This window comes from Pseudomonas sp. LBUM1649, from assembly GCF_059716155.1.
Genome location: NZ_CP166807.1, coordinates 3,993,466 through 4,051,136, shown reverse-complemented (window position 1 = coordinate 4,051,136; position 57,671 = coordinate 3,993,466). Strand labels below are relative to the sequence as shown.

The window sequence follows — 57,671 nt, the reverse complement described above, 5'->3', positions numbered from 1 at the left end:
GGTGATTCGATCCTCGAAATTCAGTCGAAGCGGGATATCACTTTCTCGCCGGGGGATAGCGTCTATCAAGACTTCGCCTCCCAGATCGCGCGGAGTATGGTGGGTTCCGTTCCGGCGGATCGACACCTTCTTGGCATTGCGACGCAGCGGACCAGCCGCAAGATTTCCGGCGCTTATCAGGATGTACTCAAATGGGCGCGGACAATGGAGAGCGCGGCGGCGTTCTTCACTCGGCTAGACGCCAGGGGCATCGCGAGCAAGGATATGCGCGATTTCGTCGCGACGACGCGAAAGCACCTCGTCGCGGGCGGTGTAGCCGATGACAACGATGCGATCTGGCGGTTATTACGGCGGATGCTCATCCTTGAATTCGACTTCGAAGCGACATCACCGATCACCCGAACATATGGGTATGCGCTCGCACGGATGGCGCTAGCCGACGAGGACGTTGGCCGTGCTGGGGCGCTATGGAGCCGGCTGGTCGACTTGTCAATAAAGACTGGAACTACTGGCGGTGAAATCGACCGAACGGCCCTTGTGGCCAATCTCGTCGAGGCGGGGTTCCGGCTAGCTGGCGGCCGCGAATATGGTCAGGCACGCATCAAACTTGCAGAGCTCGTGCAGAATACGCTTGCTCATATCGGCACGAGCGTGGCCGGAGTGTCCTTGCCTCGGCTGGAGGCAGTCGCTGCGGTGGACGATGCATACGAAGCGCATCGTTTCGTAGAGGTCCGCGGGGATCCCGGTGTCGGAAAATCCTGGGTTCTTCGCCATCTCGCCGAGCGTGTTGCGCGCCATGCTCCAATCATCGTCCTAGACCGGGATGCGACACCTCCGGGCGGCTGGCTACCGTTTTCAAACGCTCTCGGCATCCCGGGATCGGCGGTCGAGTTCCTGACCGAACTGGCCGCAAGCGGGGGGGCGATGCTCTTCATCGATGGCATGGACATGTTCGACGATGTCGGGCGTCAGCGCACAATCGCCGAGCTCATTAGGGCAGCGAGCGCGATCCCGGACTTCAGGGTGATCGCCACCACGCGAACGGCAGGCAATGCCGATGTTGAACACTGGCTCGACGATCAGATCGTTGCCGCAATGGGTGGTGCGTACCCGATACAAATCGGGCCGCTGTCGAAGAGTGAAGTTGCGACCCTGGTCGATCAAGCACCGGATCTCCGATCGCTGCTGGACCCGAAGCATCCCGCCGCCGGGCTTACCCGAAATCTCTACCGGCTGTCCCGGCTTCTGAAGGTACCTAGCGCTACAGGGATCCGGACCGAGGCCGCTATGGCCGGTTTCTGGTGGAGGAGCGCGGACGGTGCGGCTGCAAACGACGTTCGCGCCGCGCAGCGGCTGATGGCAGCACTCGCCGGCAGCGCCCTGAAGTGCGAAAGAGGGCTTGAAGTCGCAGAAGATTCGGCGGCGCGTTCGCATCTGATGAGGGCGTTGACGCTGAGGGAAGTGCAGCGCGACCGCCTAGACTTCTATCATGACGTGTTGCGCGACTGGGCGATAGGCAACTATATCGCCGAAAACCCCCAGCTTCTGGCCGCTCTAGACATGAGCGTGCCGGTCTCACCGCGCGTTGCCCGCGGCATCGAGTTCGCCGCCCGCCTCGCTCTCGAGTCCGATGCAGACTGCAGCGGGTTGATCCAACTGCTCGGGCAACTCTCGCCCCCCGGCGCGCATGGGGCATGGCGACGTCAGGCGATCCTTGCCTTGTCGCGTTCGGAGGCCGGATACGAACTGCTCGAAAAGTGCAGCACAGGATTGCTTGCAGATGGGGCGGCTCTCCTCATCGAATTGTGTACGACGATTGCCGCAGTCGAGACGGTGGCTACGGCTGACCTGATAACGGCGCCGGACGGGGCCAAGGTCGACCTGCCGCGTTTCCATCGGACCGATGTCACCGGATCAGCCCCCCGGGTGCTGCGCTGGGTGCTGGCGCATTCGACCAAGATCTCGATGTCGGCGATCGGCGCCGTGGTCGAGCTGGTCAAAATACAGCTCTCTCTCCTCGAGCATGTTGAGGTATTCGCCCGCCAAATTGCTGTAATGCTATTTGGCTGGCTACGACAACTCGATGTCCGCGACGCCAATGTGACGATCCCGGATGAACGGAATCTTGGGCGGGCGGCGAGTGACGGGCGAAGTAGCATGATCGAGCAACTACGCATGATCTCTATGATGCTCGGAAAATTCGCACCTGAAGAGCTCAAAGCTTATCTCAGGCAGGTAGGCATTGAGCGGAACAGCTTCAAGGTCGATGCAATCCGACAGTTTTCGAAAGTGATCGCGCCGGTTGCGCCCGCCGAACTAGCGGAACTCGTATTAGCGAGCCTCCTCCACACACAGAAACAGCGCGGCCGCCGTTACCGAATAATGGAGCAGGCCTTCACCTTCGCCGACAGCAGCTACTTGCCTGCCTCGCCGGCGCAGCCCCCGTTTCTCGATCTTTTGGAGTCCGCGCCCGCCGAAGGATTGAAGTTGATCCGCACATTGGTCGCTGAGGCGATCGCGTTCAGCACCGACGCACGCGCGTCGGGAAATCCTGGCGTCACCGTCAATTTCGGCGATGGTCCACGCTTCTTTCCCCGAATAGACAGCTATCTCTGGTCGCGGGATCAATGCCGTGAATATTCTGCAGCCTGCGGACTCAAGGCGCTGGAAGCCTGGAGCCAACAAAGGCTCGATGATGCTGTACCGGTCGAGGATGTGCTCGCCGATATCATTGGGCCCGAGGGCGGCTGTGCAGCGTACGTCTTAGTAGCGGTGGATGTGCTGCTGTCACATTTCGACGTTGCGCGCGATGCATTGGCGCCGTTCATAGCGGACCCGGAGTTACTGGCCACCGACCAATTGCGTCGGAACCGTGATCTAGGATCCGGGTTTGATCAGTTCGCGATCGGGAAGGAGCCGGAGAACAAGGTCAAGCTCGCTGATTTGGCGGGGCGCCCGTCGCGACGCGCGACCTTGTTCGACGTGGTCCACTTTTATCTGGGAGACGATCCAGTAGCAAACAGCCTGCGCGAGCAGCTGGGTGCCGCGGTCGCGGGCCTCGAGCCCATTCAATCCTACTCAAACATGACTGACGCGCGGTTCATCGCACGGTTTGCCAACAATATGCTGCAGCGATCGAACTGGATCGACATCGGAGACGAAAAAATAAGGTATCGACCCCCAGCGGACGAGGCTGCGCATCTCGAAATTATGGAGAAGCAGAGAGTCGCACGCACTCGTTCAATCGAGATCGAATCGCGCATCAATTTGGCGATAGATGGCAAAGGCAAATACGCTACCGCCGAGACGGCGCGCGAGGCGGTCGCCTACGCGGGTGGCGGCCTTCCCGACGATAGTGACACCGATTATCTAAAGTCGCGCTCAACCCGGCTGATCACGACGGCCTTACTGGTGGCTCGCGACGGTGACGACAGTCTGCTCGCTACCGAGGATGCGTGGGTCCGTCAGGTTGTTGCAATCGCGCTCGAGGAGCATTCCGATCACGGCACCGGATCAGAGGATACGCTGCGCTTCAATCGGCCCGCGATCGCCATTCTTACTCTGATCAATCTTTGGGCCCGGAACGGGAGTGACATGGACCGGAACGCGCTAATCCGGTTCGCGACGCGCGCGGATCGCAACGCGGTGCCGGCGTTCTCAGCCGGACTCGGGCGGATCCTAAAAACCGAGCCCAAGCTCTTCAAGGCAGCAATGCGCGCTGCGTTCGCAAGCATGATTTGGCGCTGGAAGAGCTACGACGAAGAAGACGAGGCAAAGCATACGCGCTTCGACGCTGAGCGGACCGAGGCGGTCGATACCGCAGTCGCCGCCGAGATCGCCTGGCTGGATGGCGAGGCCGAACCTGCATGGCCGGCTTGGCCCGAGGAATTTCCGATTCTGCGGCGCAGCTCGCGCCTCAAAGTTCCTAGACTCGACACGTCGGCAGAGTTCGGGGAAGAAGAGACGATCAAGTCTGCGCTCGCCGAGCCATCATCGATCATCCACGTCAACAGCAAGTCGGCAGCGCAATGGCTGGCGATGGTCCAAGCCGCGCCCAAGCGGTCAACGAATTGGCGGCAGGAGGTGGTCGAGGCTTATGTCGACTGGACCGCTCGGATGAACGGGCTCGGTCTGCCCGTAGATATCGAGATTGATCACGATCCGCACGACTGGAATATGCACTACTACGCGCTGTTCGCCGAGCGGCTGATGGACGCCAACAATGGGTCGTTCGAAGCTGATCTGAAACTCGTGACAGATCTGCCGGACGAGCCATTCGGCAAGGTCGCGCAGACTGTCATCCACTCGGCCGACGCGCTTTATTGCAATGATCCGCAGTGTCCGGCCGCACGGCCTGCCGATTTGCGTGCCCGCTTGGCGCAACGCGTGATGGCACTCCACAGCTGGCAATATGCCGATGATCCGGCCAGTTCACGGATCGACATGCAGAGCGGTGGAATCGTCGCGAAGATGATGCTGAACACTTACGACCCGTTCAACGAGACTAAGAGTTATCTGCCGCCCGTGTTGTTCGACCGCGTCGACCCGCTCCTGCCAGCGATGAGACCGCTGCTGCCAGGCGGCCCGACAGCCTTCGTGGCTCAGTGCACGATGAACCTGCTCCTAGTTGCGACACGCGCGCGTCACCTCGACTTCCTGCTCGAAGCGACCGAGGCTTGGTTTGGTCGCACACAGGCGCCGGGACTGTGGATCGACTTGAGTATAGGACGGAAAGTAGTCCAATGGCTGGAAGCGGCGATCATTGAGGAGCCGGGGTTGCTGGCGCCCGTGCATCCGTTGCGCGCCCGTATCGATCGCGCTCTTGGGCGGTTAGTCGGTGTTGGCGTTGCCGAGGCCCATGAACTCGAATTGAAGGTCGAAAAGGAGGGTCGGGGCGCATAGGCAAGAAAATCGTCTAATTCTAGATCACTAGCAACCGCGTTCTCTTGGGGTAAAGAAATCTGACATCGTTGCTGCGCATGTTGGCCGTTCTGATCAGGGATCTAACGGGCCAAAATCGGTCAAATGCTGCCGGTCAGCGCCGGCCGAAATCGCCTCTAGCTTTCGCTGATCGACAGCAACAATCTGCCCTTCGTAGCCATTCAGATGTGTCTGGAAAATCAGGAACGCTTCACACCAGATTACTTGCGCAAAGCGGTGATGTCATGTCCTGCAACAGCTCCCGATATTGGGCAAGTCCGCTCTTGGCCGAAAGCTGTCCTTCTCGAATGTACGTGTCTGGACGAGATCCGTGCTTCGAGAAAGACCGGCGGTTAAGAAAACTCGGATATAAAATCAATCGATCGTCGGGTTCATCGGGTAGGTTTCACGATCTCACCGACGCGTCGGTAGACCGTTTCTGTTATACGCTTATCTGTATGCCCAAGCAGTCTGCTGGCATGCCCAAGGTCGTCAATCTCGCTGGCTGCCTTAGGCCGGATATCCCTAAACTGGAACTGCCGGATGTTCGAAGCGAGCTGCGCATCCTCTTCTTCTAGAGCTTTGGCGATGGCAATATTTCGCGCATCGTCAAACCGAAGGCGCAGCATTGGTGCAGTCACCCGGCGTCCGTCCTCAGTGACGATCAAGTATGGGTTTCGTACTGCACGCGCCTTCCGTTGTGCAAGAAGCTTTTCTATCAGTTCACCTAAGCCGTTTACGGTCTCGCCAGCATCGAGTCTGATGCGGAGTTTTTTTGAAGTCTTGCCCTGGGCAACCTGCAAAAAGCTTTCGGTTAGATCCGTAGCGCGCATGGACAGGACATCAGCAGGACGTTGGCCAGTAAGATAGGCCAAATCCATGGCGTCTTTGAGTTCTGGCACGGCAGCGCCATACACGGCATTCCAGATTGTAGAATCAGCGTAAAAGTCACGTGGTGTCTCTTTGTTCTTGCGTACTCCGGAGGCTGGATTCTCCTTGTCCGTGATACCCCATTCTCTGGCGATATTATAGATGTGCGAGAGTAGTGAGATCTCGCGGTTCGCCCGAACTTTCCCGGTCCGCTTGTCTCGGTACTGGGCTATCACCTGCGGTGTAACTGCATTTATTGGCGCATCACTGAATGCTTTCCTCAGCTGTGTCAGCGAAAGCAAGTTGTCCTTTTGGGTTCTAGGCTTTTTCCCTGGAATGATTTCGGCTTCGTATTTGTCGAAAACTTTTCCCAGCAGGGTGTTCTTTTGCGGAATTGGCTTGCAATCGAGTTTTGCCCATTCCGCCTTGGCGACATCCAAGTCGCCACCCAGAGGGATTTCCTTCCTCTTCCCTTGATCATCCCTTCCGTCGTAGTAGTACCCGACCCACTCAGAGCCATTTTTCATTGACCTAACCCGCCTGATCATTCGAGGTGGTAGATCCCGATTTGCTGCTTTTCTTGGTCGCATTTTCAACCCACGCGTGAAAGATCTAGCGACCAGACTTCAGTCGCAATATTTTCAGATGAAGGCTTCACACCGGACAGTTTCATTCGGGCGTATACGCGGCCAACAACGGGTCGCCTTGCGCCTGTAAGTACGTATTTCCAGCCATTTCGATTGAGCCAGTCCAACTGTAATGAAGGCCGTTGATATCCGGTGATTGCGGCCAACTCGTCCTCGGCAAGAGTTTCGCTATGAATTTCCATGTCTATGCCTTTCTATATTCGTCTCTGCTTGTATGGACTCGCCCTGTTGACGTTGCATGCTTTCGTCGGCCTTGTAGGCGCGGATGTCGATCAGCGAGGCGACGTGGCGGATGTGAGCGTACTTCAGCGCCTTACGGCTGGTGTCCAGTGTGGTGATCGGAAGCTGGATCCGGCCGTTGTTGATTTCCGTCACGAACGACTGTTCGTTGAGGTTGCGAAAGTACTGCTCGCGTACTTTTTCCAGCGGGATCAGGACGTCACCGAAGATGCGATACAGCAGCTCGACCGTGGCCGATTCGGGCGCCGGATGCAGGCGAAGCGGATTCTGTGCAGCGTTACTCATGGCCTTGTCGAGCCTCCTTGCGTTGTTGTCGTGCCGGGTGGTTCCAGGCGTTCAGGCAGTGGCGTCTGGTCAGCTCGCGCAGATGTTCGGGCACTTCGAGGAGCGCGGCGTTACGCTCCTCGCGTGTGCGCATGGCAACGATCTGGCGGGCGTACTCCCTAGGCCACGTCACGGCGGTCTGCCGGAATGGCGGGAAGATCGATGTCCAACTGGTCGGCCAGCCAGCGGATACCGGACTGCTTGACTCGGGTCGACTGGCTGTACTGCATTCCGTGCTTCTCGTCGTACCAAGGGCTGTCCTTGACCCCTAGGTACGCTTTATCGCGCTTCGGGTCCGCCGGCAGGTTTCCCTTGAGCAAACCTTTTTCCCGCATGAGAGCGATCAGTTTGGGGCGAGTGAGGCCGAGTTGAGCGGCTGCTTGGGCGAGGGTGCGTTCCATAGCGTCCTCCTCATGCTGCGTGCGCAGCTGGAGTGGCTGCTGCAGCTAGGTGGTTGATGGACTCAATGAGCCTTGCGTAGATCTCGGCATCGGGGTCGTACAAGGTGAAGCAGCGCGTGTGCGGGCTCTTGCTGCCGATGCTCAAGATGGCGGTGACGCCGCGGCGCGAATGGGTGCGATGCAGCGCCACATGCAAGGGAAGTTCAAAACCCATGTCGAGGCTCAGCACGCCACCGGTGAGCACCAGTTCGAACACGCGCTGCTTGTCCTGGACCTCAAAACGGCCGTATTGACGATGGGCATGCGGGAGATGCACCAGGTCGCTGGAGTTGCTCGCGTCGAACGGACCGTTGGCAATCTCTTCAATGAAGTCGGCCAGTTTGAGGTGCATCTTCTTGTCGTTTGGCAGGGTCAGCGTGTGGCGTTCGCTTCCCAGCTCCACGACAAAGGTGCTTTCCACTGTGCCGCGCTCAGACCTAAGACGGAATGCCAGGCATTCTCGCTTCGGTGCTGTGCGCAGGACGTGGTTGAAGGTCTCGGTCAGATTGACCTGGGCGTTGAGCAACTGCAGGGTGCGGTTGTCGATTTTGTACTTGATCATGCCGCGTGCCCTCCACCGTTCGGATCGATAGGAGAGGGCTGGCAGGACTTGACGACAAGCTTGAGTTTGCTGTTATGAATGACGACCAGACAGCCCGTCGCGAGCTGCAGCTGTTCGATCAATTTTCGATTGCTGACGCATGCCGGATGGACATGTAGGGATGCGGTGGCGCGCATGGTGTTGCCTCACTGTGGTTGGAGAGTGAGGCAAGTAAACAATCTGTTTGGTTTTTGGTCAACACATTTTGTTTGGTGTTAAATCAGAGAGGGGCCTTTCAATGGGCGTATCGACGACCACCAAAATATCCGGCCAAGAATTACCACCCTTTGAGCCATGATCTGATCGAAGTCGTAGTCTTCGTCAGCGTATTCAACTGAATTGAAGCTCCTCATCTTGATGCCGTTGGCAGTACGTTGAAGAAACTTAATTCGAAAATGCCCGTCGTGGTCGATTGCGTACATTTCGCCATCAACGATTCGCGTCATTCCCGTATCGATGCCGACTGTCGCTCCCGAAAGAATCAGTGGGTGATTACTGTTCCCGCTATTGGTGGCAAACACAGCATTTGAGGGATCTACTCCGCAGGTCCTCATCGTAGCTCGTGAAAAACGAAGCTTCGGCCCAGCGATCTCCTGAACCTCAGTACGCGCGACCTTTCCAGGGCCCGAGGATAACTCCACTTCCTTGTACAACCTTAGCTCCACCTCGTCATTGTCTATCGGTGTTTCTGAGTCCCAAGGAGCCATTGGCTCCAGCACGTAAAGCGGCGAATCGTTAGCAGCCGGGCGTATTGGGTTTCGCTCAGTGCTCTTAGTCCGCATTGGCACATCTTTCCCTTCCAGCCACTCGCGCTCCACGACAAGTGTCAGCGCAACTTCGCCGACCATATACGCGGGGACGCCCCTAGCTTTCCAGTTCGTAATGTTCTGGTCGTTCTCGAGATCGAGAATTCGAGCGAGCTGGGCCCCCGTCAATCCGGAGTCTTCGAGTGCTTCACGGAAGCGTTGGCCTTTGAGGTTTTGCGTTTGTTTACTCATAAACAGAATGTTACAGCGCTTGCATTCAGATGATAACAAACGTATTGTTTGGTCTTGTCGTTCAATTTGTTTGGTATGAGTAACGTCATGAGTACACCTGCTCAGATATTCGATTTGGTACTGCAGGTTGCTGAGGCCTCTGGCAAAAGCCCTTCCCAGCTTTCGCGAGAGTGCAAAATCAGCCCTCAGAGATTCTTTAATTGGCGTCGACGAGGTATTCCAGTCGCACAGGTCCGACATCTGTCGAAAGCACTTTCTGGAGCGCTGCTACCTCACCAGCTTAGGCCGGATTTACCGGAGATATTCCCAGCCGAATCCGACGCTGAAATACAAGCTGCATAGAAAAAAGGCGACCCAAGGGTCGCCCAGTTTCTCCCGACAGCATCACCACAATGCGGTCGGGTCGCGATGTCGGAAGGCGAGCACACCACATGCCGCCGACTTTCATCGCGTTTCCAAGGCTCGGAAGCCTTGGTGTTGCTGCCGTTCTTACCACAGAGCTGGCAGCTGTTGCGCCAGGGGTGAACAACGGATTGTTCGCCCCGGCACGGTGCCGGTGTTGGTCCTACGAACCTAGCCGGCTTTGGGCCTCTCCAGACCACGCGGCAAATGTATCACCAACTTCTGTCGCGCGGCACTGGCAACTTTTAGGATTAATGCCATGAGCCGAATTGCTCTCAGTTCTCTGGAACGGGCGCAGCGGGAAATCCTGCCGCTCGATTTAGCGCTGTACCACGCCGCTCGCGATTACCCGGGCGGCGCTGCTGCTATCGCTGCTACAACCGGTCGCAACCCGACAACGTTGCAGCACAAGCTGTCGCCAACCCATCCGAGCCACTCCATCAACATTCAGGAATTCGGTGAGATCCTCGAACTGACCAAGGATCGCCGCATTCTTGATGCGGTGCATGCGCTGGTCGGCGACACGGTCTGGCAGGAACTGGCCGACACCTACACCAACGACATGCCTGAGACCCTGACCACGGGTATCGCCGAATACTTCCGCCAGGTTGCCGATCTGGCCGAGACCTGGGCCAAGAGCATCGGTGACGGTGTGGTGACTGATCAGGAACTGGCGGCGATTCGTCTGCAGGTGTTCCGAGGTATTCAAGGGCTGCTGGGGTTGTTCAACCGCGCCACCTACGTCAACCAGACGACGCGAGGTGCTGACCGTGGCTGACATCGCCGATTTCGCCAATGATCTGGTGCAGGAACGCATCGATCAGGCCATGGCCGCGCGTAGCGCTGCCAAAGCAGAAAGCGCTGCCCATTCTTTGCTGTTCTGTGAAGCGTGTGACGATCCGATCCCGGAAGCACGCCGCTTAGCCCAACCGGGTTGCTCGCAGTGCATCAGTTGCCAAGCCCTCTCTGAGCGGGGGATTCAGCATGCTCGTTGAGGTATTGGGGCAATTCGCCGATTACGGTCTGGAGCCAGCGCAACCGCTGGTGTTCGGCAAGCTGACCCGCTGCAAGACATCGCAGGACAAGGGCAAGGAAAAGAACGGCTGGTACGTGGTCCACGAGCAGCGCACGGAGAAGGGCGACACGCTGATCTTCGGCGCCTTCGGTGACTGGCGTTCGGGCGAGACGCAGAAAATCAAGGTCAAGGCCGGTCGCATGTCGCCGGAAGAACGCGAAGTGATGCGTGCCCGCCAGGAAGAAGCCAAGCGCCGCGCCGCCGAAATCGCGAGTAACGCTGCGCGGCGGGCCGCGAAAAGGGCGCAGGGTTTGTTCGAGCGCATGCCGACCACCGGACGCAGCGATTACCTGGACCGCAAGCAGATTGTTGGTATCAAGGTGCGTTACGCGCCGCGTACCGGCGCCGTACTGGTGCCGATGAACAATGCCCGTGATCAGATCATGGGCCTGCAGGTGATCTTCCCGAACAAGCAGGAAGACACCGGCCGCGACAAATCCTACTGGCCTTACGGGATGGCGAAGGAGGGCACATTCCACCTGCTCGGTCCGCACCCGGTACCGGGCGAACCGGTGCTGGTGTGTGAGGGTTACGCCACCGGCGCCAGCCTGCACATGGCGACGTCGCTTGCGGTAGCGGTGGCCTTCGATGCAGGCAACCTTTTGGCCGTGTGCAAGGTCATGCGCGAACGCTTTGCCGGCTGCCCGCTGATCATCTGCCGCGATGACGACTGGAAGACCACCAAGCCCAATGGCGATGCGTGGAACCCGGGCGAGGAGAAAGCGAGTAATGCGGCCCTGATCGTCGGCGCCCAGGTGGTCGCGCCGATCTTTTCGATTGAGCGTCACGACAAGTGGACCGACTTCAACGACCTACACGTCGCCGAGGGCCTCGACGCAGTTCGCCGACAAGTGCTGGCCGTGGTGCGTCCACCGGCGGCTGGTGGCTGGAAAGATCAGCTCGCCCGCAGCGAGAGCGGCGCCCTGATCGCGCACATGCAGAACGTGGAACTGATCCTCGCTCACGACGAGCGCTGGGCTGGGGTGATCAGCTACAGCGCGTTCAGCTCGAAGATCGTAAAGCTGCGCTCTGCACCTTATGGCGGCGGCATGGGTGATTGGGCGGACATTGATGATGTGCGGGTGATGAAGTGGCTCGCGCAGCAGTACAACTTGCGGGTGAAAGCCTCACATGTGATCGAGGCGGTGAGCGTCGTTGCACATGACCATGCATTTCATCCAGTGCGCCAATACCTGCGCAAGCTGGAGTGGGACCGTGTACCACGTCTAGAAAGCTGGCTGACGGATGTTATGGGCGTAAAGGCTACTGATTACTCTTCGAAGGTCGGCAAGCGCTGGATGATCTCGGCCGTGGCGCGGGTGATGAAACCCGGCTGCAAGGCGGACTCGGTGATGATCCTCGAAGGCGTACAAGGCGCCGGTAAGTCGACCGCCATGAGCGTGCTCGGCGGCGAGTGGTTCATGGACACGCCGTTTGCCCTCGGCGACAAGGACGGCTTTCAGGCAATCCGTGGCAAGTGGATTGTTGAGCTCGGCGAGCTGGACAGCTTCAACAAGGCCGAAAGCACCAAGGCCAAACAGTTCTTCTCGGCGTCCACCGACACCTACCGCGAAAGCTATGGCCGCAGAACCCTGGACGTGCCACGCCAGTGTGTCTTCGTCGGTACCACCAACCAGGACGAGTACCTCAAGGATGCCACCGGCAACCGCCGCTATTGGCCGGTGGCCTGTACCAAGGTCGACGTGGCGTTGCTGCGCGAGATCCGCGACCAGCTGTGGGCCGAAGCGATGTTCTGCTTTGAGGCCGGCGACCTCTGGTGGGTAACGCGAGAGGAGGCGCCAATGTTCAGCGAGGAACAGGACGAACGCTTTGTGGTGGACGAATGGGAAACGCCAATCCTGACCTGGCTCGAAGAGTCGCAAATCGGCGAGACCACCACCGGCAGTGAGGTAATGAGTCAGGCGCTCAAGCTCGATCCCGGTCATTGGGGCAAACCGGAGCAGATGCGCGTGGGTGCGATCCTGCATCGACTGGGCTGGCGACGGTTCCGTTTGGGCGCTTTGAGCAAGAGCGGTCAGCGGCCTTGGGCGTACAAGAAACCGGAGGGTTGGGGCAGGGCGCCTGCGCTGGAACAGCCTGAGTTTGAGGAGCCGTGCTTCGATGATTAAGGCGATCGATATGGCCCTCAAGCAATGGGCGCAGGAGCTGCACAGCGATGAGGTGGCCGCCGGTTACTCGGGCGGCAACATGGTCGCGATGATGATGGAAAGCGGTGGTCAGCTTGTGCGCGGAAGGCGCGGGAGCAGGGTGCCGCTGGAAGCCTCCCTGGACATCGAGCGCATCGTCAAGAAACGCCTCGATCCCGAGTTGATGACGGTGGTGCAGGTGCATTACTTCCAGCCTGATGCGCCTTTGACTGCGCGTCTGGCTGTCAGTGGCTGCACACGCAACCTTTACTACCAACGCCTGCATGACGCTCACATCGTGGTCGAGCACTTCCTCCTGGGGGAAGCAGCTTGATCGTGGGCATTACTCTGGCTCACGCCGTCCCACCGGCTTGCCTCCGTCCCACTGCTTTTTGCGGTGTTGGGACGGGCGCAGGCCGCGTCGTTGTTGGGCTGTCCCACCGTCCCACCTTTTTCATGACTCCCGCCCGTGTATGCGTAGCGGGCATCAATGCGCGTGTTCACGCGCACGCGTGTTTTTAAATATTCTCTCTATACACGAGAAAAGAGAGATAAAAGTAGGACGGTGGGGCAAAGGCCCAATCTACGGGGCTTTCAGACGTCCCACCTTGTTTTAAGAAGGTGGGACGCATGGGACGCCATAACAGCAAAAGAAAGCCGGAATAGATATTCACCGACATTCGCCAGCCGTTCACCGGGCGTAAGCCACACATTCACCGGATGGCATTAAAACGGTCTTGCTGCCAACAGAATCGACCTGTAAAAAGGGGCCATCTTCGATGGGTGCGACCGTAAAGCGCGGCAGGCCACCCACCACCTGACCCGGCCATTGCGCCGGGTCTTTTTGTTTAAGGGGCAGGGCAATGACGAACGAGCAACAGGCGCTGGCAGAGATGCCGATCTGGTTGGTGATTGCCCTGTCATTGGTTGGCGGCGTGTCCGGCGAGATGTGGCGCGCTGACAAGGATGGGGCACGAGGCTGGGCGTTGGTGCGCCGCCTCGCACTTCGCTCCGGTGCCTGCATCGTCTGCGGCGTGTCAGCGATGATGTTGCTGTTTGGCGCGGGCCTGTCGATCTGGACAGCGGGCGCCTTGGGTTGCCTGACTGCGATGGCCGGCGCCGATGTCGCCATCGGTTTGTACGAACGTTGGGTAGCCAAGCGGCTCGATCTGAGCGAGGCGGAACCGAAGGCATGAGCCGAGGAGGCCGGACGGGGGCGCAGATTTCACGGGTCCTCCCCGAGGGCCGCCCCCTACACGGGTTATCGAACTCGCGGATTCTCTCTAGCTGAAAGTTTTGCAGGGATGTCCGTCTTTCCAAATGGAAGAGGGCGCTCAGCACTGATAACGATCACGTATGTGTTGGTTGTAGTAGACGCCTTTGGATATAGCGGCCATCAAGCCGTTATGTATGGCCGCCGGGACATTGCAGAAATCGTAAGAGTGACCCTGTTCGAAGCGGATCCTCATTCGTCTTGTTGTTGGTTCGTAGCCAACGGCAGTCATCGCACTGGAACGCACGGCAATCATTTCCATGACTTCTCTCCCTCTGACAGATCGTCAACAGATGCTAGTCGAGCGGGGTGGATCTGCAGCCCGGGCCACCGAAAAGCGCCGGGGACCCTGAGGACTTTCAAAAGACACGGGGTCGGAAACCCGCGGGATCGTGTTAGTGGGAGGCCTGCCAGCTTACTGAAATTTCAATCCACTGAAATCTTGAAAAGATTCATTGAAAAACCGCTAAAGGAGGGCTGATGAGCGCAGCCATTTACCTGTCCAAAAGCGCCTTCGCTGCGCACATTGGCCGGTCACCGAGCTATATCACCTGGCTGAAGGAGAACGGCCGATTGGTCCTGTCTCCCAATGGCAAACAGGTCGATGTGCTGGCGACCGAAGTGTTGATCCGCGATACCGCCGACCCGAGCAAGGCTGCTGTCGCTGCTCGCCACCAACAGGAGCGGCTTCAGCGTGATGTGTACAGTCACGTCTCAGCGCAATCCGAGCCGACTAACACGGCTGCGCCGCAGCCCACTGCCCAGGGGCTACCAGCGGACTTTCAGAAGGCGCGTGCGCATCGCGAACATTACCTGGCGCGGATGGCGGAGATGGAGTTTCGCAAGGCGCAGGGAGAACTTGTGGAGATCAGCTTTGTGCAGAAGGCCGCTTATGAGACGGCACGTTCGCTCAATCATTCGTTGATGAGCCTGTCGCCGCAATTGGCACCGCAGCTAGCTGCCCTATCGGACCCATGGGAAGTGGAGCGGCAGCTGACCGCCGCACTGCGCCAGCGGCTTAACGAAGCGGCTCAACTGTCCAGCGAGGATTTCGGTTTTGCACTGGACGAATGCTAACGGTATACGCTGATTAGAGTTCATTCGGCTGTACAGCGTGATTTTGCGTTTTCTACATTCGGCCGATTCTGTTGAAAACCCAAGTACCGAGGCGCGGTCTAAAACCATATGCCCAGTGTCCCTGCGCGTTGCGCCGCGCTTTGCTTGCGCACAGGTATTGCGACAGGGTTGTTCGTCGAGAGTTGGCCAAGCGCCTTTGCCACCTCCTGCGCGCCGGTCTTGTCGCCGTCGTCAAAGTAATCGACGCCGGGCCCGAAATCGTCCGACTTGTTATCGACTCCCAAGATTGAAAAGCCTTGAACTGCTAGCACCTTCTTGATTGCATCGAAATCGGGAACAGTTCGGTTCTTGGCCGTGCCACTGTGCAAAAAAATTCTGAACCTGGAATTTTCTTGTAATGACTCCAGTTTTGACTCAGCAATACTGGTTTTTGCTTTGTTCTCATCGAGAATCTGGCCCGTTTTTTGGGCCCAAGTGAGGAGCTTCAGGCTGGTTTCGGGCTCAAGGATCTCCAATAGAGAGATAGCAGCAGCCTGACGCACTGCGTCTTTTGATATGAGGTCAGCGTAAACGAGGGCCACGTATTGCCTCTCGGACTCTCGGTTGAATTGGCTCGACCTGATAGCTTGTTCAGTTTGGTCCTGTTTCAGTTTGATTTCTTCTAGTTGTTGGAGAGTCATGACTGTCTTGTCGTTTGTGAAGTACAAGACGTAGGCAGATAAAACCGCTGCCAAGAGTGCACAGGCAGTTCCTATCAGAGGCAAGATAACTTTTGTCGTCCGCTCACTTGGTTGGCTCGGGACGAGGGAGTCGCTGGTGGCCATGGTTGATCTCTCCATGTGGACGCTCAACGTTTGACATTTGCGACCGCCTGAAACTACTGCGGCGTGTAGGAAGGAGGGCGCCCGATGGAAAGGTAAGACACACCACGTTGCATTAAGAAGTCAGGTCCGTTCCGCAAGCGCCGAAATAATAGTTAAGCACAGCTTGTGAGAGTCTTACCCCATTTCCACGGACGGTTTTAAAAGGACTGAAAACTTCAGAGCAGAATGCTGAGCTTTGCCGTCTACGTTCTGAATGAATCGCCCCGGATTTTCTAGACGCTTCGACAGGCAGCTTCTGCCCGATCTCTACCTATTACCACCGGCTGCGGCCGACCCGTATCGGCCACCCAGGTTGACTACAACCAACATCCGAGTGCGGAGCCAGAGCTGACACTGGCTGGAAGCTCGGTGCAATTCAGAGATTGGATCAATCGCTAAAAAATCTAACCCGCAATCACTTGTTTTCTAGACTCATACGCCAGATCAGTAGATCGGTTAATGCGCTGGTTGCGGGGTGCACGCACCGTGAAAACACATGAGCAGATTAAACGTTGAAAAGGCTACCCAGTCGCTGCCAGGTCGTTGGCAAGGCGCGTTGCAGTCGGGCAAATTTCTGATTCAGGCAACTGGCTAATGTTGTCAGCGGACATCAGCCAAGGACGCGCCAGATGAGCTCGGGCGACTATGCGCAACGTCCGCCGGATGGCCAGGACTCAAAAGGGGCATCAAACTTCGGTGTGCAAGCCCCCACTCTGCAACTGCCAAAAGGCGGCGGCGCCATCCGTGGCATGGGCGAGAAGTTCGCCGCCAACCCCGTCACCGGCACCGGCTCAATGTCTGTACCCATCGCCACCAGTCCTGGTCGCTCGGGTTTCGGGCCGCTACTTTCACTCTCTTATGACTCCGGTGCCGGCAATGGTCCCTTCGGTTTTGGCTGGAGCCTTTCCTTACCGTCGATCACGCGCAAGACCGACAAGGGATTGCCGCAGTATCACGACACTGACGATTCGGATGTCTTCATCCATTCCGGTGTGGAAGACCTGGTGTCCGTCCTGATGCAGGATGCCCCCACACACAGGACGGTCGATGGCAAGACCTACAATATCCGCTGCTACCGGCCACGCATTGAGGGCTTGTTCGCGCGCATTGAGCGCTGGACGAACACCGCCGACACCACCGATGTATTCTGGCGCTCGATCTCGAAGGACAACATTACGACCTGGTACGGCCGCACGGCCGAGAGCCGCATCGCTGACCCGGACCCCTCCAATCCTGGTCGCATCTTCAGCTGGCTGATCTGCCAGAGCCACGACGACAAAGGTAACGCTATCGCCTACGGCTACAAGGTCGAAGATTCGGCACGGATCTTCGAGGTGTTACCTGGCCGCAACGTACCCAAGGTGCATGAGCGCAACCGAACAGAGCAGACACGCAAGACGCAGCGCTATCTCAAATGCATCCGCTATGGCAATCGATCGCCGTACTTCCCGGCCTTGACGGCGGATGCGGCCTGGCCCGAACCGGCTGCCGCGCGCCTCAGCGATGAGGGCAGCAATGCCTGGATGTTCGAAGTCGTGTTCGATTTCGGCGAGCACGACGCCAACGCGCCGACACCCAAGGACGCGGCCATTTGGCCCGCCCGTCCGGATCCGTTTTCGTCCTATCGTGCCGGATTCGAAGTACGCACCTACCGGATCTGCCGGCGCGTCCTGATGTTCCACCACTTCCCGGGCGAAGCCGGCGTGGAGAGCAATTGCCTGGTGCGCTCGACCGATTTCACCTACTCGGACGAAGTCGCTCCTGCCGATGCACGCAACCCCGTCTACACCTTCCTCAACGCTGTCACGCAAACCGGCTATCGACGCAACAACGGCGGTTATGACCAGCGTAGCCTGCCACCGGTGGAGTTCACATACACCGAACCCATCGTGCAGGAGGTCGTCGAAGAGGTTGATCCAGCGAGCCTGGAAAACCTGCCCATCGGCCTGGACGGCAGCGTCTACCGCTGGACTGACCTTCACGGCGAGGGCATCCCCGGCATCCTTACCGAGCAGGCCGGCACCTGGTACTACAAGCGCAACTTGAGTCCGCTACCACAACCACATGCCGACGGCGCAGAGGACGTTAAGGTTTGCTTCGCACCGCTCGAAACCGTCGCCCTAAAGCCCAACGTCACCCTGAGCGCCGGAGCGGAGATCATGGACCTGGCCGGCGATGGCCTGCCCGATGTAGTTCTGATGGAAGGCCCCACCCCCGGCCTCTATGAGCATGACGAGGAGGAGGGCTGGCAGCCCTTGCGCCCCTTCACTTCGCGACTCAACCGCGACTTTCGGGACCCGAATCTCAAGTTCGTCGATCTGGACGGTGACGGCCACGCTGATGTGTTGATCTCCGAGGATGACGCTTTGGTTTGGCACGCCTCGCTCGCCGAAGAGGGCTTCGGCCCGGCACGACGTGTTGCGCAGGCGCTCGACGAAGAGAAAGGTCCACGCATCGTCTTCGCCGATGGCACGCAGTCCATCTACCTGGCCGACATGAGCGGCGACGGCCTCACCGACCTGGTGCGCATCCGCAACAGCGAGATCTGCTATTGGCCAAACCTTGGTTACTGCCGCTTCGGTGCCAAAGTCACTATGGCGTTCCAGGACAAGGAGGGTGGTTCGGCCCGTTTCGACCATTGCGATCTTTTCGACAACAAGCGTATTCGTCTGGCCGACATCGATGGCAGCGGCACCACCGACATTATTTACTTGCACTGCGATGGCGTGCGCCTGTACTTCAACCAATCGGGCAACGGCTGGAGCCAGCCCCATACACTGAAGGTGTTCCCGCGCATCGATGATCTGGTGAGTATCGTGCCCACCGACCTGCTCGGTAATGGTACTGCCTGCCTGGTCTGGTCTTCGCCATTGCCGGGCGATGCGCAGCGGCCGATGCGCTACGTCAACCTGATGGGAGGAGCAAGGAAGGACGGGGCTGCAGGCGAACGAGAAATGGCGCAGCAGAAGCCTCACCTTCTGACCGCGGTCAGGAACAATCTCGGTGCCGAAACTCGCATCCATTACGCCCCCTCGACCAAGTTCTACCTACAGGACAAGTTCGACGGCAAACCCTGGATTACGCGGCTGCCGTTCGCGGTGCATGTGGTCGACCGCGTTGAGACCTGGGATCCCATCAGCTGCAACCGCTTCGTCACCCTCTATGCCTACCACGACGGCTGTTTTGATTGCGAGGAGCGCGAATTCCGTGGTTTCGGCATGGTAGAGCAGTGGGACACGGAACAGTTCGCCGCCCTGGCCGATGGTGAGGCGCCTGCCGACAACATCGACGCAACCTCGCATGTGCCGCCGGTGCTGACCAGAACCTGGTTTCACACCGGGGTCTACTGCATGCGGGACCGTGTCTCCAACTACTTCGCCGGCATGCTGGATGGCGCCGATCGGGGCGAGTACTACCGTGAGCCGGCCTGGTCAGGCAAGGATGACGAGGCGCAGAAGCGACTGCTGCCCGATACGGTACTTCCACCGGGGTTGACCCTGGAGGAGGAGCGCGAAGCGGTACGCTCCCTCAAGGGCATGATGCTGCGGCAGGAGACCTATGCGCTCGATGGCATGGGCGTGGAGGCCGACTATCCCTATGGTCACCCCTACACCGTCACGGAACAGAACTTCACCATCCGCCTGCTGCAGCCCCGCGGTGCGAATCGCCACGCCGTTTTCTTCACTCACCCGCGCGAGGCCATCACCTACCACTACGAGCGCGAGCGCAGGGATCCGCGAATCCAGCACGCGCTGACGCTGGAAGTGGATGAATACGGCAATGTGTTGAAGCAGGCGGCTATCGGCTATGGGCGATTGATCCCGGCAACCGATCCGGCGCTCACGCCTGCGGATCATTTGATGCAACGGCTCATCCACATCACGGGCACGGAGAACAGCTTCACCAACGCGATTACGGACCAGGCCGACGATTATCGGACCCCGCTTCCAGCGCAGACGCGCACCTACGAGTTGCGCAAACCGCAACAGGAACGAAGCGGTGCCACGCTGGCGATGTATGGCTTCGACGCCATGCTGGATAACATCAATCAGGCAGGCGATGGCGGCCATGACGTCGACTATGAGGATATCGAGTTCAACAAGGCCCGGCAGGCGGCCGCCGACGATGAAGCGCAGAGCGAGAAGTACTTCCGCCGACTGATCGAGTGCGTACGCAAGCTCTACCGCCCCGATGACTGCGGCGCCACTCGGAACGACCCGCGGGCACTGCTCCCGCTAGAGAAATTGGAACGGCTGGCTCTGCCTGGAGAGAACTACAAACTGGCTTTCACGCCGGGGCTGCTGACCGAGGTCTACCAGCGCAACGGCCAACCGCTGTTGCCCGTACCCGACGCCGTCCTTGGCGGTGCTGGCGGCGACCGGGGCGGCTACGTCGATCTGGACGGCGACGGCCACTGGTGGATTGCGTCGGGCCGGGCGTTCTATCACCCGGACGATGTGGCCGCCCCCGTCGAACTCGCTGAAGCACGGGCCCATTTTTTCCTGTTACGCCGCTACAGCGATCCCTTCGCAAGCGATGCCACAGTGACCTTCGACAAACCTGCCGATCCGACGAAACCGAGGTACGACCTGCTGATGACAGAAACGCGTGACGCGCTCGGTAACCGGGTCACGGTGGATGCCATCGACTACCGCGTGCTGCAACCGCGCCTGGTCAGCGACCCGAACCGCAACCAGACCGCTGTCGCCTTCGACACGCTCGGCATGGTCGTCGGCACCGCCGTCATGTCCAAGCCCACCGACAACCCGCGCCAGGGCGACCGGCTCGATGGCCTGTTCGCGCCCGATCCGTCCCAGGCACTACTCGACACCTTCATCGGCCAGCCCCGTGAAGCAGGCCCGACGCCGGCCAGCAGCCAAGCGAGTCAGGCCGCGCACGACCTGCTCGCCAACGCGACGACGCGCATCGTCTATGACCTGACGCGTTACATGCGCCTGGGCGAACCGCCGTTCGCTGCCACCATCGCGCGCGAAACCCACGTCAGCGACCTGGGGCAGGGGACCAAGAGCAAACTCCAGATCAGCTTCAGCTACTCCGACGGCTTCGGTCGCGAGATCCAGAAGAAGATCCAGGCCGAGCCCGGGCCGGTACCCCAGCGCAACGCAGCCGGCAAAGTCATCGTCGGTGCCGATGGCCAACCGGTGATGACATCCAACAACGCTAGCCCGCGCTGGGTCGGTAGCGGCTGGACCGTGTTCAACAACAAGGGCAAGCCGGTCCGTCAGTACGAGCCTTTCTTCACCGACACCCATAGCTTCGAATTCGACGTACGCGTGGGTGTCAGCCCGGTGCTGTTCTACGATCCGGCCGAGCGCGTCGTCGCCACGCTGCATCCCAATCACTTATGGGAGAAAGTGGTTTTCGACCCCTGGCAGCAAACGACCTTCGACGTCAACGACACGGTTCTCTTGCATGTGCGCGCCGACGATCCGCTTTGCGATGCTCACGTCGCCGGCTACTTCGGTCGCCTGCCGAACGCCGACTACCTGCCCACATGGCACGAGCTGAGAACCCAGCCAGCTCATGCCGCAGCCTTTGCGGATCGCTACCCGACCGCCGAGGATCGCCAGAACGAAACGACGGCCGCGGAGCGCGCCGCCGGCCACGCCGATACGCCCACCACCGCTCATTTCGACGCCCTGGGCCGACCTTTTCTCACTGTGGCGCGCAACCGGGTGGACTGCGCAGGCCATCTGCTCCACAACAAGCCCGACGAAGACTTCCGCACCCGCGTCGAGCTGGACATTGAAGGCAACCAACGCAGGGTGTTCGACGAGCGCAAGTTGCCCGACGCTGACAACCTGCCGCTCGGGCCGCTTGAGCAGCGCGTCGTCATGCAGTACGCCTACGATATGCTTGGCAATCGTATCTATCAGCTCAGCATGGAGGCCGGAGCGCGCTGGATGCTGGGCGACGTGACAGGCAAGCCCATTCGCGCCTGGGACAGTCGCGGTCACAACTTCACGACGAAGTACGACGCGTTGCGCCGCCCGGTTGAGCAAACCGTGCGCGGCACGACCGGTGACTCCGACCCACGCACGCTGAATCGCGACATCCTGGTCGACAGGATCGAGTACGGTGAATCACTGACCAACGCTGAATCCCTCAACCTGCGCACCCGCATCGTCCGGCACTTCGATTGCGCCGGTGTGGCCACCAATGCACGGCTCGATGCCAGCGGCAAGCCGACCAAGGCCTACGACTTCAAGGGCAATCTGCAGCGCAGCACGCGGCAACTGGTCAGCGACTACAAGTCCATCCCGGACTGGTCACGCAATCCTCCACCGGAACGCGATGCCGAAACCTTCGATGGCAGCACCTGCTACGACGCGCTCAACCGGCCCATTCAAAGCATTTCACCGCATAGCAGCTTGGGTCGCGGCAAATTCAACGTCATCCAGCCGGTGTTTAACGAAGCCAACCTGCTGGAGCGGGTGGACGTGTGGCTGGAGCGTGCAGCAGAACCCGACAAGCTGCTCAACCCGACCGCCGAAGCGCCGTCACTGGTCGGTGTGGCCAACATCGACTACGACGCCAAAGGCCAGCGTCTACGCATCGACTACAAGAACAGCGCAAGCACCTTCTACCGCTACGACCCGCTCACCTTGCGCCTCTCTCAACTGCTGACCAAGCGCAAGGCGGCGGACTTCCCCCGCGATGAGCCGCAGGCCGTTGACCCCAACTGGCCTGGCAAGCAGGTGCAGAACCTGCACTACACCTACGACCCTGCCGGGAACATCACGCACATCCGCGACGACGCGCAGCAGGCTATCTACTTCAAAAACCAACGCATCGAGCCGAGTAACGACTATGTCTACGACTCGCTTTACCGACTGATTCAGGCCGAAGGTCGCGAGCACCTCGGGCAGGCCGGAGCCCCGATCCCGCACTCCTACAACGATTCCGGACGCGCAGGGATCCTCAGCGCCAATCCACCCGGTCGCTTCTCGCCCAACGACCTCAATGCGATGGGCCGCTATACCGAACGCTACGTCTATGACGCGGTCGGCAACTTTCTGCAGATGCAGCACGCGCGAGACAACGCCGCCATGGCGACCTGGACGCGCGCCTATACCTACGGCGAAGCCAGCCTGATCGAGCCCGCCAAGCAGAGTAACCGCCTGAGCCGCACAACCGTCGGCACCGCCGTGCCCGAGCCCTACAGCCATGATGCCCACGGCAACATGCTGGGCATGCCGCAACTGAGTTCGATGCAGTGGGACTACAAGGATCAACTGCAAATGACGCAGCGGCAGAAGGTTAACGACGATGATTTGGGCGCAGCCGAGCGCCACGGCGAGCGTACCTGGTATGTCTATGACGCCTCAGGGCAGCGCGTGCGCAAGGTGACGGAACTGGCCAACAACGGCGGCATCAAGGACGAGCGCATCTATCTCGGTGGGTTTGAGGTGTTTCGCAGCTATCAGGGCCCGGCCAACGCACGCACCCCGAAACTGGAGCGCGAGACGTTGCACGTGATGGACGACAAGCAGCGCATCGCGCTGGTGGAGATGCGCACGCTGGGCGATGAGCAGGATGTACTTCAGCGTCTGGTTCGCTACCAGTTCGGCAACCACCTCGGATCAAGCAGTCTGGAGCTGGATGAGCAGGCGCAGATTGTTTCATACGAGGAATATGCGCCCTATGGCAGCTCGACGTATCAGGCGGTACGCAGCCAGACGGAGGCGGCGAAACGGTATCGGTATACGGGGAAGGAGCGGGATGAGGAGAGTGGGTTGTATTACCACGGGGCGAGGTATTACGGACCATCGCTGGGTAGGTGGGCAAGCGCGGACCCGGCTGGAATAGTCGATAGCACTTCGCGATATGTATATGTCGCCAATCGCCCAACTCGCCTTGTCGATCCTAAGGGTATGCAAGGAAAGAAAACCGAAAAGGTCAATGTCGAACGGCCGAATGCAGAAATACTTGAACAGTCAGGGGTTCCGTTTGCAGAACAAGTAACGGTTAAAACAAAAAATTCCGTTGGCGCCACCATAACGTTGAAACCAGACAAAATTGTTCAAGTGAATGGGCAGTACTACTACGTAGAGGAGAAATTGGCCGAAAAAGCACTTACCGTAGTAGGCAATCCAAGGGCGAAAGCGTTTACAGAAAACCAACTTAAGAAGGGTGGGTTAAAGGCCGTAATGGAGGGTGGGGAGATTGAGATTCGTGGTGGAAAAAATCTAGACCGAATTGGGTTGAAAGTTGGCGATAAGGTGAAAGCAGGGCTACATGTCATAACGGAAAACGAGTTGCCAGTCATAATGAACTTGGCGAAGATCCTCAAATTGGCTCATTCCCAATCGGGTTCTCCGCATACGCCTCCTCCGGCGCAACAGCCAAATACCTTACCGGCTGGTCCTGCTCAGGCTGAAATTCTGGCTCCTGCTCAAGCCCCAGCTTCTACGTCGAAACAATCTTCAAATACAGAACTCTCTCCGTCATCCAAACCGACTGGCGCAGCGTCATCACCCGCAACTGCGCCCGTTGCCGAAACTCAAAAGTCGCCTGGCAGTGCGCCAAGCAAAATGGCTGCCGCGGAAAATGCGGCCGGGGTGGTGCTTTCAGTTGGGCAAGCGCAAACGCACGAAGAAGCCGCTAAAGAATTGGGCATCTTCCTCGCCCTAAGAAGGCTGGTGCCAGCAGCTCTTGGTGGTATCGGCACAATCCTGATGGGGGTTGGGATGTATGACGAATACATGAACGAGAGGCATCCTGGTCGCCAAGAAGAGATGAATGAATTCTATAGCGATCCAAGCGTAATTATGGGAATCGGAGGGCCATAGAGGCAATGCGGTCTGCGGAACGGGAAGAGTAATCAGGGCAAAAGGGGACAGACCACAAATATAGACAACGGCAACTGCAAGGAGAACTGTCATGACCAAGACGAATCCCGAAGAGCAGGTCGCTATCTCATCTGCGGTGATCAACCCCTATGCGCTCGCCGAAGTAGTTTCCGGTCGCCGGATCAAATGGAAGGAGGTCAAGGACGCGCCACGGCTCCTCGAATCTATTCTGCAGACACCTTACGAGGAGCTCTTCGATCCCAAGTACGAAGGTCCGCTCTATGTTGGCTTGCGCCTCGACGAGCGGATGAAACTGGTGCCGGCGCGCAGCCCGCTGCTCGACGTCGAGTTCACGGTAGCTGCCAACGACCTTGAGGTGCCGCTGGATTCGATCGCCATGATCGAGCGGCTGGCGGACCTGGGACCACGCTACAAGATGGAGGATGTGGGCTCGATTGTGGTGCTGCGCGCCGAAGTCGTTGGCAATCAAATGCACTTGGTCCTGCGGCTTCCCAGCCATGATCGGTTGCAGAGACTGGCCCGAGTGTTCTCGAAATCGGTGTTGGCAAAAGTCGCACCAGACCCGCAGACCGTCGGCAAATCCTCCGACTGGACCCCACCGGATTCGACGTGGGGTGACGCTGGACGCTTCTTCAACGAGACCGCTGAGTACTTCGATCCTATCCAGGGCGCTGTCGCCAACTGCTATTTCATCGCTGCCTTGTCCGCGGTCGCGTGGGCCATGCCGTTTCGTATTCGGCACCTCACGCGCACGACGGGGCAGGCTCAAGAGTCATTCACCAACCTGATCCAGTTCTTCAAGCCGGACAGCGGCGGTCAGATCGACAAGGAGATCGAAGTCACGGATACCGTACCGCTTACCGCGAGCGGCGGCTTCCTTTATGCACGATCAAGCGAGGCCGGGGAAATCTGGCCCGCCGTGTACGAAAAGGCGTATGCGAAGCTGAAGACGGGTATCACCAGCGACCATCCCGACATTCTGTCGACTGCCTGGGGCGATTGCGTGTGGGCGACGGCGCAATTGACTGGTGGTCGACGCGAGTATCACAACTCGGCAGACAACAGTGCTGACGCGTTGTGGGACATCGTGCGCGCCAATTCTCTCGGCCACCGCACATTCAATCCTATGACCGCGTGGACGTATTCATCGGGCGATGCGGCGCCGAAGAAGATCGTCTACGTCGATGCGAACGTTGTCGGGTCGCACTGCTACACGATTCTGGGCTGGGATTACCGCGACGGCCGCAAGTACATCATCCTGCGCAATCCGTGGGGAAATACTGAAGCCACAGTGCAGAACCTCTTGGGGACGGCCTGGCTCTGGGATGTCAGCTGGTGGCGCCCAATAAGCCAGGCAGTCGTGGACGGGACGTTCGCAGTCGAGGCGTCCGCGTTCAAGCAGTATTGGGCGGGGTTAGGGGTCGTGAAATAGCAGCGCAGATGGTCGTAGCGGAAACATGCGGCTCGCTTGAGAGGAATTGAACCGTGCCCAGTTCTACACCCAATCAATCGGTACATCGTCACGCGAATACTTTCGGTTGTGATGACACTGGGGTTAGCGATCTCAATGATCGACACCTGCGGAGATTTTGAATGAGCCCGATTCTTTCCCCCCTGACAGCTCTCCGTCCCGGCGATACCGGTCTGCCAGTCGCTAACCTACACGCCATCCTTGCGCGATTCGATCTCGCTGCGATACCGGTGGAGGAAACGGCGCCGCAGCAGTTCGGAAAAGGCACGGCACGTATGGTGATCAGGTTGTTTGCGCTTGCCAACATGCAGAACAATCCCGACGGGGCGATCGACGAAGACGCGACCGCCAAGCTCAACGAGTTCCTGGTGGAGCGCGGGGTACTTGCGCTGGCGCAGGGGCAGGTTCGCGACGAGTCGGGGCAGCCGGCGACTGGCTATCGTGTGCGGGTCCACGACCGCCGCAACCTCGACGGTGCCGCAGCCGCTGAGGTCGAGACTGGCGAGCGCGGCGCCTGGCGGGCGTTCTACGATCCGCGCTTCTACATCGAGGCGAGGCCTGGCGTCATCGTACGCACCGATGAGTTCGTGCCCGTGGCGCGAGCCTTTGCCGCGGACGGCACTGAGGCGGCGCGTTCGGAGCCCACTCCGAGTCAGCATGGTCGTGTAAGCATTGATCTTGTCGTTCGCGGTGAGCGTCATCCTGCGCCGGTCCCAGTGCCGTCGCAGGGTACACGCCGCGTGCGTGGTTGGTTGGAAGATAGAGACGGCGCCAAGCTCGTTGGATTCGGCGTGGAGGTGTACGACCGGGATATCGGCCCTCTGCGGCCAGAACAGTGGCGGGGCAGGGCGACGACGCTCGAAGGCGGCGCCTTCACCATCGCCTACGACGTGCGAGAAGTGGCAGCGGGTGACAGCGCGCCAGTCGTTGCCGACCTGGTGTTCCGCGTGACGGACAACAACGGGCAGCCTGAGCCGCGGCTGCAGGTGATACGACTGCCGGTCGATAGCGATCGCTCGATAACCACGCAATTGCCCGTCCCTGAGAACGAGCTTGCGCTGGGCATCCCGGCGCGGGAGGACGAGTACGTGCGCCTGGTGGCGATGTCCGCGATAGCACCGGCGGGGGTATCGGAGTTCGATATGTTGATGGTCTCCCTGGCACCGATTCTGGAGGGGCGCTCGCCTGCCGAGATGGACGAGGCTGCTAATCGCGACATCTCTTTCGCCGCCCGCGAAACGGGACTGGACGTCGAACGGATTGCCGATCTCGTCGGTGCGCATCGGCTCGTCAAAGGCGTGCTGGAAGGTACGCCGCCTGCCGCGTTATATGCGTTGATGCGTACGCTGGAACTGCGGGATGCGACGGTGATAGCGAAACGTCCACTGAAGGATCTGATCGAAGCGCTCAAATACGCGATTCCATTGTTGATCGCAGATCCCGGGGTTGCAGTCAATGCGTTGGCTACCGATATTCACCGTCGAGCAGCTCTGGTGGCGCTGCGGATTCCTGCTGCAGAAGGTGGTGGCAGTGGTATTGCCGATGCCTTGGCGGCGTACATGCCTGATGCTGCCGAGCAGGCCACGCTGCTCCAGGACTTCTCCAGTTTTGATGGATCGACACCGGAGTTCTGGCGCAGTTGGTCCGCAAGCCATCCAGGTAAGCCGGTGGATGCCATCCAGTTCTCGCTTCAGTTGGCGGCGGCGACGTCCGGCAATGTACCGCTGGCGGCAGCAATCCGGGCCGCACATCCGCAAGTTCAAACCCTGCGTGCACTTGCCCTTGAGCTTGATGCAGCAAAAGTGGCTGCGTTGATAGGGGCGACGCCTGCTCCCGAACTGCAACCGGGCGAGAGTTCCGAGGAGGGCGCAAAGCGTATTGCATTGTCGCTGTCCGGCCTGCTGGACGCGGCGCATCCAACGGCTGCCGTTGCGCGCCTGGCGGCAGGCTGGGCCACTGATGCGGCCAGTGCGGTCAACTCCGATACGGCCGCGTTGCTGCGCCAAATTGTGCTCAGTACGGACTACGAGTTGGGGTCCGGCAGTCTCAACGAATTGGCCGAAGCGCACGCCGATGTCCTGTTCGAGGGTGTGGACGATCCACAAGTTCGGGCTGGCGCGCTGGCCGGGGTGGGGCGAATAGAACGGCTCTACAGCATCAGCAGCAGCGGGACCGCGCTGTCGGCGATGACGACGGCACTGGGTCCGGGGGGCAAGCCCTTTAAAGGAGCGTTTGATATTGGCGCACTCGGAAAGCAGGCCTTTCTGGCCTCATTCACCGGACAATCACCGGAGGTCATCGCGGAGCTTTCAAGCGTGCATGAAAGCGCGCAGCTCTTTGCCGAAGCCAGCGCAAGCCTGGTGTTGGCGGCTCTGCACGAAACTTCCGATCCATCAATCGCTGCCACCAGGTCGCTTTCCGCAGTGAAGCCCATCCCGAGCTGGGCCCAGTTATTCGGCAGCGAACGGCTCAATTTGTGCGATGAATGCCGTTCGTTGGGGGGGCCTGCTTCCTATCTGGTGCAAATACTGGAGTTCCTGGACAAGCGTTGTCCGCCCAACGCGGATGGTGCGACGCCGCTCGATGTTCTGATCGGAAACGCGGTCAAAGGTATTGTTGGCATCCGGCCGGATATCGCCCATATCAAGCTGTCGTGTCCGAACACCGACAGGACAATCCCCGTCATCGACTTTCACAACAACATCATGGAAAGCCACATGGTTTTCGGCAGTGCGCTTGCCACGCCGCCGAACGATTCTTCGCCGGACCTCAGTGATGAGGAGTTAGTGGCAGCGCCGGAGCACATACAGGCCCAGGCGTACGAGATTCTGGCAAAGACGTCCTTTCCGATATCGCTGCCTTTTGACCTGCCCGAAGCAGAGGCCCGCGCGTTCCTTGAGCAGGTGGGAACGTGTCGCGAGGAAGTCATTCGCCTTTTCCAACCGAAGGACGCCGATAGCCTCGCTCGCGAGCGATTGCGGTTGACGTCGCCGGATCACGCGATCATTTGCGCGACGGCAGCCCCGGACTGGCCGTCGCCTGTTCTGTTCGGGCTGGCGCCGGCAGGTGTCGATCCGGAAGTGGGTTGGGCGGTGGGTTTGAGCACATCGTTGCCTGCGGCAGCAGCTGTTCTGGGGTTGTCTGTGAGCGAGCTCCTCGCGCTGTGTTCCACTCGTTTTGTTTGCGGACCCTGGTCGCAAGCCGATTGGGACCTCTTGACTCGCATGCCGCTTGATATCGCGTCGTTCACTGCGCTGCATGCAAGCGCGTTCGCAGCCGTCCCGGCGGATGTGCAGGACGTGCTCGACTGGTTCGGGATCCCGATCAGTGAGCTGAAAGCGTTGTGCGACCGCAATGCCGACCGCCTGCCTGGGACGATTGTCGTCGATCGTCCCAATCATACGCAGCTCGATGAGATGCACCTCGTGCATCTCGACGGCACCACGCTCAAAGAAGCCGATTGGCTTTGCCTTCACCGCATGGCCCGACTTTCGCGACGCAGCCGCATCGCGATCGCGGATCTCGATCTGGCCTTAACGGCCCTGGGCGTGGAGAAACTCGACGCCGGAACTCTACAGGCACTGGGTAGCCTGAAGGCCATCGGTGAGTCTCTCAATCTGGACTGGCTCGAACTTGCCGCACTTGTTGGCGAGGCACCGGCCGCGCTCTGGCGCCGCCTGTTCGTGGCGAGCGGCGTTGCGAAGTCGGATCCGATATTCCTTCCCGACGCAGAGGGAAGAATCAACCCTTCGCCGGTCGCAGGCATTGCAGGTCATGCAACCGCGCTGGCTGCGGCATTCGATCAGCAGGTGGCGGACATTATCGGGTTGGCCGATGCGCTTGCTCTGACCCACGTTGACAACCTTTCTGTCACGCAACTCTGGCGCGTAATCAGGCTGGCAACGGCACTGGGTGTCACAGTGGGCGAGTGGGTGCAACTGGGGGCATTGACGGAACAGCTAGTGCCGAATGGTCCCATGGCGATATTGGAACTGCTCCAGCAAGTCAGGACGTTGAAGCCAGTGCTCGGCGAAGCTCTTCGCTTCACCGGCGCATCGCCGACTGCGGAAGAAACCACGGCGTTGCAGCAGGCGAAGAATGCGGTTGCCAAGGCAGTTGAGGGTGTGGAAGCCGGACCAGGCATGCGTCGCGCGACACTCGAATCGCTGTCCGAAAGCTTCTCTGTTCCACCCGATGCGTTGGCACTGCTGGTGAAAGGGCAGGACCCACCGGATACGGGCCATGTACAGCGCATGAGCCTATTGATTGGTGCCATGTCGCTTAAGCTTGCTGATCTCATCGTGCTAACAGCGACGCAAACGCTGCCGCCCGCAGGTGCGGACCCCAGGGCTCTGCTGGCCTCGTTCCGTCGTGTTCAGACCTACGTAGCAGTCGCTGACAATCGCGTGCCCACTACGCTGACATTGGCCCTATCGGCACTGGCATCTTCGGTGGATGCGGGCTGGTCCGATCGAGTAGCCAATACCATTGCGGCCTGCCGTCTGCCCCGGCGGGGCGAAAGCGATGCCGCTGCCGCGGCCGCTGTCAAGGCGGTGGCGGATGACGTGAAGGCCATCCTCACCTTGCCGCTTCCGACCGCGCCCACACCGGCAGAGGATCCGATCCAGACGTTGGCGTGGATCGATGCACGGCTTGCCATCGCGGCGGACGCGCGTACTCCGGTCAGATCCCTGATAGACCTCGCCGCGGGCGATGTGGCAGCACTGGACGACCTGAAGCGCGGCGTGCAATCGCGCTACGAGCCGGTCACCTGGCTCCAGGTATTGCGTTCCATCAACGACCCGTTGCGGCAGGTGCGAAGGGATGCCCTGCTTGCCTTCATCAAGCAGATGAAGGGGCTGGACAGCGATGAGGCGGTGTTCTCGGAGTTGCTCCTGGATCCAGGCATGAACTCGATGGTGCTGACTTCGCCAATTTCAAATGCCATGCGAACGGTGCAGCGGTTCGTGCATACCGTGCGCCTGGGGCTGCGTAGCGGTGACAAGCGTCCCGCCATCGAGCGCGTCGATGCAGCCCAGATCAATCCGGAGTGGGATCTGTACCTGCATAGTTTTCGCATGAGCCAAGCCAATTTTGACGTGCTGGCTAATCCCTACCTCTACATGGCCCCTGATCTGCGCGATGACAAGACGTGGATGTTTAAGGAAGCTGAGGCGTTCCTGCGCCAGAACGATGCAACGCCAGACAACGTTGAACACGCGTTCCTGACTTATCTCGAACACCTGAGTGAGGTGGCGAACCTGGAAATCTGTGGCACTTACTTGCAGGAGGACTTCGCGCCGGACGAGGCGTTCCGCTTCAAGAGTGTCTTGCATGTGTTCGGGCGGAGCCGGGGCGGAACCAAACGCAGCTACTACTATCGCCGACTCAACCGCTACGAACACGCGCAGGAGTGGACGCCGTGGGAACCGGTGAAGGCTGATATTCAGGCTGTCGAGCGCGACCGTTCCTCAACCCGGGGTAAGGACGGTCGGGACACCGGCAAGCCAGAGGCCGGCGTCCACCTGCTTCCCGTGGTGTGGCGCGCAAAGTTGCACATATTCTGGCCGATGTTCGTTCGCAAAATAGAGACGTCAGACGAAAAACCGGCCATCAACATGCATGACGGCAGCACCAACGCCGAGGCGCCCCAGCCGTACTGGGAAGTTAAGTTGTGCTGGAGTTGCCTGGAGAACGGTAGCTGGACGCCGCGGCAAATGTCGTCCGACTACCACGAAACATTCGTGCTGGGGCTCTACCATGCCTAAATTCGTAATGCTCGACAAAGTTTCAGAAGCCATTTCGAATGCAATCTCGCTTCCGACGAGGCCGGATCTACCACCGACGCATGAGCTAGTGCTCAAGGCCCGATTGTCCGGCAACGACCTGTCGGTGGACCTGATCCAACAGCGCGTTGGCGAAGCAGCATTCCGGCACGCGAGCTTTCGCTTCGACGCGCAGCGTGGCGACGCAATCGTGGACGAGTTCGATATCAGCAGCATCAGCGGCGACCACCCTAACTTTTCCGGGCTCTCACGCAGGTTCATGGGCTTGTCTGGCAGCGGACGCCTGGACGTGGCGATGACCAACCAAGGTCAGCAGGGAATCCCAATTCTCAATGCCGGTCAGACCTTTCGCATCACCACGCTCAATCAGTACTACCCCCAACCGTTGTCGGCGCCGTTCTTCATGACCGACGCCCAGAGCAGCTACTTCGCAGACTGCACGCCGTCCACCACTTCAGTGCTGCAGACCATGGACAAGCCTTCAAGTGCCGTCGTGACGACTCCCTTTAGGGCGAGCGTGGCTGCCGTGGCAACATCTGCGAGCCTGGTGGGAGCGAAGACGGGCGATCCCAAGCCCTGGATTCGTGCCGATGCGCGCGTCATGTCGAGAGCAAACACTATCGACCTCAACGTGACATCGAGGCCCGCGAACGCTGCTACCGCCAGCGAATTTAAGCGTGCCGTTTACGCCGTGCCGGCCTTCAAGTTCATCACCGTTCCGACGGTCGCTGTCACCTTCAGGCCTTTCTTTCATCCCTTCGTTGGTCATTTCACCGAGACGGTGCGCCGGTACGGCGTGGAGTCGCTGTTCTCGCTTGACGTCCAGAGCCAGGCAATAGATCCGGCGTATTCCTTCAAAACGCGCTACATGCCCGATCCGAATCACGTGACCAATACCGATCTGGTCGAGGACGTGGATTTTTCTCCGGATTCGCCGTTCGGGCCTTACAACACCGAAGTGTTCCTGCACATGCCGCTGATGCTGCAGGCGTTGCTGAGCCAGAACGGCCATCACCAGGAAGGCCTGAAATGGGGGGCGCGGGTTTGCGACCTGCTAGGCGCCGAGAACGACCCGGCAGAGGCATGGAAGTATCTGCCGTTCCGCCAGACTCCCAACAGTCCAACGCTCGCGGAACTGCTCGATGTATTGTCCTCCACCCCGGGTGATCCGAAGCGCGAGATGGCGCTGGCGCAGATCGAGGCTTCACAACTGTATCCGTTCCAGCCGTTCCGTATTGCCCGGCTGCGAATGGATGCCATGAAGAAGTATGCGTTTCTGCAGGTGTTCAATACCCGTCTCGACTTGGCGGATATGCATTTCCGCCGTTATACGCCGGAAGAGGTGGACATCGCCCATCTGCACTATCTCGTCCTCCAGGCCTCGCTGGGTCAGCAGCCGGAAGTGCTGCCTATGATGTCGTCGCCACCTAAAACCTATGCCGAACTTCGCCCCCATCTGGATGAAGCCGGCAACGCGGTGCTAGTGGTCGAGTCCTCCTTGAACGGGCTTAGTACTCTGTCGGCACCTGTGCAGCCGGGCGTTAGTCAAGCCGTCACGCTCAAACTCGTCGCAAGCCGGTACTTCTGCCTTGCTCCCAACCCGAAGCTGCTGGAGTTGTGGGATAAGGTCAACAATCGGCTCGACAACATCAGGAACGGTCGCACCATCGACGGTGACCGGCGTCCGCTTGGTCTGTTCGGCCCCAAAATCGATCCAGCAGCGATGGTCCGGGCCGTGGCTGGGGGCGCCAATACGGGGGAAGTCGATCCAGAACAGGGGGGCGATCGGCCGAATCATCGCTTCTCAGTCCTGTTGCGCGTGGCCAAGGAGCGGATCGAACGACTGGCTGCGCTCAATAACCACCTCTTCCAGACGCTGGAAAAGCGCGACGCAGAGGAACTTGCGACGAAACGGGCCAAACACGAAGTCGAGATGGCCGAGTACATCGGCGAGGCACGCCAGGCCCAGATCGACGAGGCTGCCCAAAGCCTGCGTTCATTGGCACGGCAGCGTGAAGCGGTGATGTTGCGCTGGCGCCACTATCGCGAGCAGTTGGGCTTCACCGATTTGGAGGAGCCTGCCACCGATATGGAGACCGGAGAAGCCGAGAAAACCGGTCAGCGCGAGGCCAGTCGCGAGTTCAAGCTGGTTGATGGAGCCAGCGTCGGCATCTCGATCTCTGATCCCTCCGGCACCATTCCAGGTAGCATCGGCATCGGTCTTTCGTTGCAATCGGGCAAGATCCTGGCGCAGGAGCGGGAGGAAGCGCTGTTGTCCTTTGCATCCGCGGCAGCGCATGGCATCTCTGCGCACCTGGAAGCGGCGGCCGGCCTGCTACAGTGCTTGCCGGAGATCGAAGCGGCGGCCAAACCCATGGGGGCGGGAGCGGGCGTAACCGTGGGACCCAAGCAGATCGCCGGTGCCATGTCTTTCGGTGCGCGAGAGGTAGGAATGTTGGCGGGTGCACTCGCGTTCTTTTCCTCCAATGCAGGCAAACAGGCCTCGTTCGTCTGGCGCGAACGCGATTTTGCTCTACAACTCAAGTCCGCAGCCGCTGAGGTGTTGCACATCGATCAGTTGATCATTGGTGCCACCCGGACCCTGAACTCGCGGGTCAAGGACAAGGTGGTTTTCACCGAGCAGAGCAAGCGCAATGGGCAGGTTCTCGACTACCTCGAAGGCAAGTTCTCGTGTCATGACTTCTACTCGACCCTGTCTGGTCAGCTATCCAACCTCCAGAAGCAGACATGGGCGGCAGCCCTGGCCCGATTGAACGAGGCCAGGTCCGCCTTCAAGTTTGATTTGTCTGAGAAAGACTTGCCGGCGTTACCCCAAGGCCTTTGGGACATCGCCCCGCGCGGCCTGCTATCGGCCGAGGGATTGATGCTGGCTGCCCAAGCGCTGGAAACCGCCTACATGGCCAAGGACGAACAGCGCCTCGGGTTGACCAGAACCTTTTCACTCAAGCAGGTCAACCCGTTCGCCCTTGTCCGCCTGCGTGAAACTGGCCAATGCGTGTTCACGCTTTCGAAAGCATGGTGGGATCTCTACGATCCTGGCCACTTTGATCGGCGCATCGTGGAAGTGCTTGTGTCGATTCCGTGTGTATGTGGCCCGGACGTGCCAGTCGCGGCGACACTGAAGCTTCTCGAAGGCGTCGTGCGGGATGAAAACGGCGATGCGCGGCAAATTTCACTGCCGCGCCGCTGCAGCATGATCGTAACGTCAACGGGGCGGGAAGATGCCGGCACCACTTCGCGTGATCGTTCTGGTGAGCTTTACGGAGCATTTGAGGGAGGAGGAGCGGAGGATTCAGTGTGGTCCATCGATCTTCCCGCGAAATATCGCATGTTTCCCTATCGAACCATTCCGGACGTGAAGTTGACATTGCGGGTGCGCGTTCAGCAGGCGGAGAATCTGGTCCAGCCAGCTACGAATGGAGTGGCAGAGGGACTCAATGCCGTGAATCTGGGCGACGGCAAAGAGGGTGTATACCACCTGGTCAGCGCAAGATACGAATTTCCTGATGTTTGGCATCGCTGGCTCCAGGATCCGGGCCAAGACCTAAAGCACGTACTCGTTCGCGAGCATCTGCCATTTCCGTTCCGCGATGTGGCGAAGCCCAAGAGCGGCGTCGCGCTTTGGGCAAAACCAGGTCAGTCTCTTACCGAGAATGATTTCGCTACTGCAGTGCCCCTGACAATTTCTCCGCAGCCTGGTGAGTCGGATCGTTGGGACGTTTCTATTGACCAGTTGCCGCAGGGATTCGTGCCGGAGGATGCTTATCTGTTGCTGAGCTACGAGCTGCTTGAGCGGTGAAAGGCAGATGATTCAAGTAAGTTCTGAGAGAGAGTTGCGGAAATCGCTGAGAAGATGCGGAATGGGTGGCGCCACCAGCGCATCCAACCATCAAACCCCAGAAACGACAAAGCCCTGAATAATCAGGGCTTTGTCGTATAAAGATGGCGGAGGCGATGGGATTCGAACTCATGGACCTGTTACAGTCGACGGTTTTCAAGACCGTTGCCTTAAACCACTCGGCCACACCTCCGTTTGTGTTGCGGGCGCCATAATACCTGAATGAAACACACTGTCAAACTCTCTGCATAGCTTGTTACAGGGGGTCTGCTATGATCTTTGCGACTGAACGTTTCAAACCAACAGGAGTGTCGCCATGCGCGAACAGGATTACGCAGTTAATAACAGCGTGCAGGCTGAGCAGCTAGAGGTTAGCCGCGTCCTGCGCAACACATACGGCTTGCTGGCTCTCACCCTCGCATTCAGCGGCGTGATGGCGTATGTCGCCCAGCAGATGCGTGTCGGCTACCCGAACATTTTCGTGGTGCTGATCGGTTTCTACGGCCTTTTCTTCCTTACCAACAAGCTTCGTGATTCCGCCTGGGGCCTGGTGTCGGCATTTGCCCTGACCGGTTTCATGGGTTTCCTGCTCGGCCCGATCCTCAACCGTTACCTGGGCATGCAGGGCGGCGCTGAAGTGGTCAGCTCGGCCTTTGCCATGACCGCACTGGTGTTTGGCGGCCTGTCGGCCTACGTGCTGATCTCCCGCAAGGACATGAGTTTCCTCAGTGGCTTCATTACTGCGGGTTTCTTCGTGTTGCTGGGTGCGGTGGTTGCCAGCTTCTTCTTCCAGATCAGCGGCCTGCAACTGGCGATCAGCGCAGGTTTTGTGCTGTTCTCCTCGGTCTGCATCCTGTTCCAGACCAGCGCCATCATCCACGGCGGCGAGCGCAACTACATCATGGCGACCATCAGCCTGTATGTATCGATCTACAACCTGTTCGTCAGCTTGTTGCAGCTGTTTGGCATCATGAGCCGCGATGATTGATCGCCAGCCATGATTGAAAAAACCCGCTTCGGCGGGTTTTTTCATGTCTGAAAAACAGGATCACTTGGTAATGATGATGCTTCCATCGACTTGCTGCCGGTAGAAAGTATAGGGCAGCAGCAAAGTGTCGAACGCGCCGGAAAGGATCACATCGATCAGTACAATGGCTGGAGCGCTGTCATGGATCTGAGCGTCCCGTCCTTTTTCCAGAGGCGCGTTCAAATAGCAGAAGTCGTACGTCACGCCGCTGTAGATTCGGGGAATTGCGCCGCAATAACTTTTTTGTTCCTTGAGGCTTCTTGCGGCCACTTCATCTGCGCGCATAACCGTCTGGACCGTACCGCATCCCGCAAGCATCAGCACCGACAGCAACATAAACCGGATTTTCATACCGCCATTCCTTAGCTGAAAAACTGCCAGTTTACAGCTTTCGAAAGGACCCTCAATTACCCCATCGGCGGCAAGCGCCGCTTGACCGGGGTTTTCTTGACGATGGCGGTGTTGGTTTCGGCGTGGGTGTTGAGGCGGTCGAGCAGGGTGTCCAGTTGTTCCATCGAGCGCACATGCAGGCGGGCGATGAAGCAGTCGTCACCGGTGACCTTGTCGCACTCGGTGAACTCGGGAATGGCCATGATCTGCCGTTCCACTTCCTGCAACTGGCCGGGCAGCGGGCGAACGCGCACGATGGCCTGCAGCTGATAGCCGAAGCATTTCGGGTCGATTTCCACGGTGTAGCCCTTGAGCACGCCGCGTTCTTCGAGACGACGCAGGCGCTCGGCGACGCTGGGTGAGGACAGACCGCTGATTTGCGCCAGGGCCTTGAGCGAACGTCGCGAGTCTTCCATCAAGGCCGTGATCAGCACCTGGTCGATGTCATCGGTCATGGCGAAAACCTCTATTAGGCAGGTTTGCAAAAATGCCTTCGCATAAAAGGCAGATTCCAAGTTTAGCCTGCTTTTTGCGCTGGAGCAGCGCCCCGGTGGATTGGCATACTTTGCCCATCAATCACAGGAGTCTGATGATGGACAACTCGATACGTCGCGGCTCGTTCGAATTGACCGCCGCCATGCTGATCTCCGGGACCATCGGCTGGTTCGTGCTGGTGTCCGGGCAACCGGTGCTGGATGTGGTGTTCTGGCGCTGCCTGTTCGGCGCTGGCACCTTGCTGCTGATTTGCGCGGGATTCGGCTTTTTGCGACCGGGCATTCTGACCCGCACCACCTTCCTGCTGGCGGTGCTCAGCGGTGTGGCGATTGTCGGCAACTGGGTGCTGTTGTTCGCATCCTATTCCCGGGCCTCGATTGCCATCGGTACGGCGGTCTATAACGTCCAGCCGTTCATGCTGGTTGGGCTGGCGGCGATATTTCTCAACGAGAAAATCACCCTGCAGAAACTGGCCTGGCTGGGTGTTTCGTTTCTCGGGATGCTGGCGATCGTCAGTGCCCATGGCGGGCAGGGCGAAAGCGGTAACCAGTACTTGATCGGGATTGTCCTGGCGCTGGGTGCCGCGTTCCTTTATGCAATCGCTGCGATGATCATCAAGCGCCTGACCGGGACGCCACCGCATTTGATTGCGCTGATTCAGGTCAGCACCGGCGTGCTGTTGCTCGCGCCATTCGCGCATTTTTCGGCGCTGCCGCAAGCGCCAAGCGAGTGGGGCAGCCTGGTGACTCTGGGTATCGTGCACACCGGCGTGATGTACGTGTTGTTGTACGGCGCGATCCAGAAGCTGCCGACTGCATTGACCGGCGCGCTGTCGTTCATCTACCCGATTGCGGCGATTTTCGTCGACTGGTTTGCCTTCGGCCATCGCCTGGAACCACTGCAATGGATCGGGGTTGCCGCGATCCTGCTGGCCGCTGCTGGCATGCAGCAGGGCTGGAGCCTGAAATTTCGGCGGACAGTCACCCCATGAGCGCCATCAGATGTTCCAGCGCGGCGCGGTCTTGGCCAGTCGCTGGCGCATCTCGCCAATGTTGGCAAGCAGTTGCTCGGTCAGCAAGCGGTAACCATCCAGGGCGTTGTAGACCGGTGCATCGAGACTGACGATCGGTAACGCCACGGGGCGGTTCAGCCGGTGGGTGACCCCGGCCTTCAGCGCCCGGGCCATGCCAATCAGTTGCACGCAAATCAGCCGATGCTCTGCCTTCAAGGCCGATTGCAGGTGAATCATGCTCTGAGGGTCACTGGCATCCGGCCGGGTATTGCCAAGTATCTCCAGGGTGCTGACACACATACGCAGCTGACGTTGGATGCCATCGAGTTCGTTCATGGAAATCTTCACCTCCTTGGACACCGATGGCATCAGGGAACGCAGTTGCACCATCACGGTGTTCAGGCGACCCATCAGCTTGAGGTGTTCGTCGGCAGTCACGGATTGGCCATTGATGATGCGCCCGTAGATCGCCGCGCAATCACGCAGGGCATCAGCCAGGTTGTAACGCCAGGAATAGACCGCATAGAGCGGCAGGGCGAAGGAAAACGCCAGGGCCAGGGCAATGCCGATCAGGATGTCTACCCCGCGCCACAGCCCGTCCGAGACTGGATTGTCTCCATGTCCGGCGACGATGAATACGGTAATGCCGGCCAGCAGCGCGGTGTATCCGCCTTTGCCGATGGCGTGGTACGAGAAGAATCCGCACACCACCGCCATGGCGAAATAGGTCAGCCACGGCAGGCCGAGCCAGGACTGTTGCACCACCAGGACCAGGCCGACCGCCGCCCCGACCAGGGTGCCGATGGCACGTTCAGCCGCTTTTTTGCCGATGTTGCCGTGGTGCTGCAAGCCGCCGATCACCACCAGCATCGTCACCGATGCCCACTCGCCGTGGGGCAGGTGGATGCCGGTGGTCAGCAGGATCGTCGCCAGTAACCCGAGCGAAACGCGTACCGCATGGATCATCCGCGCATGGCGATAGCGCCGGTTCGGGTCCAGCAGCGGACGCAGTAACCGGCGCAGTACTGGTGGCAGGCGAAGAGCCGTGGATGCGCTCAGGTCGGCTCTCCTCAGAAGATGTAATCAGTGGTCAAGAAGCTCGAACTGCGACCGCTGATGATCTCGCTGATGAGATCCTTGTTGGTCTCCTGGAATTTTGTCGCCACCAGCGTGCGGATGGAAAACACCCGCAGGGCGTCATGCACCGACAAGGTGCCCTCGGCGGAGTTTTTCCGGCCGTTGAACGGGTAGGTGTCCGGGCCGCGCTGGCATTGGGCGTTGAGGTTGATGCGCCCGACCTGGTTGGCAAAGGTGTCGACCAGTCGACCGACCGCCACCGGGTTGGTGCCGAAGATGCTCAGTTGCTGGCCGAAGTCCGACTCGAGGACGTAGTCGATCACCGTGTCCAGGTGACGATAGGGCACGATCGGCACCACCGGGCCGAACTGTTCTTCTTGATAGACGCGCATCTGCGGCGTCACCGGGTACAGTACGGCGGGGTAGAAGAACGACGCGCGGGCCTCGCCGCCATTGGGGTTCACCACCCTGGCGCCCTTGCCCTCGGCGTCGGCCACCAGCGAATGCAGGTAATCGACCTTGCCCGATTCCGGCAGCGGCGTCAGCGCCACGCCACTGTCCCACGGCATGCCGGGTTTGAGCGTGGCGAGTTTGGCGTTGAATTTCTCGATGAAGGCCTCGACCACGTCCTCGTGGACAAACAAGATCTTCAACGCGGTGCAACGCTGGCCGTTGAAAGACAGGGCGCCGGTGAGCGCTTCGTTGACCGCGTTGTCCAGGTCCACCTCCGGCAGGACGATACCGGGGTTCTTCGCATCGAGTCCCAGCGCCGCACGCAGGCGATGCGGCCTTGGATGCAGTTTCTTCAGGTCGCTGGCGGCCTTGTTGGTGCCGATGAACGCAAAGATGTCGATGTTGCCGCTGGCCATCAGCGCACTGACCGTCTCGCGCCCGCTGCCATAGATCACGTTGATCACCCCGGCCGGGAAGCTGTCGCGGAAGGCCTCCAGCAACGGGCGGATCAACAGCACGCCAAGCTTGGCCGGCTTGAACACCACGGTGTTGCCCATGATCAGCGCCGGGATCAGCGTGGTGAAGGTTTCGTTCAGCGGATAGTTGTAGGGACCCATGCACAGCGCCACACCCAGCGGTACGCGGCGGATCTGGCCCAGGGTGTCCTGTTCCAGTTCGAAGCGGCTGGAGCGACGGTCGAGTTCCTTGAGGGCGTCGATGGTGTCGACGATGTAATCGCAGGTGCGGTCGAATTCCTTCTCCGAGTCCTTGAGGTTCTTGCCGATTTCCCACATCAGCAACTTGACCACCGCCTCGCGCTGTTCGCGCATGTGCCCCAGGAAGGTTTCGACGTGCTGGATGCGCTCGGCCACGCGCATGGTTGGCCACAAACCCTGGCCGCGATCATAGGCGCGCACGGCGGCGTCGAGGGCGGTCAAGGCGGTGGCGGCATCAAGCAGCGGCGTGCTGCCGAGGATGACTTGTTCATCGCCGCCAGGGCCGCTCAGGTACACCGGGCTGCGGACCTGGGCGAGGGGACCTGGCCAGGTTTTCAAGACGCCGTCGACCAGGTACTCACGTTGTTCGGTCGGGCCGTCGAGACGGTATTTTTCCGGGATGCTGCCGGCGTCGGGAAACAGGTTGCCAAGAATCTGTGCGGTCATAACGTCGCTACCCCGTGTGTAGTGTCAGCCGTGCGCTTATGGCTAGCCGTTGAAGAATCCAGTTCAAGGGTTATACGCCTTGTTGATGCGGTTTTTTAACTGCAATCGAGCGCTGATGGGCAGAGTAGAGGGGTGAAGGTGTGGCTATTGTGCTTCAAGCGTAGACCGCAATCGGCGTTGGGTGAAACGCGATCTTTTGACCTGGGACCACACAATGGCCGGTGCCGAGGTTAAACTTCGCGCTCTTTCATAAGGAGTTCACATGAGTCACTACCAGCCGGGTATTCTCGCCACCCCTGTTCCGCCTCTCGCCCGTCATATGTTCTTCGCCCTGGAATCAGCCGCGGCACTGCCGGCCGCGCTGGACAAGCTGATGCAACTGGTGGATGGCAAATCGGCGGTGGTCGGTTTCGGTGAATCCCTGGTCAAGGCCCTCGACGGGCATATCGAAGGCTTGCGGGCCTTTGCGGCGCTGACCGGTGTCGGTGTCGACAACCCGTCGACGCAACAGGCGCTCTGGTGCTGGTTGCACGGGGTCGACCGTGGCGAACTGCTTATCCGCAGCAACGCCTTCGAGGCGGCATTGGCGCCAGCCCTGCGCCTGGTGCAAGTGACCGAGGGCTTCCGTCACCGTGACGGCCATGACCTGACCGGCTACGAAGACGGCACCGAAAATCCCCGTGACGAAGCCGCCGCGGCCGCCGCGCTGGTGGGTCAGGGTGCCGAGGGCATGGTGGGCGGCAGCTTCGCCGCGCTCCAGCAGTGGCAGCATGACCTCAAGGGCTTTCGTGCGATGCCGTCCCATGAGACGGATGACATCATGGGCCGTCGCCTGTGCGATAACGAAGAACTCGACGACGCACCGATCTCTGCCCACGTCAAACGCACCGCCCAGGAGAGCTTCGCCCCTGAGGCGTTCGTGGTTCGCCGCTCGATGCCGTGGATCGAAGGCGACCGCGCCGGGCTGATGTTCCTGGCCTTCGGCTTTTCCCTCGATGCCTTCGAAGTCCAGCTGCGGCGCATGAGCGGTCTGGAAGATGGCATCACCGACGGTCTGTACCGTATCAGCCGGCCGATCACCGGCGGCTACTACTGGTGTCCGCCGCTGAAGGATGGTCGACTGGATCTGCGGGCCCTGAGCATTGGCTGAGTAAATGCAAAAGATCGCAGCCTCCGGCAGCTCCTACAGGGGCGCGTAAACCTGTAATTGGATGGACTCGCCCCAGCCGAGGCGTCAATGCGCCACGCTGGCAGTCTAAACAGCCAACGACAGCGAGGGCGAGTCCATGAAAAATCATAGTTCGATTGATCAATCCCTGTCTTCTTCCGATTTGTCGGCCTGCACAACCTTAGCGGTGGATCTGGCCAAGCAGGTCTTTCAGGTCGCCGGTGAAGATGTCCTTGGCCAAGTGCGCTACGAGCAGCGGATCAAGTCGCGTGAGGCGTTTTATGAGTTTCTCCGGCAGCTGCCGCCTCATGTCGTGATTTTGATGGAGACCGGTCCGGGTGCTCAAGCCTGGGCCCGGCAGCTGCAAGACCAAGGCAACCTGGCGCGGATTCTTCCAGCCGGTTTGGTGGCCACCCATCGCAGCGGGCCTAAAAATGATCGCAACGATGCACTGGCGATTTTGCGGGCGGGTCGCGATGAAAAAATCTGCGCAGTACCGGTCAAAAGCGTTGCGGCACTGGCAATGCAGGCGTTGCATCGCGCTCGTCAGGGCTATGTGCGTCGACGCACGGCCGTCAGTAATCAGATGCGCGGCCTGCTGCTCGAGCACGGCGTGGCTTTGGCGCAGGGCGATGTTGCGATCAGCCAGAAAATACCGCGGGTACTGGAGGATGCTACCCAGCCGGTGCCGGGCCTGCTGCGTGAACTGATCGACGAACTGTTGGCCGAGTGGCGCCATTTGGGCGAGCGCATCAGCGTGCTGACGGGACGCCTGGAAGTGGCCGCCAACGCCGACATGACGGCGAAGCGACTGATGACTGTGCGCGGCATCGGCCCAGTCACTGCCACGGCACTGGTGGCCAAGGAAAGCAAGCCTGAGCGATTTCCCAATGCCCGCAAGTTTGCCGCGTACTTTGGCATGGTGCCTGACCAGCACAGTAGCGGGCAGACGGTCCGGCTGGGGGGCATGACCAAGCGAGGTGATGTCTATTTACGCAGCCTGATGATCCAGGGAGCCCATGCGGTGCTGCAACAACTACGACCTGATTCCCAGCAACCCGATGACCGCCGCTTGTTGCGCTGGATGAGCCGGCTGGGCCGTAAGGAGGCTGCGATCAGGCTAGCCAACCGCAACCTGCGAATCGTCTGGGTGCTTTTACAGAATGATCAGACTTATCGTCGCCACGCTGGTGATGGCCAGCAAGCGACGATGAGCCACTGAGCGACAGAGTTCTGCCACCGAGGTACTGACTGTCCGACCCTTTGTTGAAAAAAATTGACCCCAGGTAAGACCGGCGTGGATTGATGCCTAAGCTCCTACTGGCCTTCGAGGCCTGACTGTAATCGGCATACCACGAGCTCTTCCAATTTTGGCCAGATGCCGAAGACGGCTTCCATGAATAGGCCTGATACATAGATGCAACGGGGCGACAGTTTTTCAAAAGCGGGTAGACAGTGGGGGCGAGTCCATACATAGGAGCTGCCGAAGGCTGCGATCTTTTGATCTCCATCTAACGTTATACTCAAACAGTATTTCTCAAGCCCTTCCTTAGAACTCTAAGATCACGTCATAACTCGTTATGACAAGTGATCTTCATGACCGATAACGTTCTATCCCTCAACAGCGTTCCCCTGCACACCCAGCTGCGCGATGTGTTGCGTGCGCGCATTCTCGACGGTGAATACCCGCAAGACAGCCAGATGCCTTCCGAAAGCGAGCTCGGCGCACTGTTCAAGGTCAGCCGCATCACCGTGCGCCAGGCCCTCGGCGATCTGCAGAAGGAAGGGTTGATCTTCAAGATTCACGGCAAGGGCACCTTCGTCGCCAAACCGAAAACCTTCCAGAACGTCAGCACCTTGCAAGGCCTGGCCGAATCCATGACCGGACGCGGCTACGAGGTGATAAACCGCCTGCGCAGCTTCAAGTTCATCGCCGCCGACAAGCTGGTCGCCGAACGCTTGCAGGTCGCCGAAGGCGAGATTGTGGCTCAGATCAAGCGGGTACGCCTGATCAACCGCGAGCCGATTTCGCTGGAAATCACTTACCTGCCCAAAGCCATCGGCGAACGACTGGAGAAGGCCGATCTGGTGACCCGCGACATTTTCCTGATCCTTGAAAACGACTGCGGCCTGGCCCTCGGACACGCCGACCTGGCCATCGACGCGGTGCTGGCCGACAGCGACCTGACCCACGCGCTGAACGTCGAGGCCGGCTCGCCGATCATGCGCATCGAGCGCCTGACCCACGACACCGAAGGCCGTCCAGTGGACTTCGAACACCTTTATTACCGTGGCGATGCCTTCCAGTACCGCTTGCGGATCGACCGGCAAAAAGGGGCGCAGGCATGACCCGAACGACACTCGAACAGGAATACGACATCGTCGTGATCGGCGGCGGCACCGCCGGGCCCATGGCGGCGATCAAGGCCAAGGAGCGCAACCGCGATCTGCGCGTGTTGTTGATCGACAAGGCCAACGTCAAGCGCAGCGGCGCGATCAGCATGGGCATGGACGGCCTGAACAACGCGATCATCCCCGGCCATTCGACGCCGGAGCAGTACACCAAGGAAATCACCATCGCCAACGACGGCATCGTCAATCAGGCCGCGGTGTATGCCTACGCGACCCACAGTTTCGAGACCATCGAACAGCTGGACCGCTGGGGCGTGAAGTTCGAGAAGGATGAGACCGGGAACTACGCGGTGAAAAAGGTCCACCACATGGGCGCCTACGTGCTGCCGATGCCGGAAGGGCACGACATCAAGAAAGTGCTCTACCGTCAGTTGAAACGGGCACGGGTGAACATCACCAATCGCCTGGTCTGCACCCGGTTGTTGACCGACACAGAGGGTGCGGTCAACGGCGTGATGGGCTTCGATTGTCGCACCGCCGACTTCCACGTGATCAAGGCCAAAGCCGTGATCCTCGCCTGCGGTGCCGCCGGGCGTCTGGGTCTGCCGTCCTCGGGTTACCTGATGGGCACCTACGAAAACCCGACCAATGCCGGCGACGGCTACGCCATGGCCTATCACGCCGGGGCCGAACTGGCGAACCTGGAATGCTTCCAGATCAACCCGCTGATCAAGGACTACAACGGCCCGGCCTGCGCCTACGTCACCGGCCCGCTGGGCGGCTACACCGCCAACAACAAGGGCGAACGCTTCATCGAGTGCGACTACTGGAGCGGTCAGATGATGTGGGAGTTCCATCAGGAACTGGAAAGCGGCAACGGCCCGGTGTTCCTCAAACTCGATCACCTGGCGGAAGAAACCATCCAGAACATCGAAGAGATTCTGCACAGCAACGAGCGACCGAGTCGCGGCCAGTTCCACGCCAATCGCGGTACCGATTACCGCACGCAGATGGTCGAGATGCACATCTCCGAGATCGGTTTTTGCAGCGGGCATTCGGCGTCGGGAGTGTGGGTCAACGAGAAGGCCGAGACATCGGTCAAGGGCCTGTATTCGGCAGGTGACATGGCCGCGGTGCCGCACAATTACATGCTCGGTGCGTTCACCTATGGCTGGTTTGCCGGCAACAATGCGGCGGACTTTGTCGCCGAACGCGAATTTTCAGCGCTGGATGCCGAGCAGATCGCAATCGAAAAACAGCGAGTCTACGCACCGCTGGACCGCGAACACGGTCTGCCACCGGCCCAGGTCGAGTACAAGCTGCGGCGCTTCGTCAACGACTACCTGCAACCGCCGAAGGTGACCAAGAAGATGCAGATCGGCCTGCAACGCTTCAGCGACATCCAGCGTGACCTCGATCAGATCAAGGCCCATAACGCCCACGAACTGATGCGCGCCATGGAAGTCAGCATGATCCGCGACTGCGCCGAAATGGCCGCCCGCGCTTCGTTGTTTCGCACCGAAAGCCGTTGGGGGCTTTACCACTATCGCGTCGACCACCCGCAGCGCAACGACAGCGACTGGTTCTGCCATTGCCATCTGAATAAGGGTGAGAACGGCGTGATGACCAGTTTCAAGAAAGCCGTCGAGCCTTACATCATCCCGCTCGACGCCGATGAAATGCAGGCCTACGACCGGTTGCGGGTCGGTGCCGCCGCGGCGTGATGCCGTCCATAAAAGAGAGACCGAACATGGCCTATCAACCCCAGGAAATATTCTTTCGCTCCAATGCCCCCGTCACAGTCGATGAGGACCTTTGCATCGCCCACAAGGGCTGCACCGTGTGCGTAGACGTGTGCCCGATGGACTTGCTGGCGATCAACCCGGCCACGCAAAAGGCCTACATGGCATTCGATGAATGTTGGTACTGCATGCCCTGTGAAAAGGACTGCCCGACCGGGGCGGTGAAAGTCGAGATCCCGTACCTGTTGCGTTAAAAGCCACCCGGCAACACCGGACGCTGAATTGAAAAACACCCCTCGTTTCCCACCACGCCCTGATCGTGGCGGAGACGAACATCCTATAAATGATTCGAGGGGAAACACTCATGATGTTGCGTGCAGCTTTGGCCGGTCTGGTACTGGCTTCATTCACCTTGTCGGCCTCGGCCGAAACCATCCGCATCGCCATTGGCACCCAGGACACCACGATCAACTGCGCCGCCGGCGGCCTGTTGATTCGCGAACTCGGCCTGCTGGACAAATACCTGCCCCACGACGGCCAATACAAGGACGCCAAGTACGAAGTGGAGTGGAAGAACTTCACCAGTGGCGCGCCGCTGACCAACGAGATGGTCGCCGGCAAGCTCGATTTTGGCGCCATGGCCGATTTCCCCGGTTCGTTCAACGGCGTGGCGTTTGAAGCGGCGGGCAGGCACAGCCTGTTTATCAGCGTGCTTTCCGGCAGCACCAAGGGCAGCGGCAATGGCATCGTGGTGCCGAGTGCATCGGGCGTGCAATCGCTGGCCGAACTCAAGGGCAAGACCATTTCCGTGCCGTTCGCGTCCACCGCCCATGGCATGTTGCTGCGGGCCGTGGCGGCCCAGGGTTGGGATCCGCTGAAAGACGTGAACATCATCGCCCAACCGCCGGAGGTCGCCGGCTCCGCGTTGCAGGCCGGCAAGATCGACGCCCACGCCGACTTCGTGCCGTTCGCCGAACTGTTCCCGAGCCGCGGTTTCGCACGCAAGATCTACGACGGTTCCCAGGCCGGCGCGCCGACTTTCCATGGTGCGTTGGTCGATCAGAGCTACGCGAAGAAGTACCCGGAAATCGTCGTCGCCTACCTGCGCGCCAGTATCGAGGCCAACCAGTTGCTCGCCGCCGAGCCGGAGAAGTACAGCGAACTGATCGCCAAAGTCACCGGGGTCGATGCCGAGGTCAACTATCTGTTCCACGGTCCGCTCGGTGTGCAGACACGCGACCTGAGCTGGAAACCGGAATACCGCCAGGCCGTCGGCACTGCCATCGACACCCTCAAGTTGCTGAAGAAGGCCGATCGCGGACTCGATCTGAATACTTTCATTGACGACCAGTACATCCGCGCCGCGTTCAAGGCTTCGAACCTGGACTACACAGTGCAGCTTGCGGATTACAAGCAGACGCCGCTCAAGGCGGTGGATGCGTCGAGCGGCAAGGCCATCACCGACTTCAGCCATGTGGCCGAGATCTGGGTGCGCGGCGAGCCGAAAGTCCGTCAGTACGCCTCGGCGCAAGCGGCATTCACCGCGCTGGCTGCACTGAAGCAGGAAGGCAAGAACATCCGCGCGGTGTATGCCCAGGCGAGCGACAGCGGGATCAAGTTGCTGGCGGATCAGGCGTGGTTTGCCAGTGATGCGAAAGGGCGCCTCAGCGCGTTTCTGCTGAAAGGCCAGGCCCAGCAATTCGCCACGGCCCAAGGCGGCAAGGTGTTCGACTTCACCGATGCCACCACGCAAGCCGTTGCTGTCCGCTAACCCCCAGAACACCACGATCCACCCTGTAGGAGCGAGCACGCTCGCGAAGAACCCGAGGGCGACTCGGGGCATCAGGTTGCCAGCGTTATCGTTGACGACCATCGCGAGCGTGCTCGCTCCTACAGGGATTCCGGTTGAGAGGAATTATTGTGAACGGATCATTTAACCGCTGGATCCCCCGAGCCGCCTCACTGCTGCTCTGCCTGCTGTTCTGGCAACTCGCCGCCAGTCACCACTGGAACCTCGGCCTGGTGACCTTCGCCAACGTCCCGACACCGCTTGCCGTGATTGAAGCGGCGCTGGGCCTCGGCGACTCCGGCAAACTCGCCCAACACCTGAGCAGCAGCCTCAGCCGGGTGTTCGTCGGTTACCTCGCGGCGCTGATCATCGGCATCAGCCTGGGCCTGGCTATCGGTCGCTCGAAATGGGCCGAAGACTTGCTGCTCCCACCGCTGGAAGTGCTGCGCCCGATCCCCGCCGTGGCCTGGATTCCCCTGGCGATCCTGATGTTTCCCTCGTCCGAGCTGTCGATGTTCTTCATCACCTTCACCGGGGCCTTGTTCCCGATTCTGCTCAACACTGTGCATGGCGTCGAAGGCGTTGACCCACGGCTGATCGCCTCGGCGAAAAGCCTCGGGGCAGGGCGCCGGGCGATGCTGCTGGAAGTGATCCTGCCGGGCGCTGCGCCGAGCATCATCACCGGCCTGGCCATCGGCATGGGCACGTCGTGGTTTTGCCTGGTGACCGCCGAGATGATCTCCGGCCAATACGGCATCGGCTATTACACCTGGGAGTCCTACACCATCCAGAACTACCCTGACATCGTAGTCGGCATGTTGCTGATCGGCGTACTCGGGATGGGCAGCAGTCTGCTGATCAAACGCCTGGGCGGCGTGTTCACGCCCTGGCATCGACCACGAGGAAAAGCCTGATGAGCGTTATTCAACAGCCTGAAGGGCGGATCGATATCCGCGGTTTGTCGATCAGCCTGGGCGAGGGCAGTGCCGCTTTTGAAGCTGTGCAGGGCCTCGATTGCCAGATCGATCCGGGGCAGTTCGTTTGCATCCTCGGGCCGTCCGGTTGCGGCAAGTCCACCTTGCTCGGTGCCCTGGCCGGTCACCTGCAACCGCGTGCTGGCAGCCTCAAGGTCGATGGCACGGCGGTGTCCGGCCCGTCGCCGCAACGCGGCATGGTGTTCCAGCAACACACGCTGTTTCCCTGGCGCACGGTACGCGACAACGTCGCCTTCGGCCTGAAAATGCGCGGCATCGCCAAAGCCGAACGGCACCGGGCCGCCGATGAAATCCTAGCGCTGGTGGGCCTCGACGGTTTTGCCGAACGCTGGCCGGATCAGTTGTCCGGTGGCATGCAGCAGCGGGTGGAAATCGCCCGGGTGCTGGTCAACCGACCGCGCCTGTTGCTGATGGACGAGCCGTTCGGCGCCCTCGATGCCTTGACCCGCTTGAACATGCAGGAACTGCTGCTGGAGATCTGGACGCGGATTCGCACCACCGTGGTGTTCGTCACCCATGACATCGACGAAGCGCTGTTCCTTGCTGATCGCCTGCTGGTCATGAGTACGCGTCCCGGCCGAATCATCGAAGACCTGCGCCTGGATTTCCCCCGGCCACGCACCACCGAACTGGTGACGAGCCATGAATTTTCTCGCTTGAAGCGTCACTGCCTTGAGTTACTGCGTCACGAAGATGGTCGGCAGCTTCCCCGCCTGAACCCTCTCGGACTTCCCCCAGAAAACAAACTGCCGCGATTTGCCCTATGACCTCACTATTCGATGTAACCGATAACGATGACATTCTCGTCCTGCAACCGCGCCTGACTGACGACGATGCCGGCGTGCGCCGCATCGCCTTGATCGACCTGGCCGACCTGGAAGAACCGGATGGCCTGCTGTGGCTTGTCAATCGACTGTCTGAAGACCCGGCCGAAGAAGTCCGCGCCGAAGCCGCGCGGTTGCTGGAAGCCTGGGAGGATGAACCCGTGGTTGAAGCGCTGTGCCAGGCGCTGACCGATCCATCCGCAACGGTGCAAGCTGCCGCCGCGCAAAGCCTCAGCCTGCTCAAGAGCGGAGCGGCAGGAAGGGTGATTCTACCGTGGACCGGGCATGCCGACATCGGCGTGCGCATTGCTGCGTTCAGGGCCTTGCGCGAGTTGCGCTATCCAGAGGCGGCCTCGGCGGCGCTGTTTGCGTTGGGCGATCAGGACGCCAATGTCCGTCGTGAAGCCGTTGGTGTGCTGGGCTGGCTCAAACAGCTCGATGCCTTGCCGGCCCTGGCGCGCCTGGCCAGTGATGACCCGGACACCGAAGTACGCCGCGCCGCCACCGGTGCGCTCGGCCTGGCATCTGACGCACAGGTGCTGCCGGCATTACGCCAGGCATTGCAGGACCAGGCCTGGCAAGTGCGCGAAGAAGCCGCCACCACCCTGGGCAAGGTCGGACACATCGACGCCGGCCCGGCCTTGGTCGAAGCCTTGAGCGACGATTACTGGCAAGTTCGCCTGCGCGCCACCCGCAGCCTCGGTCGCTTGCGCTACACCCCGGCGCTCGACCCGCTGATCGAAACCCTCGGCCACCGCATCAGCAACCTGCGCAAGGAAGCCGCCCTGGCCCTCGGTGAGTTGAACGAGAAAGGCGCCATCGCACCACTGCTGGCCGCGCAGGACGATGGTGATCCGGAAGTGCGCAAGGCCGTGCGCATTGCCCTGAGTCAGCTGCAATGAACCCGGTGGCCATCGGCAATTCGCGCAGCAGGCAACTGCTGCGGTTGAACTGGCCGGACGGCCGCGAGCAGTGGCTGGATCATGCCGAGTTGCGCCGCCAGTGCCCGTGTTCGCAATGCCGGGCGTTTCGTTTGCGGGGGACGCCGCCGATGGTCGACGCCCGCGTACGCCTGATCCAGGTGAATTCGCAGGGGTATGGGTTGCAATTGGTGTTCAGTGATGGGCATGCGCGGGGGATCTATCCATGGGCTTATCTCTCCATCATGACCTGAACTCTGTAGGAGCTGCCGCAGGCTGCGATCTTTTGACTTTGTTTTTAAGAAAAACAGATCAAAAGATCGCAGCCTGCGGCAGCTCCTACAGTGGCCTATGCTGCGAATACAGGTTCAGTAACGGCTCGGATAAACGCGTCATCCACAGTCTTTGTTCCATACCGATGCATGAATTCATTTCCATTGGCGAAGCGATTGAAGCGTTGTTGGCTGATCATATAGAAATAATCACAGTGGCTGATCACCTCCTCAACATTGTGAGAAGAAACCAGAATGGCAGTGCCTTCCTTTGCCGCGCCGTGAAGGCATTGCCAAATATAGTGACGAAACTCCGGATCTACACCTGCGGTAGGTTCGTCGAGAATCACGAAGTCTGCAGGCATTGAAAGGAGCGTGAGGGTAAAGAACCAGCGTGTTTCTCCGTAACTGCACAGCGCCGATTTTTTGTTCCATATGTCTTGGTAGCGACTCACTATCGCAGGGCTCCAAGCAGATAGTTTTTTCAAGGTTTTGTCTTGTGTCATGGGTTCACTTGAAGACAGTGCAGTCACCATTTTAAAAATATCACGCATGCGAAGCGGCGGGGGAGTGCTAATGATTTGAGAGAGGTATAGAAAGTGACTGAAGTCGTTTTTTATCAAGCCTGAGTTTGCTTTTTTAAGTTCACAGACAATGTCAAAAAAAGACGTTTTGCCTGATCCGTTGGGTCCTAGAATGCCGACAATTTCACCTTGAGATACTTCGAGGGAAGCTTGGGTCAAAAGGGTTTTGTCTGGGTAGGCGAAATCAATGCCTTGCGCCTTGAATGTTTTCATTAGTATCGACTCCACACGGGGTTGATTCTTAGACGCTTGAAAGTTTTGTGCAGCGTTATGATAAATACAGTAATTATTGTTCCCGTAATGAACTTGTTGGATTCAAGGCCTTGCTCCATTAAGTGGCTTGCAAGTGTTAGAGGATTTGCAAGATTTAAACTGTCGGTGATGTAGTTGGCTGTACTGGTACTCACCACGCCGAGAATCAGCATGCAGAACGAAAAAATGGACAGCAATGTATTCGAGTTTTGGAAATTGATTGGCAGCAATGAAAATGCTGCGCCGAAAGCGCAAAACATGATGAAGCAAATGTAAAAGCGTAACGCGATATTCAATAGCTCCGCTGCGGCATAGTGTCCAAATGGAAGTTTGGTTGTCAGGTAAAAAGTTGTGCAATATGCTATTGAAATCAAAGAGTATGCAAAAAAGTGCGATAACAGAAAAATCAGTTTCGAATCCTGGGAGTAGATAAATGACCGGGTGAATCCGCTTTCTCTTCTTCCGATGATGTAGAAAGCAAAACCAAACAATGCGACGCTAGATGAAATGTAGGCATAGAACCATGCTGATATCGATGTGTAGTTTTTCAGAAAATAGTTCGGGTCTTGCCTGGTTACTGCAAAAAAATAGAACATTGCACAGGGTGATATCATGATCCAAAAGAAGGCGATTGGTTCTTTTAGTTGTTCTTTGATAAATATGGGTGTTAGGGATAGAACTCTGGGGAGGATGTTTTTGGTCATGATCAATTTCTCTACGGGTACGGAGTCATCTTTTTGGTTTTTACTCGTTGTATTTGCCACGTGCAAGTGGTGGAATTTTGCGTCGTAGGAAGTTTCTTTTGGATTTCAGGACGGGTCTTACATGATTTTAGGAAGTGAAAATTGTTCGTTTTGGTAGTGGGGGTGTGAATTTTAGAGATATGGCTTTGGAAGTCTTTAAAAAACTGAGTTTTAGTTTTTTGGCGGTGAGAAGAAACTATGCTGGCGTAGATAAAGATTTTCTGTAGGACTAAATGTGCGATTTTCTTTTTTTGATAAGCGGTTACTTTTTTGAATTTCTCTTTTTTTTCAACAAAGCGACAGGCGGTAGTTCTCGCTTTTGGATAAGTCAATCTGCAGGAGTGAAAAACGGAATACCGCCTTCGCTGGCAATCCTAAATTCAGCGCAAGATTCAAAGGCCAAATCGCCAGCAAGCTGGCTCCTACAGAGTGGGGACTCAGAAGGTTTTGCTGACGCTAGCCACTACGGTTGCGCTGCAGACGTCATCGAAGCCCCAATTGCTGATGCACTGGCTCTTCGACAGGTCAGTGTCGATATAGCTCAGGCCCAGCATCACCCCCGCCAGTTCATGGGTCAGCTTGACCTCCCATTCGTGGTACGAATCCTCGGCTTCACCCGAGCTCGAATATAGGTGCGGGTCCTTGAAGTCCATCAGGCCATAGCGCAGTTTCAAGCCCACTTCGTAGGGCAATTCAGTTTCGTAACCGACGTAGCTGTAGAGCGAGTTCTGTTGGCTGTCGATACCCGGCGCATCGTCGGAATAATAAGCCGCGAGTTTCACCCCATAGACGCTGAGAATCCCGTAGACCTCGCTCTGATTGAACTGGCTCTCTTTCGGATACGAGTATTTGAGATAGCCCAGGTCGAGGCTCACGTCATCGGTGGCCTGCCACAGCCAACCGGCGTAGTAATCGACTTCCTGCCGGGTTTTCAGGCCACCGCCAAAATCGACGTTGGAACTCCACGCGCCCAGGTACAGGCCGCTGCTGTGGGCCAGCGTGATGGAGCCTTGTAGGGCCGGATCATTCTGGGTTTGCGAGATGCCGCGGGTGCGGTAGTCGCTGGCCAGGGTCACATCCATCAACAACGAGAAATCATCGTTCAAGGGCACGGCCTGGCTGCTCAAGGGCAGCAGGCTCAAGGAACCGAGGGCGAACAGGGTGAAAGCTTTCATGGGGGGGACTTCCCGCTATTGTGATTGTTATGGGCAGATGTCGGGCAAGGCTGCGCAGTGCCTCGTGTCGAGAAACACGAGGTCGGGCAGGGAAGGCGTTGCAGTTTTTTACTAGAGGGTTTGTGCGTAGACCTGACGGCCGGCGAACCAGGTCTGCAGCACCTGGGTATCGTTCAGGGCTTTCTCATCGACGCTGAACACATCGCGGTCGACCACGATGAAGTCGGCCTGTTTACCGGCACTCAGCGAGCCGATCTGTTTGTCCAGGCCCATGGTGCGGGCGGCGTTGAGGGTGTAGGCGTAGAACATGGTTTCGCGGTCGATGCGTTCATCGGCGTTGAGTACCCCAAGCGGACCCTCCCGGGTGATGGCTTGGGCCATGGCGTTCCACGGGTTGGGCGAAGACACTGCCCAGTCACTGGCCCCGGCGATGGTCGCGCCCTGTTTGAGCAACGAGTGCGCCGGGTACTGGTAACGGAACGCCTGGGCGCTGATGTAAGGCTTGATCATGTCCAGGGTGTATTCATCGCCGCTGGCCCAGAGCAGTTGCATCGAGGCGATGACGTCGAGCGGTTTGAAGCGGGCGAACTCTTTCGGATTGACGATCTGCAAGTGCGTGATGGAGTGGGTCACGCCGCTCTGCCGATCCTTGCGCGCCTGGGCGATGCCGTTCAGCGATTCGCGTACCGCGCGGTCGCCGATGGCGTGGATGTGCACCAGCCAGCCGCGCTGATCGATGGCGCTGACCAGCTCACCGAAGTGCTTCGGATCGATCAACAATTCGCCCGGTTTGTGCGAGTTGCTGTACGGATCGATCATCGCTGCGCTTTGCGCCGGGTATTCGATCACGCCGTCGGCGAAGATCTTGATGCCGGGCAGAGTCAGGTTGGGGATGCCCTGGAACTGTTGGCGGACCTTGTCCAGGGTGTCGAGATCGGCGGGAACGCTTTTCGAATTGGCCACCAGTAGCGCGGCGACGTGGGCGGTCATGCCGCCGCTCTCGGCCAACGCCTTGTACACCGGCAACACACCGACGGTTTTCTCCGTAGGCTTCATTGCAAACACCGGCTCGCCGGGAGCCGCGTTGGCGGCGGGGTCCATCCACGCCGTGATGCCGAGGCTGTTGTTGTAACTCACGGCGGTTTGCGCCGCTTTGAGCATATCGGCGGCACTCGGAACCGGCATTTTCGAGGCAACCCGGTCCCAACCGGCGTCCACCAGAAATCCATTGGGGCTGCCATCGGCGAGTTTGCCGATGGTGTCTTTCTCGGCGTCTGGCAGTTTTTTCAGCAGCGCTGCATCAATGCCTGCGCGTTTGAGCATCACGTTGTTGGCCCAGGCCGTGTGATGGTCGCTGCCGGTGAATACCACCGGTACGTCGGCCCATTCGCCGTTGTTGAATTTCTTGCCCAAGGCTTCGGCCTGCGCCCAGTAAGCCGAGCTCATGCCGGCCACGTTCAGGACATCGTCATGCCTGGCCTTGCCGTCGTCACGCCATGCCCGCAGGCGTCTTTCCAGCTCATCGAGGTCTACCACTTCGTCTTCCATGTTGGCCGAAACCATCTCCAATCCGCCGAAAATCGCGTGGGAGTGGCTGTCGATCAGACCGGGCATCAGGGTCTTGCCACCCAGGTCGATGACCTTGGTTCCCGAATCTATCAGGGCTTTGATCTGCGCATCGCTACCGACTTGCAACACTTTGCCGTCCTGTACCGCCAGCGCCTGAACCTTGGGCTGGTTGCGGTCGGCGGTGAAGATCTTGCCGTTGAACAGCACCAGGTCAGTCGCCGCCATGGCTTCCAACGAGGCAAAACTGACTGCCAGCATCAAGAGATTCGGGATGAATCTTTTCATTGAATGTTTCCTTGTTATTGCGTCTGATGGCCAGATTAGTGGCTTGGTGCGCTCGGCAGAATGCCTCGCTCACGAAAAACGTTTTTGCCTGAATGGAAAAAGTATGGACAAGTTGGGTGCACTGAACATGTTCGTGGTCACGGCGCAACTGGGCAGTTTCAGTCGCGCCGCCGAGCAATTGGGCAAGACCCCGTCGGCCCTGACCAAAGCGGTCAATCACCTTGAGGCAGAACTAGGCGCGCGTTTGTTCGAGCGCAGTACCCGGCGGATTTTGCTCACGGAATCCGGCCGGCTCTACCTGGAAACTGCGCGCCAGGTGTTGCAGCGTCTGGACGAGGCCGGCGAAGAAATCGAGCAGTTGCAACACGGTCTGCGCGGCAGCCTGAAAATCACCGCGCCGCTGGCCTATGGGCAGGCTTTTCTCGATCAGGTGTGTGGCGGTTTTCTTGAGCAGTATCCGCAGATCAACCTGCAAGTGGACCTGTGCGATGACTTCGTCAATCTGCTGGAGAGCGGCCATGACCTGGCGTTGCGCGAAGGTCATGACGACTTGCCGGGGTTGATCGCTCGCGTGGTCGGCAGCAATCGCCTGGCGCTGTGCGCCAGCCCTGAATACCTCGCGCGCAAGGGGCTACCAGTTACCCCGCTAACCCTCGACGACCACGAATGGTTGCTGTATCGCCACCCGTTGCTCAGCCGCGAATTCTGGTGGGCCGAGCGCGACGGCCAGCGCTTGAGCCTGCCGCAGCCCCAGTCGCCACGGTTGCGCAGCGACAACTACGATTTGTTGCTGGCCAATGCTTTGGCCGGGCGTGGTTTGTTGCATACGCCGTTGTGGAGCGCGGCGCCGTACATCGCCGATGGGCGACTGGTGCGGGTGATGGCCGACTACGACATCGACCCGGACAGCTTTGGTCCGCACATCCTGGCGGTGTATCCCAGCCATCGGCGGGCCACGGCCAAGGTGCTGGCGTTTATCGATTACATCGCAGCGTATCTGGCTGATACCCAACACTGATGTCGGCTGACACGCCGCCATCGCGAGCAAGCTTTGCTCCTACAACGGATTGGTGACGTGCCTGAATTTTGTAAACACCACCGTCCTCCTGTAGGAGCAAAGCTTGCTCGCGATGGACGTGAACAATAACGCGTCGACCGGCGGTTCCTGCAAGTCCTTGCCAGGAAAATACGGAAAGAGTACAAATGTACTCCATGACGACTCTGACTCCCCGCCGTACCGCCATCCTGACCTTTATCCGCGAGCGCATCGCCGAGCACGGTCAGTCCCCGAGCCTCGCTGAAATCAGCGAGGCGTTCGGTTTTGCCTCCCGCAGCGTGGCGCGCAAGCATGTGCTGGCACTGACCGAAGCCGGGTTTATCGAGGTCAACCCGCATCAGGCTCGGGGCATTCGCTTGCTCGGGCAGCCACCGCGCCCCGAGCTGCTGAACATCCCGGTGCTTGGCCGGGTGGCGGCCGGTGCGCCGATCGGTGCCGATGCCGAGGTCCATAGCCGCTTACTGCTCGATCCGGCGATTTTCTCCAGGGCTCCGGACTAC

At 59.3% G+C, this 57,671-nt stretch carries 43 protein-coding genes and 1 tRNA gene (2 of these 44 only partly in view); 25 read left to right on the top strand and 19 right to left on the bottom strand.

All coding sequences use genetic code 11. The features are described 5' to 3' along the window. Positions 1 to 4,902, top strand: partial view of an NACHT domain-containing protein gene (locus tag ACA058_RS18645; protein ID WP_497635345.1) — the 3' portion only. It extends 228 nt beyond the left edge of the window; the window shows 4,902 of its 5,130 coding nt (coding positions 229-5,130); its start codon lies beyond the left edge, outside the window; its stop codon occupies positions 4,900 to 4,902. A gap of 410 nt (positions 4,903 to 5,312) precedes the next feature. Here ACA058_RS18645 and ACA058_RS18640 read toward each other — a convergent pair whose 3' ends face one another. The 8 genes from ACA058_RS18640 to ACA058_RS18605 form a co-directional block, all read right to left on the bottom strand. Next, positions 5,313 to 6,380, bottom strand: coding sequence for a tyrosine-type recombinase/integrase (locus ACA058_RS18640; RefSeq protein WP_497635344.1), 1,068 nt, complete (start codon positions 6,378 to 6,380; stop codon positions 5,313 to 5,315). Between the two features lie 2 nt (positions 6,381 to 6,382). After that, the gene (locus ACA058_RS18635) at positions 6,383 to 6,619 is read right to left on the bottom strand and encodes a DUF4224 domain-containing protein (RefSeq protein ID WP_497635343.1); all 237 of its coding nucleotides are present in this window, start codon (positions 6,617 to 6,619) and stop codon (positions 6,383 to 6,385) included. Further along, positions 6,606 to 6,962: a pyocin activator PrtN family protein gene (locus ACA058_RS18630; RefSeq protein ID WP_497635342.1), complete on the bottom strand. Its 357-nt coding sequence runs from the start codon at positions 6,960 to 6,962 to the stop codon at positions 6,606 to 6,608. Before ACA058_RS18630 ends, ACA058_RS18635 begins: the two co-directional genes overlap by 14 nt. Continuing rightward, positions 6,955 to 7,095 (bottom strand): hypothetical protein, encoded by a 141-nt coding sequence (locus tag ACA058_RS18625; protein ID WP_164486587.1) that lies wholly within the window; start codon positions 7,093 to 7,095, stop codon positions 6,955 to 6,957. Before ACA058_RS18625 ends, ACA058_RS18630 begins: the two co-directional genes overlap by 8 nt. A gap of 25 nt (positions 7,096 to 7,120) precedes the next feature. Continuing rightward, positions 7,121 to 7,402 (bottom strand): phage antirepressor KilAC domain-containing protein, encoded by a 282-nt coding sequence (locus ACA058_RS18620; RefSeq protein ID WP_497635341.1) that lies wholly within the window; start codon positions 7,400 to 7,402, stop codon positions 7,121 to 7,123. A 10-nt stretch (positions 7,403 to 7,412) separates the two neighbouring features. After that, a complete protein-coding gene (locus ACA058_RS18615; RefSeq protein WP_497635340.1) occupies positions 7,413 to 8,003 on the bottom strand; it encodes a hypothetical protein in 591 nt (196 codons plus the stop codon). After that, complete coding sequence (locus tag ACA058_RS18610) at positions 8,000 to 8,179, bottom strand: hypothetical protein (protein ID WP_497635339.1); 180 nt, start codon at positions 8,177 to 8,179, stop codon at positions 8,000 to 8,002. The genes ACA058_RS18615 and ACA058_RS18610 overlap by 4 nt, the downstream gene beginning before the upstream one ends. A gap of 78 nt (positions 8,180 to 8,257) precedes the next feature. Further along, positions 8,258 to 9,280, bottom strand: coding sequence for a S24 family peptidase (locus ACA058_RS18605; RefSeq protein ID WP_497635338.1), 1,023 nt, complete (start codon positions 9,278 to 9,280; stop codon positions 8,258 to 8,260). 421 nt (positions 9,281 to 9,701) lie between these two features. On the opposite strand from ACA058_RS18605, the gene ACA058_RS18600 reads away from it, so the two are divergent. From ACA058_RS18600 to ACA058_RS18580, 5 genes are all read left to right on the top strand, one after another. Further along, the gene (locus ACA058_RS18600) at positions 9,702 to 10,220 is read left to right on the top strand and encodes a phage regulatory CII family protein (RefSeq protein WP_083368989.1); all 519 of its coding nucleotides are present in this window, start codon (positions 9,702 to 9,704) and stop codon (positions 10,218 to 10,220) included. Next, on the top strand, positions 10,213 to 10,437 hold the full coding sequence (locus tag ACA058_RS18595) for a TraR/DksA family transcriptional regulator (protein WP_497635337.1): 225 nt from the start codon (positions 10,213 to 10,215) through the stop codon (positions 10,435 to 10,437). Before ACA058_RS18600 ends, ACA058_RS18595 begins: the two co-directional genes overlap by 8 nt. Continuing rightward, positions 10,427 to 12,646, top strand: a complete 2,220-nt coding sequence (locus tag ACA058_RS18590) for a VapE domain-containing protein (protein ID WP_497635336.1) — start codon at positions 10,427 to 10,429, stop codon at positions 12,644 to 12,646. The genes ACA058_RS18595 and ACA058_RS18590 overlap by 11 nt, the downstream gene beginning before the upstream one ends. Beyond that, entirely contained in the window at positions 12,639 to 12,998 is a 360-nt protein-coding gene (locus ACA058_RS18585) for a PA0613 family protein (protein ID WP_497635335.1), read from the top strand. Before ACA058_RS18590 ends, ACA058_RS18585 begins: the two co-directional genes overlap by 8 nt. Before the next feature lie 529 nt (positions 12,999 to 13,527). Further along, positions 13,528 to 13,860 carry a phage holin family protein gene (locus tag ACA058_RS18580; RefSeq protein WP_134023327.1) on the top strand — a complete coding sequence of 111 codons (333 nt, stop codon included), beginning with the start codon at positions 13,528 to 13,530 and terminating at the stop codon, positions 13,858 to 13,860. 138 nt (positions 13,861 to 13,998) lie between these two features. Here ACA058_RS18580 and ACA058_RS18575 read toward each other — a convergent pair whose 3' ends face one another. Further along, positions 13,999 to 14,199, bottom strand: coding sequence for a KTSC domain-containing protein (locus ACA058_RS18575; protein WP_497635334.1), 201 nt, complete (start codon positions 14,197 to 14,199; stop codon positions 13,999 to 14,001). 218 nt (positions 14,200 to 14,417) lie between these two features. Here ACA058_RS18575 and ACA058_RS18570 point away from each other — a divergent pair, with 218 nt between their 5' ends. Further along, complete coding sequence (locus ACA058_RS18570; RefSeq protein ID WP_497635333.1) at positions 14,418 to 15,014, top strand: terminase small subunit; 597 nt, start codon at positions 14,418 to 14,420, stop codon at positions 15,012 to 15,014. Between the two features lie 98 nt (positions 15,015 to 15,112). Here the strand turns inward: ACA058_RS18570 and ACA058_RS18565 are convergent, their stop codons facing one another. Next, positions 15,113 to 15,838, bottom strand: a complete 726-nt coding sequence (locus tag ACA058_RS18565) for a hypothetical protein (protein WP_497635332.1) — start codon at positions 15,836 to 15,838, stop codon at positions 15,113 to 15,115. Positions 15,839 to 16,506: 668 nt separating this feature from the next. Between ACA058_RS18565 and ACA058_RS18560 the strand changes: the two genes are divergently transcribed. The 4 genes from ACA058_RS18560 to ACA058_RS18545 all read left to right on the top strand — a co-directional run bounded on the left by ACA058_RS18560 (position 16,507) and on the right by ACA058_RS18545 (position 35,788). Then, complete coding sequence (locus tag ACA058_RS18560) at positions 16,507 to 24,690, top strand: SpvB/TcaC N-terminal domain-containing protein (RefSeq protein ID WP_497635331.1); 8,184 nt, start codon at positions 16,507 to 16,509, stop codon at positions 24,688 to 24,690. A 91-nt stretch (positions 24,691 to 24,781) separates the two neighbouring features. After that, positions 24,782 to 26,143 carry a C2 family cysteine protease gene (locus tag ACA058_RS18555; protein WP_497635330.1) on the top strand — a complete coding sequence of 454 codons (1,362 nt, stop codon included), beginning with the start codon at positions 24,782 to 24,784 and terminating at the stop codon, positions 26,141 to 26,143. Positions 26,144 to 26,304: 161 nt separating this feature from the next. Beyond that, positions 26,305 to 31,950, top strand: coding sequence for a neuraminidase-like domain-containing protein (locus tag ACA058_RS18550; RefSeq protein ID WP_497635329.1), 5,646 nt, complete (start codon positions 26,305 to 26,307; stop codon positions 31,948 to 31,950). Continuing rightward, a complete protein-coding gene (locus ACA058_RS18545; RefSeq protein WP_497635328.1) occupies positions 31,943 to 35,788 on the top strand; it encodes a Tc toxin subunit A-related protein in 3,846 nt (1,281 codons plus the stop codon). Before ACA058_RS18550 ends, ACA058_RS18545 begins: the two co-directional genes overlap by 8 nt. A 144-nt stretch (positions 35,789 to 35,932) precedes the next feature. Here the strand turns inward: ACA058_RS18545 and ACA058_RS18540 are convergent. Further along, a tRNA-Ser gene (locus ACA058_RS18540) sits at positions 35,933 to 36,020 on the bottom strand. A 123-nt stretch (positions 36,021 to 36,143) separates the two neighbouring features. On the opposite strand from ACA058_RS18540, the gene ACA058_RS18535 reads away from it, so the two are divergent. Next, a complete protein-coding gene (locus tag ACA058_RS18535; RefSeq protein ID WP_045057637.1) occupies positions 36,144 to 36,815 on the top strand; it encodes a Bax inhibitor-1/YccA family protein in 672 nt (223 codons plus the stop codon). Positions 36,816 to 36,875: 60 nt separating this feature from the next. Here ACA058_RS18535 and ACA058_RS18530 read toward each other — a convergent pair whose 3' ends face one another. Both ACA058_RS18530 and ACA058_RS18525 read right to left on the bottom strand, forming a co-directional pair. After that, positions 36,876 to 37,205 (bottom strand): YceK/YidQ family lipoprotein, encoded by a 330-nt coding sequence (locus tag ACA058_RS18530; RefSeq protein ID WP_497635327.1) that lies wholly within the window; start codon positions 37,203 to 37,205, stop codon positions 36,876 to 36,878. Between the two features lie 56 nt (positions 37,206 to 37,261). Continuing rightward, positions 37,262 to 37,699 carry an Lrp/AsnC family transcriptional regulator gene (locus ACA058_RS18525; RefSeq protein ID WP_497635326.1) on the bottom strand — a complete coding sequence of 146 codons (438 nt, stop codon included), beginning with the start codon at positions 37,697 to 37,699 and terminating at the stop codon, positions 37,262 to 37,264. Between the two features lie 137 nt (positions 37,700 to 37,836). On the opposite strand from ACA058_RS18525, the gene ACA058_RS18520 reads away from it, so the two are divergent. Beyond that, the gene (locus ACA058_RS18520; RefSeq protein ID WP_497635325.1) at positions 37,837 to 38,730 is read left to right on the top strand and encodes a DMT family transporter; all 894 of its coding nucleotides are present in this window, start codon (positions 37,837 to 37,839) and stop codon (positions 38,728 to 38,730) included. 6 nt (positions 38,731 to 38,736) lie between these two features. On the opposite strand, the gene ACA058_RS18515 is transcribed toward ACA058_RS18520, so the two are convergent. Together ACA058_RS18515 and ACA058_RS18510 are read right to left on the bottom strand one after the other, a co-directional pair. Further along, positions 38,737 to 39,717: an FUSC family protein gene (locus tag ACA058_RS18515; protein WP_497635324.1), complete on the bottom strand. Its 981-nt coding sequence runs from the start codon at positions 39,715 to 39,717 to the stop codon at positions 38,737 to 38,739. 104 nt (positions 39,718 to 39,821) lie between these two features. Beyond that, entirely contained in the window at positions 39,822 to 41,444 is a 1,623-nt protein-coding gene (locus tag ACA058_RS18510; protein WP_497635323.1) for an NADP-dependent glyceraldehyde-3-phosphate dehydrogenase, read from the bottom strand. Between the two features lie 262 nt (positions 41,445 to 41,706). Between ACA058_RS18510 and ACA058_RS18505 the strand changes: the two genes are divergently transcribed. From ACA058_RS18505 to ACA058_RS18460, 10 genes are all read left to right on the top strand, one after another. Further along, positions 41,707 to 42,594 carry a Dyp-type peroxidase gene (locus ACA058_RS18505; protein WP_497635322.1) on the top strand — a complete coding sequence of 296 codons (888 nt, stop codon included), beginning with the start codon at positions 41,707 to 41,709 and terminating at the stop codon, positions 42,592 to 42,594. Positions 42,595 to 42,775: 181 nt separating this feature from the next. Further along, complete coding sequence (locus ACA058_RS18500; protein ID WP_497639851.1) at positions 42,776 to 43,834, top strand: IS110 family RNA-guided transposase; 1,059 nt, start codon at positions 42,776 to 42,778, stop codon at positions 43,832 to 43,834. Positions 43,835 to 44,208: 374 nt separating this feature from the next. Continuing rightward, positions 44,209 to 44,961 (top strand): GntR family transcriptional regulator, encoded by a 753-nt coding sequence (locus tag ACA058_RS18495; RefSeq protein ID WP_497635321.1) that lies wholly within the window; start codon positions 44,209 to 44,211, stop codon positions 44,959 to 44,961. After that, on the top strand, positions 44,958 to 46,688 hold the full coding sequence (locus ACA058_RS18490) for a fumarate reductase/succinate dehydrogenase flavoprotein subunit (protein WP_497635320.1): 1,731 nt from the start codon (positions 44,958 to 44,960) through the stop codon (positions 46,686 to 46,688). Before ACA058_RS18495 ends, ACA058_RS18490 begins: the two co-directional genes overlap by 4 nt. 26 nt (positions 46,689 to 46,714) lie before the next feature. Beyond that, positions 46,715 to 46,960 carry a 4Fe-4S dicluster domain-containing protein gene (locus ACA058_RS18485; RefSeq protein WP_007946457.1) on the top strand — a complete coding sequence of 82 codons (246 nt, stop codon included), beginning with the start codon at positions 46,715 to 46,717 and terminating at the stop codon, positions 46,958 to 46,960. Between the two features lie 110 nt (positions 46,961 to 47,070). Then, a complete protein-coding gene (locus ACA058_RS18480) occupies positions 47,071 to 48,477 on the top strand; it encodes an ABC transporter substrate-binding protein (protein ID WP_497635319.1) in 1,407 nt (468 codons plus the stop codon). Between the two features lie 149 nt (positions 48,478 to 48,626). Further along, entirely contained in the window at positions 48,627 to 49,409 is a 783-nt protein-coding gene (locus tag ACA058_RS18475) for an ABC transporter permease (RefSeq protein ID WP_497635318.1), read from the top strand. Then, positions 49,409 to 50,257, top strand: a complete 849-nt coding sequence (locus ACA058_RS18470) for an ABC transporter ATP-binding protein (protein ID WP_497635317.1) — start codon at positions 49,409 to 49,411, stop codon at positions 50,255 to 50,257. The genes ACA058_RS18475 and ACA058_RS18470 overlap by 1 nt, the downstream gene beginning before the upstream one ends. Next, positions 50,254 to 51,216 (top strand): HEAT repeat domain-containing protein, encoded by a 963-nt coding sequence (locus tag ACA058_RS18465; protein WP_497635316.1) that lies wholly within the window; start codon positions 50,254 to 50,256, stop codon positions 51,214 to 51,216. Before ACA058_RS18470 ends, ACA058_RS18465 begins: the two co-directional genes overlap by 4 nt. After that, entirely contained in the window at positions 51,213 to 51,488 is a 276-nt protein-coding gene (locus ACA058_RS18460) for a DUF971 domain-containing protein (RefSeq protein ID WP_497635315.1), read from the top strand. Before ACA058_RS18465 ends, ACA058_RS18460 begins: the two co-directional genes overlap by 4 nt. A gap of 95 nt (positions 51,489 to 51,583) precedes the next feature. Here ACA058_RS18460 and ACA058_RS18455 read toward each other — a convergent pair whose 3' ends face one another. From ACA058_RS18455 to ACA058_RS18440, 4 genes are all read right to left on the bottom strand, one after another. Next, positions 51,584 to 52,303: an ATP-binding cassette domain-containing protein gene (locus ACA058_RS18455; protein WP_497635314.1), complete on the bottom strand. Its 720-nt coding sequence runs from the start codon at positions 52,301 to 52,303 to the stop codon at positions 51,584 to 51,586. Further along, positions 52,303 to 53,046 carry an ABC transporter permease gene (locus ACA058_RS18450; protein ID WP_497635313.1) on the bottom strand — a complete coding sequence of 248 codons (744 nt, stop codon included), beginning with the start codon at positions 53,044 to 53,046 and terminating at the stop codon, positions 52,303 to 52,305. Before ACA058_RS18450 ends, ACA058_RS18455 begins: the two co-directional genes overlap by 1 nt. A gap of 476 nt (positions 53,047 to 53,522) precedes the next feature. Continuing rightward, a complete protein-coding gene (locus ACA058_RS18445) occupies positions 53,523 to 54,260 on the bottom strand; it encodes a TorF family putative porin (RefSeq protein WP_497635312.1) in 738 nt (245 codons plus the stop codon). A 111-nt stretch (positions 54,261 to 54,371) separates the two neighbouring features. After that, complete coding sequence (locus tag ACA058_RS18440) at positions 54,372 to 56,114, bottom strand: amidohydrolase (RefSeq protein ID WP_497635311.1); 1,743 nt, start codon at positions 56,112 to 56,114, stop codon at positions 54,372 to 54,374. A gap of 103 nt (positions 56,115 to 56,217) precedes the next feature. On the opposite strand from ACA058_RS18440, the gene ACA058_RS18435 reads away from it, so the two are divergent. Both ACA058_RS18435 and lexA read left to right on the top strand, forming a co-directional pair. Further along, the gene (locus tag ACA058_RS18435) at positions 56,218 to 57,132 is read left to right on the top strand and encodes a LysR family transcriptional regulator (protein ID WP_497635310.1); all 915 of its coding nucleotides are present in this window, start codon (positions 56,218 to 56,220) and stop codon (positions 57,130 to 57,132) included. 185 nt (positions 57,133 to 57,317) lie between these two features. After that, positions 57,318 to 57,671, top strand: the 5' portion of a protein-coding gene (gene lexA / locus ACA058_RS18430) for a transcriptional repressor LexA (RefSeq protein WP_497635309.1). Its footprint extends 264 nt past the window's final position; the window shows 354 of its 618 coding nt (coding positions 1-354); it begins with the start codon at positions 57,318 to 57,320; its stop codon lies beyond the right edge, outside the window.

Coding starts and splice junctions, on each gene's coding strand:
- ACA058_RS18640 (WP_497635344.1), bottom strand. CDS start 6,380: ATGCGACCAAGAAAAGCAGCAAATCGGGATCTACCACCTCGAATGATC.
- ACA058_RS18635 (WP_497635343.1), bottom strand. CDS start 6,619: ATGGAAATTCATAGCGAAACTCTTGCCGAGGACGAGTTGGCCGCAATC.
- ACA058_RS18630 (WP_497635342.1), bottom strand. CDS start 6,962: ATGAGTAACGCTGCACAGAATCCGCTTCGCCTGCATCCGGCGCCCGAA.
- ACA058_RS18625 (WP_164486587.1), bottom strand. CDS start 7,095: ATGCGCACACGCGAGGAGCGTAACGCCGCGCTCCTCGAAGTGCCCGAA.
- ACA058_RS18620 (WP_497635341.1), bottom strand. CDS start 7,402: ATGGAACGCACCCTCGCCCAAGCAGCCGCTCAACTCGGCCTCACTCGC.
- ACA058_RS18615 (WP_497635340.1), bottom strand. CDS start 8,003: ATGATCAAGTACAAAATCGACAACCGCACCCTGCAGTTGCTCAACGCC.
- ACA058_RS18610 (WP_497635339.1), bottom strand. CDS start 8,179: ATGCGCGCCACCGCATCCCTACATGTCCATCCGGCATGCGTCAGCAAT.
- ACA058_RS18605 (WP_497635338.1), bottom strand. CDS start 9,280: ATGTCGGACCTGTGCGACTGGAATACCTCGTCGACGCCAATTAAAGAA.
- ACA058_RS18600 (WP_083368989.1), top strand. CDS start 9,702: ATGAGCCGAATTGCTCTCAGTTCTCTGGAACGGGCGCAGCGGGAAATC.
- ACA058_RS18590 (WP_497635336.1), top strand. CDS start 10,427: ATGCTCGTTGAGGTATTGGGGCAATTCGCCGATTACGGTCTGGAGCCA.
- ACA058_RS18585 (WP_497635335.1), top strand. CDS start 12,639: ATGATTAAGGCGATCGATATGGCCCTCAAGCAATGGGCGCAGGAGCTG.
- ACA058_RS18580 (WP_134023327.1), top strand. CDS start 13,528: ATGACGAACGAGCAACAGGCGCTGGCAGAGATGCCGATCTGGTTGGTG.
- ACA058_RS18575 (WP_497635334.1), bottom strand. CDS start 14,199: ATGGAAATGATTGCCGTGCGTTCCAGTGCGATGACTGCCGTTGGCTAC.
- ACA058_RS18570 (WP_497635333.1), top strand. CDS start 14,418: ATGAGCGCAGCCATTTACCTGTCCAAAAGCGCCTTCGCTGCGCACATT.
- ACA058_RS18565 (WP_497635332.1), bottom strand. CDS start 15,838: ATGGCCACCAGCGACTCCCTCGTCCCGAGCCAACCAAGTGAGCGGACG.
- ACA058_RS18560 (WP_497635331.1), top strand. CDS start 16,507: ATGAGCTCGGGCGACTATGCGCAACGTCCGCCGGATGGCCAGGACTCA.
- ACA058_RS18555 (WP_497635330.1), top strand. CDS start 24,782: ATGACCAAGACGAATCCCGAAGAGCAGGTCGCTATCTCATCTGCGGTG.
- ACA058_RS18550 (WP_497635329.1), top strand. CDS start 26,305: ATGAGCCCGATTCTTTCCCCCCTGACAGCTCTCCGTCCCGGCGATACC.
- ACA058_RS18545 (WP_497635328.1), top strand. CDS start 31,943: ATGCCTAAATTCGTAATGCTCGACAAAGTTTCAGAAGCCATTTCGAAT.
- ACA058_RS18535 (WP_045057637.1), top strand. CDS start 36,144: ATGCGCGAACAGGATTACGCAGTTAATAACAGCGTGCAGGCTGAGCAG.
- ACA058_RS18530 (WP_497635327.1), bottom strand. CDS start 37,205: ATGAAAATCCGGTTTATGTTGCTGTCGGTGCTGATGCTTGCGGGATGC.
- ACA058_RS18525 (WP_497635326.1), bottom strand. CDS start 37,699: ATGACCGATGACATCGACCAGGTGCTGATCACGGCCTTGATGGAAGAC.
- ACA058_RS18520 (WP_497635325.1), top strand. CDS start 37,837: ATGGACAACTCGATACGTCGCGGCTCGTTCGAATTGACCGCCGCCATG.
- ACA058_RS18515 (WP_497635324.1), bottom strand. CDS start 39,717: ATGATCCATGCGGTACGCGTTTCGCTCGGGTTACTGGCGACGATCCTG.
- ACA058_RS18510 (WP_497635323.1), bottom strand. CDS start 41,444: ATGACCGCACAGATTCTTGGCAACCTGTTTCCCGACGCCGGCAGCATC.
- ACA058_RS18505 (WP_497635322.1), top strand. CDS start 41,707: ATGAGTCACTACCAGCCGGGTATTCTCGCCACCCCTGTTCCGCCTCTC.
- ACA058_RS18495 (WP_497635321.1), top strand. CDS start 44,209: ATGACCGATAACGTTCTATCCCTCAACAGCGTTCCCCTGCACACCCAG.
- ACA058_RS18490 (WP_497635320.1), top strand. CDS start 44,958: ATGACCCGAACGACACTCGAACAGGAATACGACATCGTCGTGATCGGC.
- ACA058_RS18485 (WP_007946457.1), top strand. CDS start 46,715: ATGGCCTATCAACCCCAGGAAATATTCTTTCGCTCCAATGCCCCCGTC.
- ACA058_RS18480 (WP_497635319.1), top strand. CDS start 47,071: ATGATGTTGCGTGCAGCTTTGGCCGGTCTGGTACTGGCTTCATTCACC.
- ACA058_RS18470 (WP_497635317.1), top strand. CDS start 49,409: ATGAGCGTTATTCAACAGCCTGAAGGGCGGATCGATATCCGCGGTTTG.
- ACA058_RS18465 (WP_497635316.1), top strand. CDS start 50,254: ATGACCTCACTATTCGATGTAACCGATAACGATGACATTCTCGTCCTG.
- ACA058_RS18460 (WP_497635315.1), top strand. CDS start 51,213: ATGAACCCGGTGGCCATCGGCAATTCGCGCAGCAGGCAACTGCTGCGG.
- ACA058_RS18455 (WP_497635314.1), bottom strand. CDS start 52,303: ATGAAAACATTCAAGGCGCAAGGCATTGATTTCGCCTACCCAGACAAA.
- ACA058_RS18450 (WP_497635313.1), bottom strand. CDS start 53,046: ATGACCAAAAACATCCTCCCCAGAGTTCTATCCCTAACACCCATATTT.
- ACA058_RS18445 (WP_497635312.1), bottom strand. CDS start 54,260: ATGAAAGCTTTCACCCTGTTCGCCCTCGGTTCCTTGAGCCTGCTGCCC.
- ACA058_RS18440 (WP_497635311.1), bottom strand. CDS start 56,114: ATGAAAAGATTCATCCCGAATCTCTTGATGCTGGCAGTCAGTTTTGCC.
- ACA058_RS18435 (WP_497635310.1), top strand. CDS start 56,218: ATGGACAAGTTGGGTGCACTGAACATGTTCGTGGTCACGGCGCAACTG.